A 57671-nucleotide genomic window follows, 5' to 3' on the forward strand; every position below is an offset into this window, starting at 1 on the left:
CCGCCAGGCCAAAGTTAAGCCGGTCACCGGTATAGTTTTTGACGATCAGCAGGCAGCCGCGATCGCCCGTCACCGCCACAATAGCGTTCAGCACCGCATCCACGCTCGGGGAGGCGAACAGATCGCCACACACTGCCGCCGTCAGCATGCCTTTACCGACAAATCCGGCGTGCGCCGGTTCGTGCCCGGAGCCACCGCCGGAGATCACCGCCACGCGGCTTTTATCCCAGTCGCCGCGGGCGACAACCCTGATAGCTGGATCGATATCAAGTTTGACGAGATTCGCATGTGGCGCAGAAAGCAGTATGCCTTCAATGGCGTCATTGACCAGCTGTTTGCGATCGTTAAAGAAGAATCTGGACATTGTTTTCCACTATTTTATGAACCGTATGCAAAAGCATAGTCCGCGCTGGACAATGCGCCGCAAAGTCAGCAATTTACTCAACCATTTTGCCGTCAGGTTGCCTATACTCCACCCAGGACTAAGAGAGGAAGCGCATCATGAGTACACCATTGTTAATTGCCCGGACGCTGGAAAAAGAGCTGTATCTACTGCCCGCGATGGCGAACCGCCACGGTCTGATTACCGGCGCCACCGGCACAGGGAAAACAGTCACTCTCCAGAAGCTGGCGGAGTCACTTTCAGAGATTGGCGTGCCGGTCTTTATGGCTGACGTAAAAGGCGATTTAACCGGTGTGGCTCAGCAGGGTACCGCTTCTGAAAAACTGCTCGAACGACTGAAGAATATTGGCATTACGGACTGGACGCCGCACGGCAACCCGGTGGTGGTCTGGGACATCTTCGGTGAGAAAGGCCACCCGGTACGCGCCACCGTTTCCGATCTCGGCCCACTGCTGCTGGCCCGCCTGCTCAACCTCAACGACGTGCAGTCCGGGGTGCTGAATATTATCTTCCGTATCGCCGACGATCAGGGGCTGCTGCTGCTCGATTTCAAAGATCTGCGCGCCATTACCCAGTACATCGGCGATAACGCCAAATCCTTCCAGAACCAGTACGGCAATATCAGCAGCGCCTCTGTCGGTGCCATTCAGCGTGGGCTACTGACGCTGGAGCAGCAGGGCGCCGAACACTTCTTCGGCGAGCCGATGCTGGATATCAAAGACTGGATGCGCACCGACAGCAGCGGCAAAGGCATCATCAACATTCTGAGTTCAGAGAAGCTCTACCAGATGCCAAAGCTTTACGCCGCCAGCCTGCTGTGGATGCTCTCCGAACTGTACGAGCAGTTACCTGAAGCGGGCGATCTGGAAAAACCCAAACTGGTCTTCTTCTTTGACGAAGCACACCTGCTGTTTAACGACGCGCCGCAGGTGCTGCTGGATAAAATTGAACAGGTTATCCGCCTGATCCGCTCCAAAGGGGTCGGCGTCTGGTTTGTGTCGCAAAACCCGTCGGATATTCCTGACAATGTGCTGGGCCAGCTTGGTAACCGCGTGCAGCACGCCCTGCGCGCCTTTACGCCGAAGGATCAGAAAGCGGTGAAAGCCGCCGCGCAAACCATGCGTGCCAATCCGGCCTTTGATACCGAAGCCGCGATTCAGGCGCTGGGCACCGGTGAAGCGCTGATCTCGTTCCTGGATGCCAAGGGCAGCCCGTCCGTGGTGGAACGCGCAATGGTGATCGCGCCCTGCTCGCGCATGGGGCCGGTTACCGACGATGAACGTAACAGCCTGATTAATCACTCCCCGGTGTACGGCAAGTATGAAGACGAGGTGGATCGGGAGTCTGCGTTCGAGATGCTGCAAAAAGGGGTACAGGCAACCACCGAATCGCAGGATGCTCCACCCGCTATGGGCCAGTCAGTCGCAGTGGATGACGGCATTCTCGGCGGGCTAAAAGACATTTTGTTTGGCACAACCGGGCCGCGCGGCGGCAAGCGCGACGGCGTGGTACAGACCATGGCGAAAAGCGCCGCGCGGCAGGTCACCAATCAGATTGTGCGCGGTATGCTGGGGAGTCTGCTAGGCGGCCGCCGTCGGTAGACGGGGAACCCACGGACGGCCCAGCGCCGAACCCTGTACGCCGTTTTCCTGAAGATAGCGGTCGATTTCCACCATCCCCGTCCACCGGTTCTCGCACCAGAGCGGTGCCAGAAGCGTTGGACGGCGGGCGCTGGCGGAGATGCGGTGGTAGACAATCTCCGGCGGCGTGTGGCGAATCATCTCTCCCGCCGTCACCGTATAGTCGTCGAGCTCGATACTGCTTAACCGCCCGGCTTCCCAGGCTTTCGCCATTATGCTTCCCTTCACGATATGCAGCGGGTGCAGCTTAATGCCGTCTACGCCGGTTTCCACGACTTTTTCCAGCGTCTCCAGGCTGTGCTGCTGCCCTTCTCCGGGCAAGCCGACAATCAGATGCGAACAGACTTTCAGGCCACGCTCGCGGGCGAGACGCGTGGTGCGCTGGTAGCAGGCGAAATCATGCCCACGATTGATACGGTGCAGGGTTTTATCGTGCGCGGTCTGCAGGCCCAGCTCCAGCCAGATCTCATAGCCCTTCTCTCTGTACTCGCTAAGTAAATCCAGCACCGCCTCCGGTACGCAGTCCGGGCGCGTACCCACGCACAGCCCGACAATGTTCGCCTGAGCAACCGCCTGCTGATACATGGAACGCAGCACCTGCACCTCCGCCCACGTACTGGTGTAGGCCTGGAAATAGGCCAGATACTGCTTCGCGCGGTTCACCAGGCTGGCCTGATGGGCGAGCTGTTCCGCGATGGATTTATGCTGCTGGGCTTCGTCAGCAAACGACGCAACGTTACAGAAGGTGCAGCCGCCGCGCCCGATGGTGCCGTCGCGGTTCGGGCAGCTAAAGCCGCCGTGCAGCGTCAGCTTATGCACCTTTTGTCCGTACCGCTGCAAAAGATCCCCACCAAACATATTGACTAATTTCTGTAACTGCATAATCTGATAGACCGTCCCGAAGAAAGGGGACAAGCCTGCCATTTTTAGCCTCTGTCGGCGATGACCTGGATCAATCGCCCTGGACGGCCTTTATCCATTTGAATAAATAATCACGATTACCGAGATTTCATTCACCCGCCACGTAATTACTTTTCCTTATGTTCTGATGGTTTTTTTCATTTATAGCGCCAGGACTGAAAAACAGTGATTTTATGCGGGTTCGAAGACTGCGCCAGATTATTATTCTGCCATAAAACCGCATTTCAGCACGCTGCATCAATAATACCGCTTTCATATAGTGAGTCAGATCACACTCCCCTGCACCTTCCTGGCGCTTTCAGTGGTTGTAAAATTAGTAAAATAACCAATAAAAACAAAATGATAATTACGCTTTAGCACATTTTTGTATAAATAAGATTGCCATTTGACCTGTGTACCAATTCCCGATAAGTTGGAAATCCGCTGGAAGCTTTCTGGATGAGCGGCCTGCTCATCATATTTATGCAGTAATTGAGACTCCCTCTGAAGCAAGTCCTCAAACTTGTTTACCTGCGCGAAAGGATGAAAAAGAGGGCGAATGCGAGGTCCGCGTATGAAACGCTAACCCCGTCGCCATGCTCTTTCTGCGCCTGTGCGCCACGGTAAAGTTCAGTGGGAAGCCCGACGAGCCTGGGGAGGTTCACTGATATGTTGTACGATAAATCCCTTGAGAAGGATAACTGTGGTTTCGGCCTGATCGCCCACATAGAAGGCGAACCTAGCCACAAGGTAGTGCGTACCGCTATTCACGCACTGGCCCGTATGCAGCACCGTGGCGCCATCCTGGCCGATGGTAAAACCGGCGACGGTTGCGGCCTGCTGCTGCAAAAACCGGATCGTTTCTTCCGCATCGTGGCGGAAGAGCGCGGCTGGCGTTTAGCCAAAAACTACGCTGTCGGCATGCTGTTCCTGAATCAGGATCCTGAAAAGGCTGCCGCCTCACGCCGCATCGTTGAAGAAGAACTTCAGCGCGAAACCCTGTCGATTGTCGGCTGGCGCGATGTGCCAACCAACGAAGGGGTACTCGGTGAAATCGCCCTCTCCTCGCTGCCTCGTATTGAGCAGATTTTCGTTAACGCGCCTGCGGGCTGGCGTCCGCGCGATATGGAACGCCGTCTGTTTATCGCCCGTCGCCGCATTGAAAAACGTCTCCAGGACGATAAAGAGTTCTACGTCTGTAGCCTCTCTAACCTGGTGAACATCTATAAAGGTCTGTGTATGCCGGCTGACCTGCCGCGCTTCTACCTGGACCTGGCGGACCTGCGCCTGGAATCGGCCATTTGCCTGTTCCACCAGCGCTTCTCCACCAACACCGTGCCACGCTGGCCGCTGGCTCAGCCGTTCCGCTACCTGGCGCACAACGGCGAGATCAACACCATCACCGGTAACCGTCAGTGGGCGCGTGCTCGTACCTATAAGTTCCAGACCCCTCTGATCCCTGACCTGCACGATGCCGCGCCGTTCGTGAACGAAACCGGCTCTGACTCCAGCTCCATGGACAACATGCTGGAACTGCTGCTGGCGGGCGGGATGGATATCGTGCGCGCCATGCGTCTGCTCGTGCCGCCGGCCTGGCAGAACAACCCGGATATGGATCCGGAGCTGCGCGCGTTCTTCGACTTTAACTCCATGCACATGGAGCCGTGGGACGGTCCGGCAGGTATCGTGATGTCCGACGGTCGCTTCGCTGCCTGTAACCTGGACCGTAACGGTCTGCGTCCGGCGCGCTACGTCATCACCAAAGACAAGCTCATCACCTGCGCCTCTGAAGTGGGGATCTGGGATTACCAGCCTGACGAAGTGGTCGAGAAAGGCCGCGTCGGTCCGGGCGAGCTGATGGTGATCGATACCCGCGGCGGCCGTATTCTGCACTCTGCGGAAACCGATAACGATCTGAAAAGCCGCCATCCGTATAAAGAGTGGATGGCGAAAAACGTCCGTCGCCTGGTGCCGTTCGAAGATCTGTCTGACGACGAAGTGGGCAGCCGCGAGATGGACGACGATACCCTCGCAAGCTTCCAGAAGCAGTTTAACTACAGCGCGGAAGAGCTGGACTCGGTTATTCGCGTGCTCGGCGAAAACGGCCAGGAAGCGGTCGGCTCGATGGGTGACGATACCCCGTTCGCCGTGCTCTCCAGCCAGCCGCGCATTATTTACGACTACTTCCGTCAGCAGTTTGCGCAGGTGACCAACCCGCCAATCGATCCGCTGCGTGAAGCCCACGTGATGTCGCTGGCCACCAGCATCGGCCGTGAGATGAACGTCTTCTGCGAAGCCGAAGGCCAGGCGCACCGTCTGACCTTTAAATCGCCGATCCTGCTGTACTCTGATTTTAAACAGCTCACCACCATGACCGAGGAGCACTACCGCGCCGACACGCTCGATATCACCTTCGACGTGACCGAAACGAGCCTCGAAGAGACGGTGAATGCGCTGTGTGACAAAGCCGAGCAGATGGTGCGTAACGGCACCGTTCTGCTGGTGCTGTCTGACCGTAACATTGCGAAAAACCGTCTGCCGGTGCCTGCGCCAATGGCGGTGGGAGCTATCCAGACGCGTCTGGTCGACAAGAGCCTGCGCTGCGACGCCAACATCATTGTGGAAACCGCGAGCGCCCGCGATCCGCACCACTTTGCCGTGCTGTTAGGCTTTGGTGCGACGGCGATCTATCCATACCTGGCCTACGAAACGCTGGCTCGCCTGGTAGACACACGCGCCATCGACAAAGACTACCGCACGGTGATGCTGAACTACCGTAACGGCATTAACAAAGGTCTGTACAAGATCATGTCCAAAATGGGCATCTCGACTATTGCCTCTTACCGCTGCTCGAAGCTGTTTGAAGCAGTCGGCCTGCACGACGACGTCGCCAACCTCTGCTTCCAGGGCGTGGTCAGCCGCATCGGCGGGGCCGGTTTTGCTGACTTCCAGCAGGATCTGGTGAACCTGTCGAAGCGTGCCTGGCTGGCACGTAAGCCGCTGGAACAGGGCGGCCTGCTGAAATACGTTCACGGCGGCGAATATCACGCCTACAACCCGGACGTGGTGCGCACGCTGCAACAGGCGGTACAGAGCGGCGAATATAGCGATTATCAGCAGTATGCCGAGCTGGTGAACAACCGTCCGGCAGCGACGCTGCGCGACCTTATTGCCCTCAATCCGGGCGATGAAGCGGTCAGCGTTGACGAAGTTGAGCCTGCATCCGAGCTGTTCAAACGCTTCGATACCGCGGCGATGTCCATCGGCGCGCTGAGCCCGGAAGCGCACGAAGCGCTGGCGGAAGCCATGAACAGCATCGGCGGCAACTCCAACTCCGGCGAGGGCGGTGAAGATCCGGCCCGTTACGGCACCAACAAAGTATCGCGCATCAAGCAGGTGGCGTCCGGCCGCTTTGGCGTAACCCCTGCCTACCTGGTTAACGCCGACGTGATCCAGATTAAGGTCGCTCAGGGTGCAAAACCGGGCGAAGGCGGTCAGTTGCCGGGTGATAAAGTCACCCCGTACATCGCCAAACTGCGCTACTCGGTGCCGGGCGTGACGCTGATTTCCCCGCCGCCGCACCACGATATCTACTCTATCGAGGATCTGGCGCAGCTCATTTTCGACCTGAAGCAGGTCAACCCGAAAGCGATGATCTCCGTGAAGCTGGTTTCCGAGCCGGGCGTCGGCACCATCGCCACCGGCGTGGCGAAAGCCTATGCGGATCTGATCACCATTGCCGGCTATGACGGCGGCACCGGCGCAAGCCCGCTCTCCTCCGTGAAATACGCGGGCTGCCCGTGGGAGCTTGGCCTGGTGGAAACCCAGCAGGCGCTGGTGGCTAACGGTCTGCGTCACAAGATCCGTTTGCAGGTGGACGGCGGTCTGAAAACCGGCCTCGACATCATCAAAGCGGCGATTCTGGGTGCGGAAAGCTTCGGCTTCGGTACCGGTCCTATGGTGGCGCTGGGCTGTAAATACCTGCGCATTTGCCACCTGAACAACTGCGCAACCGGCGTTGCAACCCAGGACGAGAAGCTGCGTAAGAATCACTATCATGGCCTGCCGTTCAAGGTGACTAACTACTTTGACTTCATCGCCCGTGAAACCCGCGAGCTGATGGCGCAGCTGGGCGTGAAGCGTCTGGTGGATCTGATTGGCCGTACCGACCTGCTGAAAGAGCTGGAAGGCTTCACCGCCAAGCAGCAGAAGCTGGAGCTGTCTAAGCTGCTGGAAACGGCTGAGCCGCATCCTGGCAAAGCGGTTTACTGCACCGAGAACAACCCGCCGTTCGACAACGGCGTGCTGAACGCGCAGCTGCTGCAACAGGCGAAGCCGTACGTGGACGAGAAGCAGAGCAAAACGTTCTGGTTTGATATCCGCAACACCGACCGTTCTGTCGGCGCGTCCCTCTCCGGCTACATCGCGCAAACGCACGGTGACCAGGGGCTGGCGTCGGATCCGATTACCGCGCACTTCAGCGGTACCGCGGGCCAGAGCTTCGGCGTGTGGAATGCCGGCGGCGTTGAGTTATACCTGACCGGCGATGCCAACGACTACGTCGGCAAAGGCATGGCGGGCGGTCTGCTGGCGGTGCGTCCTCCGGTCGGTTCAGCCTTCCGCAGTCATGAAGCCAGCATCATCGGCAACACCTGTCTGTACGGTGCGACCGGCGGTCGTCTGTTTGCCGCGGGCCGTGCGGGCGAGCGTTTTGCCGTGCGTAACTCCGGTGCCATCACCGTGGTGGAAGGCATCGGCGATAACGGCTGCGAATACATGACGGGCGGAATTGTGTGCGTCCTGGGTAAAACCGGCGTGAACTTTGGCGCCGGCATGACGGGCGGTTTTGCCTACGTGCTGGATGAAGACGGTGAGTTCCGCAAGCGCGTGAACCCGGAACTGGTGGAAGTGCTGGACGTTGATTCGCTGGCCATTCATGAAGAACACCTGCGCGGTTTGATTACCGAACACGTGCAGCATACCGGTTCTTCGCGCGGCGAAGAGATCCTGGCGAACTGGCCAGCGTTCTCTGCGAAATTCGCGCTGGTTAAGCCGAAGTCCAGCGATGTTAAAGCCCTGTTGGGTCACCGTAGTCGTAGCGCAGCAGAGCTGCGCGTGCAGGCGCAGTAAGGAATTCAGATGAGCCAGAACGTTTACCAGTTTATCGACCTTCAGCGTGTTGATCCGCCAAAGAAACCGCTGAAGATACGTAAAATTGAATTTGTTGAAATCTATGAGCCGTTTTCAGAAGGCCAGGCCAAAGCACAGGCAGACCGCTGCCTGTCCTGCGGTAACCCTTACTGCGAATGGAAATGTCCGGTCCATAACTACATTCCGAACTGGCTGAAGCTGGCCAACGAAGGGCGTATTTTTGAAGCCGCCGAGCTGTCTCACCAGACCAATACCCTGCCGGAAGTGTGCGGCCGCGTGTGTCCTCAGGATCGCCTGTGCGAAGGCTCCTGTACGCTGAACGACGAGTTTGGCGCGGTGACCATCGGCAACATCGAACGCTATATCAACGATAAAGCGTTCGAGATGGGCTGGCGTCCGGATATGACCGGCGTGAAGCAAACCGACAAGCGCGTGGCGATCGTCGGCGCGGGTCCGGCAGGCCTCGCCTGTGCCGACGTGCTGACACGCAACGGCGTGAAGGCGGTGGTTTTTGACCGTCACCCGGAAATCGGCGGTCTGCTGACCTTCGGTATCCCGGCCTTCAAGCTTGAAAAAGAGGTGATGACCCGCCGCCGTGAAATCTTCACCGGCATGGGCATTGAGTTCAAACTCAACACCGAAGTGGGCCGCGACGTGCAGCTCGACGATCTGCTGAAGGATTACGACGCCGTGTTCCTGGGCGTGGGTACCTATCAGTCCATGCGCGGTGGTCTGGAGAACGAAGATGCGCCAGGCGTGTACGACGCGCTGCCGTTCCTGATTGCTAACACCAAACAGCTGATGGGCTACGGCGAAACTGCCGACGAGCCGTTTGTCAGCATGGAAGGTAAACGCGTTGTCGTGCTGGGCGGCGGTGATACCGCGATGGACTGCGTGCGTACGTCCATTCGTCAGAACGCGGCGCACGTCATCTGTGCTTACCGTCGTGACGAAGAGAACATGCCGGGCTCTAAGCGCGAAGTGAAAAACGCGCGTGAAGAGGGCGTGGAGTTCCAGTTCAACATCCAGCCTCTGGGCATTGAAGTGAACGCCAACGGTAAGGTAAGCGGCGTGAAGATGGCGCGCACGGAGATGGGTGCGCCGGATGCGAAAGGCCGTCGTCGTGCGGAGATTGTGGCTGGCTCTGAGCACGTGATCCCGGCCGACGCCGTGGTGATGGCGTTTGGTTTCCGCCCTCACTGCATGGAGTGGCTGGCGAAGCACAGCGTAGAGCTGGACTCACAGGGCCGCGTGATTGCGCCGGAAGGCAGCGACAACGCCTTCCAGACCAGCAACCCGAAAATCTTCGCCGGTGGCGATATCGTTCGCGGTTCAGACCTGGTGGTTACCGCGATTGCCGAAGGACGTAAAGCGGCTGACGGGATCATGAACTTCCTGGAAGTGTAATACCGGTTGAACATGCGGTTTATCATCACCGCATGTTCGCCCCCCCTTCTTTCCCCCCTTCAATTCCAGGCTTATTCCTTCTGCCTGAGATTTATTACGAACCATGACATGACGAACCTTTATCAACGGTCCGTAACTCTCTTTAAATCGTGAACGCAATCGTATATCCACAAAAAATAAATGGTTAAGTGTTGAAGCAGAAGTTCATATAACGCAGTAATAGAAGAGCGGCGTAATATTTGCGCCGTAAACAAAAGGGATTTGAAATAATGGTCAAAAAACATGCCTATGTAGAATATCGCCCTAAATCAACGAGTGAGGATGAAGACGTTATCCATCATGTGGTGATTGTTGACGGCAAAGAGATACATACAGAGAAAACGCAGGAAAAGGCTGCTGATTGGGCTTTGGAAAAGGGTTATGCGGTTCATGTCGCCCGCGAGCGCCATCTTAAGGACTTAAATCAACCGCCTTTGTTCCGTGTATACCCCTAGGGCAATTAGATGTTCCTTGTAATACACCAAGGGATTAAAGCCTAAATATGCGCTATTTAAAAGCCCTTCGGGGCTTTTTATTATGTCTTTAACCGGAGTGATTCTTAGGGGCAAACACAATCGAAAATGTGACATTTATGTCCGGACATTTCGATAATAACATTCACTAACAGCATAGATATCTGAATTAACATTCACAGCTAATATCATTGCATTCTCAAATATGAAACGACAACTAGTGTCATCTAAATAACTTGTCTGATCCTGGGCCGGCACCTCTTTGCCGCTGATATATTGCTACTACATACGGAAATGAAGATATGAAATTCGATAAAATCGTCACCGGGCTACTCTTTGCCATTTTGTTTTTCAGCGTCGGTAATGCTGTCGCCAAAGCCAACGCGCTCTCCGATACTCAGGTTAAAAACGAAATTATTGCGGAGTCTATCGCTGATTATCCCGGCGTATGTGCTTGCCCTTTTAATCAGGCCCGAAATGGCAGTTCATGCGGGCGTCGCAGTGCATGGAGTAAGGCTGGTGGCTATTCCCCAATTTGTTACCAGAATGAAGTCACCGCTGAAATGATAAAAGAGTGGCGGGAACGTAACAGCTAACCGCTATAAGCAGAAAGCAAAACAGGCCCGTCGGGCCTGTTTGTTTATTTCACAACGCGCAGTGCGGGACGACCACCGCGCGGTGGCGGTTCATCATCGGGACCCTCGTCGTCGTCCTGACGATCGGGCTTGTCGCCATCAATCACAGACATTACCGGGTCGCTTTCGCGTTCATCGGATGCCTCATCGTCATTCAGGCTGGCAACCTCTTCATCATACGCCGCTTCCGGCTCGAACATGGTGCCTGCACCGTTTTCACGGGCGTAGATAGCCAGAACCGCAGCCAGCGGAACGGAAACCTGACGCGGCACGCCGCCGAAACGCGCATTAAAGCGCACTTCGTCGTTTGCCAGCTCCAGGTTACCCACTGCACGTGGCGCGATATTCAGTACAATCTGTCCGTCGCGTGCGTATTCCATTGGAACCTGCACGCCCGGCAACGTCACATCCACAACCAGGTGCGGCGTGAGCTGGTTATCCAGCAGCCATTCATAGAAGGCGCGCAGCAGATACGGACGGCGTGGGGTAAGTTGTGACATTTCCACAGTCATTAGCCTCGGCCGAGACGCATTTCACGTTCCGGTTCAGTTAAAGATGCCAGGAAAGAGTCGCGCTCAAATACGCGAGTCATATAGCCTTTCAGCTCTTTTGCGCCAGGGCCGCTGAACTCAACGCCCAGAATTGGCAGACGCCACAGCAGCGGGGCCAGATAGCAATCCACCAGGCTGAACTCGTCGCTCAGGAAGAACGGTTTCTGACCAAACACAGGGGCAATTGCCAGCAGCTCTTCACGCAGTTGCTTACGCGCAGCGTCAGCTTCAGAAGCGGAGCCGCTGGTAATGACGTTCATCAGCGAGTACCAGTCTTTTTCGATACGCTGCATGTACAGGCGGCTTTCACCACGTGCAACAGGGTAAACAGGCATCAGCGGCGGATGCGGGAAACGCTCATCCAGATATTCCATAATGATACGGGATTCCCACAGGGTCAGCTCGCGATCCACCAGCGTCGGTACGCTTTGGCTCGGGTTGAGATCGATCAGATCCTGAGGCGGGTTATCCTTTTCCACATGCTCGATCTCAAAACTGACACCCTTCTCGGCCAGCACGATACGAACCTGATGGCTATAAATGTCAGTAGGACCAGAAAACAGCGTCATTACCGAACGTTTGTTGGCAGCGACAGCCATGAAAACCTCCAGGTATATTCAGAATTTTTACTGCTACCAGCCCAACGGGGCCAGCCAGATGAAGTATCGCCCATCCCAGAGAAGACACATTGTTCAAGAATCGAACAAAAATCGAGTATTCACCGATATTTGGGCAGAAAATTGGATGATAGTTTACCAGATTTTGATGGCTTTGTGGTGAGGGGATGCCGGAAATGTGGAAAAAGAGAAGATATATGAAATGTTACTGTGGATAACCTGCGCATTATCCATAAAAAAACCCGCCGAAGCGGGTTTTTCGCCAATCGTTCTGCGTAAGCAGAATGGATTAACGTTTGGAGAACTGTGGACGACGACGTGCTTTACGCAGACCCACTTTCTTACGTTCAACCTGACGAGCGTCACGAGTAACGAAGCCAGCTTTACGCAGTTCAGAACGCAGGGATTCGTCGTACTCCATCAGAGCGCGGGTGATACCGTGACGGATCGCACCTGCCTGACCGGAGATACCACCACCTTTAACGGTGATGTACAGATCCAGTTTTTCTACCATATCAACCAGTTCCAGCGGCTGGCGAACTACCATGCGGGCAGTTTCGCGACCGAAGTACTGTTCCAGAGAACGCTGGTTGATTACGATTTTACCATTGCCCGGTTTGATGAAAACGCGAGCTGCGGAACTTTTGCGGCGACCAGTGCCGTAGTATTGATTTTCAGCCATTGCCTATAATCCCGATTAGATGTCAAGAACTTGCGGTTGCTGTGCCGCGTGGTTGTGCTCGTTGCCTGCGTAAACTTTCAGTTTACGGAACATAGCACGACCCAGCGGGCCTTTTGGCAGCATGCCTTTAACCGCGATTTCAATCACACGCTCAGGACGGCGGGCAATCATCTCTTCAAAGGTCGCTTCTTTGATACCACCGATGTGGCCGGTGTGGTGGTAGTACACTTTGTCAGTACGCTTGTTGCCGGTAACAGCAACTTTGTCAGCGTTCAGAACGATGATGTAATCACCGGTATCAACGTGCGGAGTGTATTCCGCTTTATGCTTACCGCGCAGGCGACGAGCCAGTTCAGTAGCCAGACGGCCCAGAGTTTTACCGGTCGCGTCAACAACATACCAGTCGCGCTGTACGGTTTCTGGTTTAGCTGTAAAAGTTTTCATTAAAAGCTTACCCAAATAATAAGTTACACGTTGGTGAACACCCAAACGTTTAGTCAGTTGAGGTTCACACGACAAAGTCCGGCAAACCTACCCCTTCGAATAGCACATGCCGACAGATAGAAAGTTTCGGGAAAAAAACCTTCTCGTAACGTGGGGTCGCAAGATTATAGAGAAGTTGAGGTCAAAGATCGACCCTTAAATGTGATTTGGAATGGGTTTTTCGGGGGGCGCGTTTGTGCGGTCTGGTGCCCTCACTCCCAGCCCCTCTCCCTGTGGGAGAGGGGAGCATTGATTAGGGCATATGCTCACGCTTGAGATACTCTTCGCTCTGCATCTCTTGCAGGCGCGAGAGGCAGCGCTGGAACTCAAACTTCAGCCGCTCGCCCTGGTAGACCTCATATAAAGGCACCTCGGCGCTGACGACAAGCTTGACGTGGCGCTCGTAAAACTCGTCCACCAGCGCAATGAAGCGCCGCGCTTCGCTCTCCATCAGCCGCGTCATCACCGGCACATCCAGCATCATCACGGTGTGGAACAGGCGCGAAAGCGCAATATAGTCATGCTGGCTGCGGGCATCCACGCAGAGCGTCGCAAAAGAGACCGCCAGCGTCTGGTTTTCTACGCCAAGGGTGGGTAACGGGCGATGGTTAATCTCCAGCGTCGGTGCGTTTTCGCGTTTTGCGCCCGCCAGCGCCAGCCAGAGTTTATCCATCTCGCGAGCGGTATCGGCGTTTAACGGCGAAAGCCACAGGTGCGCCTGCGTTAACGTGCGCAGACGATAATCGACACCGGCATCGACATTCATGATGTCGCAATGCTGTTTGATAGCATCAATGGCCGGCAGGAAACGCGCCCGCTGCAGGCCGTTGCGATAGAGTTCATCCGGCGGGATATTCGACGTGGCAACGAGCGTGATCCCGCGGGCAAACAGCGCTTTCATCAGCCCGCCTAACAGCATGGCGTCGGTAATGTCAGAAACAAAAAACTCATCGAAGCAGAGCACGTCCGTTTCCGCCTTGAACCTGTCAGCCACAATCTCCAGCGGATCGCTTTTGCCCTGCAGCGCTGTCAGCTCTTCATGCACCCGCAGCATAAAGCGATGGAAGTGGAGGCGCTGTTTACGCTCCCCCGGCAGGCTGAGATAAAACAGATCCATCAGCCAGGTTTTTCCGCGACCGACGCCGCCCCACATATATAAACCGCGCACCGGAGCCTGAGCCTGCGGCGCTTTTTTGCCGAGCAGTCGGCCAAACGCCGCTTTGAGCCCACCACTCTGTTCTACTTCAGCAGGTTTTGCCGTGAGCGCCTGATAAATCATCTCCAGACGGTTTACCGCCTCACGTTGAACGTCATCAGGCTGATGAGTACCCTCATTCAGGGCCAGTTGATATCGCGATGCAGGGGACAGGATTTGCATAATCTTATTGTTATTCCTTCAATTAATGCTCATCAGCAGGCGTGACTGATGAAAAAAAGGCCGTTCTACACTACGCGATGATACGTCAGGATTCCACTTCTGCGGAAATAGCGGTTATAGTGGCATTATCAGGCACAGGCAGGAGCCGAGCCAACACCCTACGGAACAACAAGACAACGGGAGAAGTTCATGACCTGGGAATATGCGCTAATCGGTTTAGTCGTCGGCATCGTGATCGGTGCTGTGGCCATGCGTTTCGGCAACCGCAAATTGCGTCAGCAGCAGTCACTGCAGTACGAACTGGAAAAGAATAAAGCAGAGCTGGAAGAGTATCGCGAAGAGCTGGTCAGCCACTTTGCCCGTAGCGCTGAGCTGCTGGACAACATGGCGACCGACTACCGTCAGCTGTATCAGCATATGGCGAAAAGCTCCAGCAGCCTGCTGCCGGAAATGACCGCGGAGACTAACCCGTTCCGCAACCGTCTGGCCGACTCAGAAGCGGGTAACGATCAGGCTCCGGTTCAGATGCCACGCGACTACTCTGACGGCGCGTCCGGCCTGCTGCGCGGTGGCGCAAAACGCGATTAATCGCACAACATAAATATATTTTACGGGCGCATCTCTTGCGCCCGTCCTTTCCTCCCGTCCCCAGCTATTATTTAGTCAAACACCTCATTGTTCAGCGGTATAAAATTCAATAACATCATCATGATTTTGGGCCGTTCTTCTTTCATTCCAGGATACGAGAGTCAGCATCAATGAAGAAAAAAAACCAGCTGTTGAGCGCTATAGCGTTAAGTGTCGGGTTATCTCTCTCGGCGTCCTTCCCTGCCGGTGCGGCGCTGCCTTCGCAGGTGCCGGGACAGGCAGCCACTCCCAGCCTCGCGCCAATGCTGGAAAAAGTGTTGCCCGCGGTCGTGAGCGTTCAGGTAGAAGGCACGGCGGTTCAAAGCCAGCGCGTACCGGAAGAACTGAAAAAATATTTTGGCGATGAGTCCCCCAACCAGCAGGCCCAGCCTTTTGAAGGCCTGGGCTCTGGTGTCATCATTGATGCGGCTAAAGGCTATATTCTGACCAACAATCATGTCATCAGCCAGGCCGATAAAATCAGCGTCCAGCTGAACGATGGCCGCGAATTTGATGCCAAACTGATTGGCGGCGATGACCAAAGCGACATCGCGCTATTGCAGGTGCAGAACCCGAGCAACCTGACCCAGATTGCCATTGCGGATTCCGACAAGCTGCGCGTCGGTGATTTTGCCGTCGCCGTGGGCAATCCCTTTGGTTTAGGTCAAACCGCCACCTCCGGCATAGTCTCGGCGCTGGGACGCAGTGGCCTGAATCTGGAAGGTCTGGAAAACTTCATCCAGACCGATGCCTCAATCAACCGGGGCAACTCCGGCGGGGCATTACTCAACCTTAACGGCGAGTTGATTGGCATTAACACGGCAATTCTGGCTCCGGGCGGCGGCAGCATTGGGATTGGCTTTGCGATCCCGAGCAATATGGCTAAAACGCTGGCGCAGCAGCTAATCCAGTTCGGCGAAGTCAAACGTGGACTGCTGGGTATTAAAGGCATGGAGATGAGCGCGGATATCGCGAAAGCGTTCAATATCAACGTGCAGCGCGGTGCGTTTGTCAGTGAAGTGCTGCCAAACTCCGGTTCGGCAAAAGCAGGCATTAAATCGGGTGATGTGATCGTCAGCCTTAACGACAAGCCGCTGAGCAGCTTTGCGGAACTGCGTTCGCGTATCGCCACTACCGAACCGGGGGCCAAAGTGAAGCTGGGCCTGATCCGTGACGGTAAGCCGCTGAATGTCGAAGTGACGCTGGATAAAAGCACCTCGTCCTCTGCCAGCGCGGAGCTTATCGCCCCGGCGCTGCAGGGGGCAACGCTAAGCGATGGGCAGTTGAAAGACGGTACGAAAGGCATTCGCCTGGACACCGTCGAGAAGAGCAGCCCTGCCGCGCAGGCCGGATTGCATCAGGAAGATGTCATCATTGGCGTGAACCGCAATCGCGTGCAGTCCATTGCCGAACTGCGCAAGGTGCTGGAGAGCAAACCGGCGGTCATTGCCCTGCAGGTCATGCGCGGCAATGAGTCTATCTACATTCTGTTGCGCTAAGCATTTGCGATCCCGGACATCACCGCTGCGTGTGATGTCCGGATAACTCATGTTATGCTGCAAATCGTTCCTTTTTTCACGACACGCGCATCATGCTTTTAAAGCTCTTACGTTCCATTGTCATCGGTTTGATTGTCGCTGGCCTGCTGCTGCTGGCGATGCCGTCTTTGCGTCAGTTTAACAAGCTGTCTGCCCCCCAGTTCGACAGCACGGATGAAACGCCGGCGACCTATAACCAGGCCGTTCGCCGTGCCGCCCCTGCCGTGGTTAACGTTTATAACCGCGGCCTCAACAGTTCAGCACATAACCAGCTTGAGATCCGCACCCTTGGCTCCGGGGTGATTATGGACGAGCGCGGCTACATTATTACGAACAAACACGTGATCAACGATGCCGACCAGATCATCGTCGCCCTGCAGGATGGCCGCGTGTTTGAGGCGTTGCTTGTGGGTTCAGACAGCCTGACCGATCTGGCCGTGCTGAAGATTAACGCCACGGGCGGATTGCCGGTCATTCCGATCAACCGTAAACGTACGCCGCACATCGGCGATGTGGTGCTGGCGATCGGTAACCCGTACAACCTGGGCCAGACCATCACGCAGGGAATTATCAGCGCGACCGGTCGAATCGGCCTCAACCCGTCAGGACGGCAGAACTTCCTGCAGACGGATGCGTCAATCAACCACGGCAACTCCGGCGGCGCGCTGGTCAACTCGCTGGGCGAATTGATGGGCATCAACACCCTCTCGTTCGATAAAAGCAACGACGGCGAGACGCCGGAAGGGATCGGCTTTGCTATTCCGTTCCAGCTGGCGACCAAGATTATGGATAAGCTGATCCGCGACGGACGCGTGATCCGCGGCTATATCGGTATCGGCGGGCGCGAAATTGCGCCAATGCATACTCAGGGCGGCGGTATCGACCAGATTCAGGGCATCGTCGTCAACGAGGTGGCACCGGGTGGCCCGGCGGCTAACGCGGGGATTCAGGTTAATGATGTCATCGTGTCGGTCAACGGCACGCCGGCAGTCTCGGCCCTGGAGACGATGGACCAGGTGGCCGAAATTCGCCCTGGCTCGATCATCCCTGTGGAAATCATGCGCAACGATAAGAAAATGACGCTGCACGTGACGATTCAGGAATACCCGGCAACAAATTAGCCCCATAAAAAAACCGAAGCACTTACTGGCTTCGGTTTTTTTGCCGGGTGGCGCTAACGCTTACCCGGCCTACGGGAGACACTTCGTTTTACTTGTTAACGAACTCTTCACCCAGAGTGATATCTTTCTTCAGCGTGTCCAGCATGCCTTCCATCGCGTTTTGCTCAAATGCGCTCAGCGTACCGATAGGCTTACGCTCTTCAATACCGTTTTTGCCCAGCAGCAGCGGCTGAGAGAAGAAGCGGGCATGTTCGCCGTCGCCTTCAACGTAAGCGCATTCAACAACGCCTTTCTCGCCCTGCAGGGCGCGAACCAGTGACAGACCGAAACGTGCAGCCGCCTGGCCCATAGACAGGGTTGCAGAACCGCCACCCGCCTTCGCTTCCACCACTTCGGTGCCCGCGTTCTGGATTCGTTTGGTCAGGTCAGCCACTTCCTGCTCGGTGAAGCTCACGCCCGGGATCTGCGACAGCAGAGGCAGAATAGTCACGCCAGAGTGGCCGCCGATAACCGGCACTTCCACTTCTGTTGGCTGTTTGCCTTTCAGCTCAGCAACGAAGGTGTTGGAACGGATGATATCCAGCGTGGTCACGCCGAACAGTTTGTTTTTGTCGTACACACCCGCTTTCTTCAGCACTTCGGCTGCGATAGCAACGGTGGTGTTCACCGGGTTAGTGATGATACCGATGCATGCTTTCGGGCACACTTCAGCGATCTGCTGCACCAGGTTTTTCACGATGCCCGCGTTGACGTTGAACAGGTCTGAACGATCCATGCCTGGCTTACGCGCCACGCCTGCAGAAATCAGGACCACGTCAGCACCCTGCAGCGCAGGACGCGCATCTTCACCGGAGAAGCCTTTGATTTTTACAGCGGTCGGGATGTGGCTCAGGTCAACCGCCACGCCTGGGGTTACCGGAGCAATATCGTACAGGGAGAGTTCTGAGCCTGAAGGCAGTTGGGTTTTCAGTAGTAGGGCAAGCGCCTGGCCGATACCACCAGCAGCGCCGAGGACTGCGACTTTCATCCTAAACTCCTTATTATGGTTAACTTAAGTATCTGTAAATCCGTTGCCGCGACCTTAAATCAGCATGTCTTTAATTACAATTTTCGAAGCTAAAGAATTTGAGGTCACACGACTTTATCTCTCACCAGAAAGCTATCTGACGACAGATGGCAACGAATTAAGAGGTGGTTACAATACACCCTGCCACGCCACCAAAACAACATCATTTTGATAACATTTAATTTACTTTTAAGCTTATTTGCGCGGCGTGACCCAGGCATGTTTTCTGATAACGAAATCTGATAAAATCACTCCCTTTCATAACATTATTTCAGCCTGCCGTTGAGCAGATAATTTGCATAAAAATTCATCCACATGCATAATAATGTTGTTTCTTTCGTCATATTCCGGGTGACTTATGCGAAGCTCGTCTAAGCAAGAAGAATTGGTAAAAGCGTTTAAGGCGCTACTTAAAGAAGAGAAATTCAGTTCTCAGGGAGAAATTGTTCAGGCGCTGCAGGAACAAGGCTTCGATAACATCAACCAGTCGAAAGTCTCCCGCATGTTAACCAAGTTTGGCGCGGTGCGTACCCGCAACGCCAAGATGGAGATGGTCTATTGCCTGCCGGCTGAACTTGGCGTGCCGACCACCTCCAGCCCGCTCAAGAATTTGGTTCTGGATATCGACTATAACGACGCCGTTGTGGTCATCCACACAAGCCCGGGTGCCGCGCAGCTGATTGCCCGCATGCTGGACTCGTTAGGTAAAACAGAGGGTATTCTTGGCACCATTGCCGGTGATGACACCATCTTTACCACCCCGGCTAGCGGTTTCTCCGTGAAGGATCTCCACGAAGCGATTCTGGTTCTGTTCGAACAGGAACTGTAATGCGCTTTCCCCGTAGCGCCGCTGCGGGGATCATTCTGCTCTCGCATCATTTCCCCCTTTATTTCACTACCCTTGCTTTGACGATTAGTGCTTTTTACCACTCATTAACATTCATCCAGTGAATAGCAATCCCGCAAATCGCACAAAAAACCAAAAAGCATTATCCCTATGATTTTCTTATAAATAGCAACACAAATTGCTCATAAAACACCCAACATTATGCAATTAGGTTATAAAAAAAAGCGTGTTTAACACGTAATAACAAGAGAAACCATTAGTCTGGTATTAATTTTTTACGTTATTAGTGTATACTTGATTTTGTGATGAGGGTCACGAAACAAGACCCCACTAAAAAATTCGACGAGGTAAGAATCATGAAAATCAAAACTACTGTAGCGGCGCTGAGCGTCCTGTCTGTCCTGTCCTTCGGTGCTTTCGCGGCTGACGCTATTAATGCTGACCAGGCGCAATCCCGTGAGGCAATCGGTACGGTTTCTGTCGGCGCTGTTGGCACGTCTCCAATGGACATGCATGAGATGCTGAACAAAAAAGCGGAAGAAAAAGGTGCGTCATCCTATCGCATTATCGAAGCGCGTTCCGGTGACCACTGGCACGCCACCGCCGAGCTGTACAAATAAGTTTAAGTAATCACTGAAGACATAACTCTCCACTCAACGGCACCAGGCATAAAAATAGCAGTTCAACCCTTCTCGCCGTTGAGCAAAAAACCTATTCAGGAGTAAAGACTATGAAAACCAAATTGATCATCGCAACCCTGGGTCTGGCATCCGCTCTCTCTTTCGGCGCAAGCGCAGCCGTACAGCAAGTGAATGCCGATCAGGCACAAAATCTGCAGCCAATGGGCAGCGTCTCCGTGACGTCAGTCACCGGCTCCCCGATGGACATTCGTCAGGAACTTGCCGCCAAAGCTGAAAAAGCAGGCGCCAGCAGCTATCGCGTCACCGAACTGAATCAGGGTGACCACTGGCACGCCACGGCTGAACTGTATAAATAAACCCTCGTCGTATCTCATCATACGACTTGCCCCTGGCCTCGTGGTCAGGGGCTTTTTTCATTTAATGCCGCGCGTTAAAGCGAAGCTGTCCTTCAAGCTCTTCCTCCGCTTCATCGAAGAGTAATATCAGCGCGCCGAAACGTCTGCGCAGCTTATCGGGCAGATGGATAAACTCAATCTCCAGCGGTAGCGGCAGCATGCTGCCGGTGACCACGTCCCACAGCGTATCCAGATTGGTCACGCTTTCCCGTTCAAGATCAAACGCCCGGATAAATTCCCGATAAAAGTCTTCCTGACTGTCGATTTCGTCAAAATCAAAAGTATAGGTTTTCATTGCCAGCCACCCAGTCCAGGCGGGCGGCAGATGCCGCCCAGTCTATTATAATCCCCCGATATGCAGGGTTTTAACTTCCAGATACTCTTCCAGCCCCAGCACGGATCCCTCACGTCCAAGACCGGACTCTTTTACGCCGCCGAAAGGCCCCAGCTCGGTGGAAACGGCGCACTCGTTAATGCCAATCATCCCGCTCTCGATGGCCTGTGAAACACGGAAAACCCGGGAAAGGTTTTGGGTGTAGAAGTAAGCTGCCAGCCCGTAAGGCGTGTTATTCGCACGCTGGATAACTTCATCTTCCGAGGTGAAGCGGAAACACGCCGCAACCGGACCAAACGTCTCTTCTTCTGCCAGCTTCATGCCTTCGTGACAGTCGCCCAGCACGGTTGGCATCCAGAAATTACCGCCCAGCGGATGGGGTTTGCCGCCCGCCAGCACGGTCGCCCCTCGTGTGACAGCATCTTCAACATGCTCACGGACCTTGTCGACCGCGGCGGATTCAATCAGCGGCCCGACGACGACGCCGTCCTCAAGGCCATTCCCCACCTTAAGGGCATTAACCGCATCTGCGAGCTTATTCACAAACTTGTCGTAGACGGTTTCCTGAATGTAGAAGCGGTTCACGCTGACGCAGACTTGCCCGGCATTGCGGAATTTATTGGCGATCGCGCCTTTTACCGCAGCCTCGATGTCGGCATCCTCAAAGACGATATACGGAGCATTTCCCCCCAGCTCCATCGAGACTTTTTTCATGGTTTCTGCGGCGTTGCGCACCAGCGTTTTGCCGACGGAGGTCGAACCGGTAAAGGAGATTTTACGCACGTCGTGGCTGGCCATGATCGCATCGCTGATTTCATGGGTATTTCCGGCCACCGCGTTGAGCACACCGTCGGGCACGCCCGCCTGTTTTGCCAGCGTCAGCAGCGCAAAGGCGCTGAGCGGCGTGTTATTGGCCGGTTTGATGACACCGGTACACCCGGCTGCCAGCGCCGGGCCCAGCTTGCGGGTGAGCATCGCCATCGGGAAGTTCCACGGCGTGATGGCCGCGACGACGCCGATGGGCTCACGGGTCGCCAGAATGCGCGAGCCGGGCTTGATTGGCGGAATAATTTCACCGTTCGCGCGCTTGGCCTCTTCGGCAAACCACTGGATAAAGCTGGCGGCATACTCCACTTCTCCTTCCGCCTCTTTCAGGGGCTTGCCCTGCTCGGTGGTCATTAACCGCCCGAGCCAGCTTTTATTTTCAATAATCAGTTCGTACCAGCGGTACAGAATCGCCGAACGCTCTTTCGCGGTTTTGGCACGCCATGCCGGGAAGGCTTTGGTGGCCGCTGCGATCGCTTCTTCGGTTTGCGCTTTACCCGCTTTCGCAACTTTAGCGATGACCTCACCGGTCGCGGGGTTCAGCACATCAAACGTTGTGTCCAGCGTTTTCCAGATGCCGTCGACCAGATAGCCGGTCTGAAAAAGGGTGTTGTCCTGAAGCGCCTGAGTCGTCATGTGTCCTCCCTTCCTGAATGTAAGTACGTGCTGGAATAAGTATAGCCACAAAAAAACCGGCGCTTTTGGCGTCGGTTTTTTTACTTCAGTCAGTTATCCGTGAGGGCATTCTGGTAGCGATGCAGCATAAACACCAGCCGCCCTACCGGCTCGGTCACCTGTGGCGGCGCTTGCCAGTGCTTGAGCTTTTCCTGATAAATATCCAGTTCTTCAAGCAGTTGGGTAAAGTAACGACGGCGTTTGTCGTCACTGCTGGCGGAAAGCACATGGTCGGCGGTACGACGCAGCTGACGGTGGAATGCCGAGAGATCGTCGTTGATCGGCACCGGCGCGTTGCGCAGACGCTGGTGCGCGATGATCATGGTTAACGCCAGGCGGAACTTCGCTATGTCGCCCGGGAATTTGTTCAGCAGTAAAAACAGCTGCTGGTAGAGCGCGGGCAGGTGGTTCTCTTTACGACGCGCGGTATTGGTAGTCATCGACGACACGGCAGCCGATACAAACTGGTTCAGCAATACGCGCCCTGTCCGCGCCTGCGAGTTATCCCGAACCAGCAGAATCACCATCATCGCAAGGAAGCAGCCCACCAGCTGACCCAGCGCGCTGTCGAGGAACTGGCTGAAGTGGAAGGTCATCGGGTTATCCAGCACGATGATGTTAATCGTACTCGCCAGCGCCCCCAGCGATCCCAGGCGGCGCTTTTGCACTTCAATGCCGATAAAGAACGCCATCACCGCCAGGCTAATACAGAGCAGCAGCATGCTCTGCTGCGTCGACGGGATGATGACCAGGAAATAGAGCGCGCCTATCGGCAGCGCGGCGATGGTGCCGTAGAGGAAATCAATGGCGACCATGCGCGGGTTAGGCAGACGCATCGCCAGTGCGGTCACGACGGCAATCATCACCATCGCGCCGCTGCCGGACGTCCAGCCCGTCCACAGCCAGAACAGCGTGCCGAGCATACAGGCAAGCGTGGTACGCCAGAAGTTGACCATCGCGTGATGGCGCTCGGCAGATTCCGCCTTGATCACCACTTCGCCCTGGAGCACCTCTTCTTCCGCCGCGCTGATTTTGGTGTTACCGATCACGCCGCGCTTAAGCAGCAGATAGCGCGTTGCGGCCCCAACCCAGGTGTAGATCGTCACCGGCGTCTCGCGCTCCCCGGTCCAGGCAATCACCCGGCGCATGCGCTTAAGCTGCTTATGCACGTCCTGTACGGTTTCCACCGGCTCGGCAAACAGCTCACGGAACGTATCGGTGACCACTTCCGGGCGGGTGTTCTGGATAAGATAGGTTTCGCACGCCTGGGTAATCAGCGTTAAGGAGACGGTATTCAGGGCTTTAAGGCGACGATTCGCCCGCGCCCAGCGAGACGACTCCATATTGAGGTTGCTGCGCATCCCTTCCAGCGCCTGCGTACGACGAACCAGCCCGCTCCAGGCTTTATCCACCTCTTCGCTGTCGCCGTGTTTAATGCACAGCTGCATCAGCTGGTACTGGGCAACGATCAGCGCGTCCAGCTCGCGATCCACCTCTTGCTTGATCGAGCGCGGGGAGAAAAGCAGGTCAGCCACAATCGCGCAGACAATACCAATCACAATCTCGCTGCAGCGCTCTACGGCAAACTGCGGCGCGAGCAGCGGTTCGCTTTGGATGGTGATGACAATGATCAGCGCGGTATAGCCTGCCAGCCCCCAGGCGTAGGAGTTCTCGACTTTTACCAGAGACGAGATCCAGGTGCAGAAGCCCGCCCAGATGCAGCAGACCATTAGCATCAGCAGCGGCGTGCGGATCATCAGAATAATAATGGTCAGCGCCGCGAAACAGCCGATAAACGTCCCGATGATACGTAGCATCCCGCGATAGCGGATCGCACCAGAGTAGGGTTCTCCACCCGCGGCGAAGGCAGGGCCCGCCGCGACAATCGCGGCGGTCAGCACCGCCCAGCGAGGGGTTTCAAGCTGGAAGTGGAAGCCAACGAACAGCGCCAGAACGATGGCGCACGCCAGCTTCACGGCGAAGCGAATGTGCTGGCTGGCGATGGAAAAGATACCCATGGCGATTAACCAAACTCGCGCAGGCGATGGGCAATTTTACGGAAGAGGGAGTCCTGGCTGGCATCCCGATCTTTTTCTCCGGTGATCACCACCGTCGCCGTGGTACCCGCTGGCCACAGGTTGCCCTGCTGCTCATCCAGATGAATACGTACCGGCACGCGCTGCGCCAGACGCACCCACTCCAGGTTAGAATCCACCGTCGCCATCCCTTTGGCATCGTTAGAGCTGCTGGAGTTGGTTACCCCTGCGGCGACGCTGTCGACGGTACCTTTAAAGACGCGGTTGCTGCCAAGCGGCGTGACTTCTGCGCGATATCCCGGACGAACGCCCTCCAGCTTGGTCTCTTCCATATAGGCGAGCACGTAGAAGGAGTTCTGTTTAACCAGCGCCACGGCGGTTGAGCCACGGGTGATAAACTCTCCGGCATAGACGTTCAGGTTGGTCACCCAGCCATCGGCCGGCGCGCGGATCACGGTACGCTCCAGGTCGAGCTTCGCCAGATCGCGCGTTGCCTGCGCTTTCGCTAACTGGTGCAGCACGGTTTGCAGCACGTTGTTGGACTGGTCAATCTCTTCGCGGGACATGGCCTGAACGCCAAGCTGGTTACGACGGCCTGCCTCACGGCGTTTCTCTGCGGCCAGCGCCTGGTAATAGGCCACGTCTGCTTCTGCTTCCTCCAGCGCCTTCTGGTAACGAGGCTGGTCGATGGTGAACAGGACCTGATCTTTCTTCACCAGCTGGTTATCGTGAACGTTAACCGCCGTGATAAGGCCGGCCACGTCGGGGGCAATTGCCACCACATCGGCGCTAAAGCGCGCGTCACGCGTCCACGGTGATTCGGTGTAATAAACCCAGGCGCGAAAAATAGCGATGAACGCGAGGATAACCAGCGCCATGGTAATGGCGGTGCGGGAGATTTTTCTTGTTAGCGTTTTCACATCAACCTCAGACAAACATGCGCGATATCAGGTAAAACAGGCAGCAATACAGCGCGGTATTGAACAATGCAGGGTGCCAGACGAAATCGTAGATCCCAGTCGGGACCAGCACCTTGCGCACCAGCCAGAAGATCGCCAGTGATAAAAGAAGCTCGAAAAATATCGGTGGGAACGACAGACCGAACACCACGATAACGGGAAACAGACTCATGTTGACCTTGATAAGAGAGAGTGCAGGCTTCAGAATTTTTTAGCGCACGCCATCGCAGGAGAGCTAGAAACGCAGGGCGAGAATGGCGCAGCCGTTATGTAATTAATAATATATTAACGTAACTGTTATGCTGTTATCTATCATATGTGATCTAAATCACTTTTAAGCCAGAGTGAACAATGGAACGTTTAAAACGCATGTCCGTCTTCGCCAAAGTGGTTGAACTCGGCTCATTTACCGCCGCTGCGCGCCAGCTTCAGATGAGCGTCTCATCCATCAGCCAGACGGTGTCCAAACTGGAAGATGAGCTTCAGGTTAAGCTGCTCAACCGCAGCACCCGCAGCATCGGGTTGACGGAAGCCGGTAAAATTTACTATCAGGGCTGTCGCCGCATGCTGCATGAAGTGCAGGATGTTCACGAACAACTCTATGCCTTTAACAACACGCCCATCGGCACGCTGCGTATAGGGTGTTCTTCAACTATGGCACAAAATGTTCTCGCTGCCATGACGGCGGACATGCTGAAAGAGTACCCTGGGCTTACCGTCAATCTGGTGACGGGCATCCCTGCCCCAGACCTGATCGCCGATGGATTAGACGTGGTGATCCGCGTTGGCGCGTTGCAGGACTCCAGCCTGTTCTCGCGTCGCCTCGGGAGCATGCCGATGGTGGTCTGTGCCTCGAAGAGCTATCTGGCGCAGTACGGTGTGCCGGAGAAACCTGCCGATCTCGCTAACCACTCCTGGCTGGAGTACAGCGTCCGCCCCGATAATGAATTTGAGCTGATTGCTCCGGAAGGGATCTCCACCAGGCTGCTGCCGGAAGGCCGGTTCGTCACCAACGATCCGATGACCATTTCGCGCTGGCTGGTGGCCGGCGCCGGGATCGCCTACGTGCCGCTGATGTGGGTGATCAATGAGATCAACAGCGGCGTGCTGGAGATCCTCTTCCCGCGCTATCAGTCCGATCCACGCCCGGTCTACGCCCTGTATACCGAGAAGGACAAGCTGCCGCTGAAGGTGCAGGTTTGTATTAACTATCTGACGGACTATTTTGTCGACGTAGCAGAGCTGTTTCAGGGTATGCGCGGTAGAAGAAAGGAATAAGAAATTAATTTCTGAAATATCCGCGCCATTAATATTTCAGGATGAAGCCGGCCTTCATCCAGGAATATTCTTTAGCTTCTATCAGGAATAGCGAATTGACACTGCCGCCGCCTGCCCTTTACCTTATAAAAAGTCTGGCATTCAGACTGTTATTATTTTGTTGCTGATTTGAATAATAAAATGTATTCCGCAGGATGACGTTAAACAAGGAAACGAAATGAATCTATTTGAACAAACACCGCCGTCACGCAGGCGCTACGGACTCGCCGCGTTCATTGGCTTAATTGCAGGAATTGTCTCCGCGTTTGTCAAATGGGGAGCCGAGGTACCACTCCCGCCACGCAGTCCCACCGATTTATTTACCGGCGCATGCGGCCCTGAGCAATTAATAAGAGCCGCAGGCCAGATAGATTGCTCCCGCAATTTTTTAAATCCACCCTATGTTTTTTTACGCGACTGGCTGGGCGTAGTTGATCCTAACGCAGCAGTTTATACCTTTGCCGGACATATATTTAACTGGGTCGGCGTAACGCATATTATTTTCTCAATCGTCTTCGCGGTTGGGTATTGTGTCGTTGCTGAAGTCTTCCCGAAAATTAAACTCTGGCAGGGTTTGCTGGCGGGTGCATTGGCACAGCTTTTTGTTCACATGCTCTCCTTCCCGCTGATGGGGCTGACGCCACCGCTGTTTGATCTGCCCTGGTATGAACACGTGTCAGAGATCGTGGGTCATCTGGTCTGGTTCTGGTCGATCGAAATCATTCGACGTGACTTGCGTAACCGCATTACTCACGAGCCGGATCCGGAGATCCCGCTGGGTAACTTACGTTAAAAAAATGGCGCTACATCTGTAGCGCCATTTTTTATGTTTGCTCAGGTCAGGCCGTGCCGCCCACCGTCAGATTATCCACTTTCAGCGTTGGCTGACCCACGCCAACCGGCAGGCTCTGGCCTTCTTTACCGCAAACACCCACGCCGTTATCCAGCTTCAGATCGTTACCGACCATGGAAATCTGCTGCATCGCTTCAATGCCGGAGCCAATCAGCGTCGCGCCCTTCACCGCTTTAGTCACTTTGCCCTTCTCAATCAGGTACGCTTCTGAAGTCGAGAAGACAAACTTACCGGAGGTGATATCCACCTGGCCGCCGCCAAAGTTTGGCGCAAAGATACCGTAATCCACGGATTCGATAATCTCCTGCGGCGTGGATTTGCCCGGCAGCATATAAGTGTTGGTCATGCGCGGCATCGGCAGGTGCGCGTAAGATTCACGGCGGCCGTTACCCGTTGGCGCTACGCCCATCAGGCGCGCGTTGAGTTTGTCCTGCATGTAGCCTTTCAGCACGCCGTTTTCGATCAGCACGTTGTACTGGCCTGGCGTACCTTCATCGTCGATAGAAATCGAGCCGCGGCGGTCAAGCATGGTGCCATCATCCACTACGGTGCAAAGCTCAGAGGAGACGAGCTGTCCGATCTGGCCGCTGAACACGGACGTCCCGCGACGGTTAAAATCGCCTTCCAGACCGTGGCCCACCGCTTCGTGCAGCAGCACGCCCGGCCAGCCTGCGCCCAGCACCACCGGGAATGTCCCGGCCGGCGCCGCAACAGCATTAAGATTCACCAGCGCCATGCGCACGGCTTCTTTAGCCCACGCGTCAGCACGCGCTTCGCCGTCAACATCACCCAGGAACCAGTCATAGCCGAAACGACCGCCGCCGCCGCTTGAGCCGCGCTCGCGTTTGCCGTTGTCATCGACCTGCACGCTGATGGAGAGACGCACCAGCGGACGCACATCGGCCGCCAGCGTACCGTCCGTTGCCGCCACCAGAATCAGTTCATACACACCGCTCAGGCTGGCGGAGACTTCCTGAACACGTTTGTCGGCGGCGCGCGCCACTTTGTCCACGCGGCGCAGGATGTCCAGCTTCTCTTCGCGGCTCATGCTCTGCAGCGGGTCGATGCTGGTATAAAGCGCGGAGTGCTGCACTTCACCCAGGGTTTTCACGCGACCGTCGCCGGCATCGCGCACAATGGTACGCGCGGCCTGAGCGCTCTGCTCAAGCGCGGCCAGGCTAATCTGGTCGGCATAGGCAAAACCGGTTTTTTCGCCGCTGATGGCGCGCACGCCGACGCCCTGGTCAATGTTATATGAGCCATCTTTGATGATGCTGTCTTCTAAAACCCAGGATTCGTGATAGCTCGACTGGAAATAGAGATCGCCGTAGTCGAGACGGCGTTCGGTCAGTTGACCAAGAATGGAGAACAGGTCCTGATGGCTCAGGCCGTTCGCTGCGAGCAAATGTTCACTTACCAGGTTCAGACTCATCGTATTGCTACTCGTTCGTTGCCGCCCGTGGCGGTATAAAGATCGTATTTATTGAGAGTGAGGCAATTACCAGCCCACGTCAAATCATTGCTGTGCATCTTTGCGCGGCTGGCGCAGCACCTCGTTAATCTGCGGTTTATCCACCGGACCGGTAATGCGGTAGCGCAGAATGGAGACCTTGCTCCACAGCGGCCCCAGCACTTTACTGGCGGCAAACACCGCCGCACCGACAATCGGGTTAACCACAAAGGCCGCCGCCACGCCCACGCTGGCGGAAATTTCCGGCGCCACCACGGCTTCCATATCCAGCTCGCGACGCACGAGGTTGACCGAGCCTTTCATGGCGATGTCCGCTTCCAGCCCATCCACCAGCGTGTCGTCCGTGTGCAGAACGCCGTCCTTGATCCACGCCGTACTGCGGATGGAATCGTAATAGAAACCTTCGCTGAAGGTGTCGCTGAAATCGAAGCGCAGCTTGCGCAGCAGCGCATCAAAACTCAGCAGGCGCAGGATCTGCCCGGCACGCCCCGTGCTCACATCGGCGATTTCACCTTTGCCAAAGTGTGTTTTCAGAATACCGTTCAGTGACGCTTCGTCCGGTGTCCACGGCGCGGCACGCCAGTGAAGATCGTAATTAACGTTAAACGAGGAGCCGCGCAGCGGCGTGCTGATGCCAAAGAAGTTGGCTGCCGCATCCAGCTTGTTGCCTTTAATGTCGCCCTTCAGGGACGTGCGCTGCTCGCCCGGGTTATTCACCCACTCTCCACCCGCTGTCATGCGGCCAAAGCCGGTGTCGATCAATCCGCCGGAGAGCTTGAGCGTATTCCCCTGGATGGCAAAATCACCGTCGATACGGCCATATTTTTGCCCCCACAGCCAGCACTCCGCGCAGCGCAGCTGCAGATCGGGCCAGCCGCTAAAATCGACGCGGGTAGTATTACTCAGCGGCGATGTATTCGCCGGTTTATCTTTACTCGCGGCAGCCGGATTGTAGTAGAGATAGCGGATCGCTGCCTGCCACGGCGCGTTATTGCGCATGGTCAGCGTGCCGTTGATTTCCCGGCCCTGCGCCTCCACTTTTGAGCCGTTAGCGGTTGGCTGGGAGACAATGCTCAGATTGTTCCACTGCTGTCCGCCCAGCATCAGCGACGGCGTGCGTACGGTAATGGTCTGCGGGAACTGGGCGGCCTCATCAACGTTTTGCCCAACGCCTTTCTGGATCAGCGCCAGCCACTCCGCACCGTCCATCGGCGGGAGATTCAGCTCAACGCCCGCATGCTCAGGCAACGGCGGCGTGGTTTTGCTGTCCGTCGTCCAGATGGCTCTGTCGAGGGTAAGCTTGCGGTTAAGCAGCCAGCGGCTGTTAAAGTGGTTTGTTCCGCCCGCACTTCCGGTCAGCGCGAAGCTGTCCAGATTGCCATCCACGTTAAGCTTCACCGGCAGCGGCTGTCCGGCCTGTTTATCCAGCGGCGCAGGCAGCTGGCTTTGAAGATTCTTCAGGTCACCCGTAATGTCGACCTTATAGTGTGCACCCGCGTGATAAGGCAGGTCGATTGCCACTTTGCCCTGCCAGGCGACCGCGCCCGCTACTGACGCCTCAATCGGCTTCGGCAGGACGTCCATACGCGACGGCTGCCAGTTGCCGTCCAGATTAACGGCCACCTGATAAGCCTTTTGCCCCTCGGCTGTTGAGAAGTCGATATTCACCGGCTGATTAAACCAGCTGGCGGTCAGCGGCTCGCTTTTCAAATTACCGTTCACAAAGCTGAACTGTCCGCTGAGGTCTTTCAGGGTGCTATCAAGCGGTTTAATGTACAGGCTGTTGTTCTTCAGACGGACGTCACCTTTGGCGGTGGTCATTTCACCGTCCAGCGGGATATCCAGATGTAAGCGAGCATTCACATCGCCATCGAGCTGGAGCTGCTGAAGGGTCGCCGCCAGCGACTCTTTGAGTGGCGTCTCCTCAAAGTACGGCCCCACCGCTTTCCCCGGGCCGTTGATGTCGGCATCAATCAGCAGCTTCTCTTTTGAGTAGTCCGGGATGTTGGCCGTCAGGTTGCTGGCCGTTACGCCTCCCAGCGCAACGCTGTCCGCCTTCATCCATAATCCGTCGTTGAGGAAGTTAAGCTCGATATCCAGGTTTTTCAGCGCGGGCCAGCCCGGCTGGAACGCGAAGGTGGCGTCGTGCAGCGGCACCAGCACCTGGAACTGCCCCTCATTATGTTTGTACGGGAAAAGATGCGGGTTACCGCCGTAGACCAGCGTGGCGTTTTCCGCCTGACCGCCCTGAATTGCGCCGCTCAGATAGTCGACCAGCGCTTTACCCATCAGATTTTCCGGGAAATAGCGCCAGGCCTGAGAACCGTCATCGGTACTGATCCCGGCCAGAATGCCCAGCCACGGTTCGTCACCCTGCGGCTGTAAATAGCGGAAGTCACCCCGCGCGTGTACCGCTTTGGCTTTGACGTCGATATGGCGACCATCAAGCTGGAAGCCCTTATCGTTACGGAGCCAGTTAAGCACCGCGCTGCCCTGCTCAATTTCCAGCGGCGCGCGGAAGACCGTCTCGTAAGGCATTTTTGCGTTGTGCATATCGGCCGTGAGCCTGCCGTTCTCCACGCTGCCTTCCAGCTTGCCGCTGAAATGCTCCGCGCCCGGCAGCATCTTCCACTGCTTCCAGGCAAGATCTTTCCATGTTGCCTGGAAACGGGTTTTTTCCGTCGCCTGAAGCGGGATATCCAGCGCCAGAGAATCAATTTTTCCGCTCGGCTGCGTTGCCAGCCAGATCTCGCCCAGGTCGGGAGAGAGCTTTGCCGCCATGGAGCGCAGGCCTTCAATGGCCGCCAAATCCAGATTACTGGCGCGGATGCGCAGCTCATCGCTGCGTTTACTCGCCGCGCCGCCCACGTCCTGCTCCGGCATCCAGGCCAGCGTCAACGCACCGCGCGGCCACGGCTTGCCGTCCATCGTGATGCGCGTATCCGGGATGGCGAACTGCCAGCCCTCTTTTTCCTGCGTCACGTGCGCGGTGAGGTTATCGACGGAAAGCTGATGCTGCTGTCTTTCACCCTTCCAGCTCGCGCCCCCTTGCTTCAGCCAGATATCGCCGCTGGCAAATTTCCCTTTCGTCAGGGCCATCCAGCCCTCAAGGCTGAAACGGGCGGTTTCCAGCTGCATGTTTTGCTGCAGCCAGTCGCCGAGCCAGGGCTTTACATCCACATCGTCGGCCTGCAGCCAGACTTTGCCGTTGTTTAACAGGCCGTCATCGTCACGCAAGTCCATACGCACCTGCATGACGCCGTGCTGGCCGTTCAGGCTGGAAAGATTGACCTGCCCTTCGGCGCGGTGTCGATCCTTGCCGTTAAGCCAGGTCAGCTGCGGGATCGCCAGTTCGGCGCGCTGGCCAGAAAGGGTAATAAAGCTCACTTCGCTGTCGCGCAGATCGAAATGATCGAACTGGCGGAGGAAGAGATCGCTGAAGCGGTTGGCTTCCAGGCCCTGATTGTTATCACCGCCAGTCAGCGGCGTATTGGTCAGAAACTGGAGTTGATAAAAGGTGAGATCGCGAAACTGCCAGCGCAGATGCAGCAGGCTTTGCCAGACGTCCAGCGCCAGGGTTACGCGTTTGATTTTGAGATGACCGCCATCTTTCAGGCTGGCGTTGATGTCACGGACATCCAGCGTCGGGCCAAAATTCTGCCAGCTGGCGCTAACCTGGCTTACGTCGACCGGTACGCCGGTGGTGGATTCGATTTTCGCCAGCAGCTGCGGACGCCAGCTGTCCAGATGCGGTAAAACGAGGCGTAGCCCGCTCACGAGCAACGCGACAATCACGACCAGCGTTGCCCCTGTAAGCACTAAAATCCCCGGCAATCGCCTCACGCATCTCTCCTTGTCAGCTTTCGTCACGCAGCGTACTGCGTTTTACATCATTACGACGTCAAACTGCTCCTGGTTATAGAGCGGTTCAATTTGTACTTTTACCTGTTTGCCGACAAAGATTTCCACTTCCGCCAGCGCGTGCGACTCTTCGCCTTTCAGGGCTTCAGCCACCGCAGGGGAAGCATAGACCAGAAAACGGTCTGAGTCGTAGGCATGATGGACACGGACAATTTCACGCATGATCTCGTAGCAGACCGTCTCCACCGTCTTTACCGTTCCGCGTCCATGGCAGGTTGGACACTCATTACACAGGACATGTTCCACGCTTTCGCGGGTCCGTTTCCGGGTCATTTCCACCAGGCCGAGCTGCGAGAAGCCATTGATGCTGGTTTTCACGCGGTCCTTACTCAGCGCCTGCTCCAGCGAGTGCAGCACGCGACGACGATGGTCTTCATTACTCATATCGATAAAGTCGATGATGATAATGCCGCCGAGGTTGCGCAAACGAAGCTGACGCGCAATCGCCTGCGTGGCTTCGATGTTGGTGTTGAAGATGGTGTCGTCCAGATTGCGATGACCGACAAACGCGCCGGTGTTGATATCGACGGTGGTCATCGCTTCAGTCTGATCGATGATCAGATAGCCGCCGGACTTCAGTTCGACCTTGCGTTCTAGCGCTCGCTGGATCTCGTTTTCGACATCATAGAGATCGAAGATCGGCTGACGCCCGGTGTAATGCTCCAGCAGGCCCGGCATTTCCGGGATGTATTCAGCGGTAAACTCCAGCAGCGCTTCATACGTCAGGCGAGAGTCCACGCGGATGCGGTCGAGCTGCGCGTCGGCAAAATCACGCAGCACGCGCTGCGCAAGCGCCAGCTCACCGTATAGCTGGTAGCGAGTCTGGTTGCGTTTTTTACGCTCCATCACTTTGGTCCAGACGCGCTTCAGGTAAGCCGCATCCGACGCCAGGTCTTCTTCGCTGATCCCTTCTGCAGCGGTACGGATAATAAACCCGCCCTGTTCATCGCAGTAGGCGCTGACCACTTTCTTCAGCCGCTCGCGCTCGCTTTCGCTCTCAATACGCTGCGAAACGCCCACGTGTGACGCGCCGGGCATAAAGACCAGATAGCGGGAAGGTAAGGTAATGTCGGTGGTCAGACGGGCACCTTTGGTGCCAAGGGGATCTTTCACCACCTGCACCATTAAGTCCTGGCCCTGACGCACCAGCTCGGAAATGTCGCGCACGGCAAACTGCTTTTGCTCTTCGCCCGCGACGCACTCGGTGTGCGGCATGATGTCGGAGGCATGTAAAAATGCCGCCTTATCCAGTCCAATATCTACAAAAGCCGCCTGCATACCCGGCAGTACACGACTGACACGACCTTTGTAGATATTGCCTACTATTCCGCGCCGCGCTTCACGCTCAATATGAATTTCCTGAAGAATGCCACCGTCAATATAGGCCACACGGGTTTCCGATGGCGTTACGTTTACCAACAATTCAGCCGTCATAATTATCCCTTCCCTCACGCAGTGAGTTAAAATTGCTCAGCAACTCATACGTTTCCACCAGCGGTAAGCCGACTACGGCGTGATAGCTGCCATTAATCTTCCTGACAAAACAGCCACCCAACCCTTGAATACCGTATGCACCTGCTTTATCCATCGGTTCACCGCTGGCAATATAAGCGGCGATCTCGTCGTCGGTAATCACTCTGAACGTGACATCCGTAACCACCAGGCAATCCAGCACGTGCTGGCTGTCCGCCAGCGCGACGGCCGTCATCACCTGGTGCGTTTGCCCGGACATCTTGCGCAGCATGCGCGCCGCATGGCCGGCGTCATGCGGTTTCTCGAGGACTTCACCGTTAAGGATAACGATGGTATCTGCTCCCAGCACGGGCAGATCGCGCGGCACACAGGCCACGCCCGCCTGCGCTTTCTCGCGTGCCAGGCGAGACACGTACTGCTGAGCACTTTCGCCCTCAGCACGTTTTTCTTCAATGCCGGTCACGATGCGTTCAAAAGAGACCCCTAACTGCGTCAGGAGTTCCTGACGGCGCGGAGAGCCGGAAGCAAGATACAGAGACGTCATAGAAACCTTTTATTGCACAGCAAACTGCTGGCGAACCTTACGCATCAGCAGGAATAGCCACGGCCAGAGCACACCGTTTACTACACTACTCCAGAACACTTCCGGTCGGAAAGAGACGTTGATCACTAAAAACTCTGCCCAGAAAACAACGATATCCGCAGCAAGCGACAACAGCATCACGACCAGGGCCTGTTGCCAGAGCGCGAGGTTACGGAAGAGCTGGAATTTCAGTGCGACGAGGTACGCAATAATGCTCATGGACAGGGCGCGCACGCCCAGCGTAGAGCCACTAATGAGATCCAGTATGGCACCCATCACAAAACCCGTGCCGACATTTACGCGATGCGGCAGGGCAAGGATCCAGTAAAGTAAAATGAGCAAGACCCAGTTTGGCCGGAAAACGAGAATGTTATCCGGCCAGGGCATAATCTGCAGCAACAGTGCAATGAGGAACGAGAGCCAGATGACCCAGCGTCCCTGGCTACGATAGCTTGCCACTACTGCCCTCCCGAAGAGAGTTTAGGCGGTGGCGGCGCATCAGGCTGCGGCTGCGTTAACCCGGTTGCCGGCGCAGGCACGGGCGCAGGCGGCCCCATAGAGTCCGCTGGCGGAAGAACCTGCGGCATCATCTGCATCAGGCGTTCGTTCGCCACGCGATGCACCTCTTCAGGCGTCATCGGGTTAGCACCGTTACGATCGGCACCCCAGAGCAGCAGCAGGTAGCGCAGACGCTGTAAACCGGCGGTTGGACGGGCCTGAATCACGGTGTATGCACGCTGCGTATCCAGCTTAACCGAAGAGACCACCGCAACCGGGTAACCTTCAGGGAAGCGTCCACCGAGACCGGACGTCACCAGCACGTCGCCGACACGGATGTCCGTGTTAGCAGGCAGATGTTCCAGCTGCAGATCGTCCGTGCAGCCGTTACCGGCCGCAATCACGCGGATATCGTTACGCAGAACCTGGATCGGCAGCGCGTGGGTGGCGTCGCAAATCAGCAGCACACGGCTGGTCAGTTTGGCGACGGCAACGACCTGGCCTACTACGCCCTTATCACTGATGACGGGCTGACCTTCATACACCCCGTTCACGCTCCCTTTGTCGATCACAACCTGATCGCTGTAAGGGTCGTTCACGGTGGAGATCACCTGGGTAACCATCTTCTGCTCGTCCTGACGCAGCGGCGAGCCGAGCAGTTCACGCAGACGCGCGTTTTCCTGCTTGTATTGCCCCAGCATCAGCAGTTCGCTGTTTTTCAGCAGCAGTTCCTGGCGTAATGCCCGGTTTTCAAGTTCGAGCTGGTCTCGTGAAGACAGCGTTTGAGAAACGGAGTCGAGCAGTTCACGGGGACCATTTGATATAAAGTAGAAAGGACTGACGGCGGTATCCATGTACGTTCGGATCTGGCTGAACGTACCGAGGCGGCTATCGGCAATAATGACGCCAAGCGCAACCAGAACCGCCAGAATGAGGCGAAACTGTAGCGATGGGCCACGGCTAAAAATTGGCTTCATAGGCTATGCGTATTCTCGTGTCAGAGAGAAAGGGTAGCGATTCGCTACCCTTTCACCATGACTACTCTTCGCTGAACAAGTCGCCGCCGTGCATGTCGATCATTTCCAGCGCCTTGCCACCACCGCGGGCGACGCAAGTCAGTGGATCTTCTGCAACTACGACAGGAATACCTGTCTCTTCCATCAACAGGCGGTCGAGGTTACGCAGCAGCGCACCACCACCGGTCAGAACCATACCGCGCTCGGAGATGTCGGACGCCAGCTCTGGTGGGCACTGTTCCAGCGCAACCATTACCGCGCTCACGATGCCCGTCAGTGGTTCCTGCAGTGCTTCCAGAATTTCGTTGGAGTTCAGGGTAAAGCCGCGTGGAACACCTTCCGCCAGGTTACGGCCACGCACTTCGATCTCACGCACTTCATCGCCCGGATACGCAGAACCGATTTCGTGTTTGATACGCTCTGCGGTGGCTTCACCGATCAGAGAGCCGTAGTTACGGCGCACGTAATTGATGATGGCTTCATCGAAGCGGTCACCACCGATACGTACGGAGGAGGAGTACACCACGCCGTTCAGTGAGATAACGGCCACTTCAGTGGTACCACCACCGATATCCACCACCATAGAACCGGTGGCTTCAGAAACAGGCAGACCCGCACCGATTGCCGCAGCCATTGGCTCTTCAATCAGGAACACTTCACGTGCGCCTGCACCCTGGGCAGATTCACGGATTGCGCGACGTTCTACCTGGGTTGCGCCAACCGGCACACACACCAGAACACGCGGGCTTGGGCGCATGAAGCTGTTGCTGTGAACCTGCTTGATGAAGTGCTGAAGCATTTTTTCAGTCACGAAGAAATCAGCGATAACGCCGTCTTTCATTGGGCGAATAGCGGCGATGTTGCCAGGGGTACGACCCAGCATCTGCTTCGCGTCATGACCCACTGCGGCCACGCTTTTCGGCGAGCCTGCACGATCCTGACGAATGGCCACAACAGAAGGCTCATTCAATACGATGCCTTGTCCTTTTACATAAATAAGGGTATTCGCGGTACCCAGGTCAATGGACAGGTCATTGGAAAACATGCCACGAAATTTTTTCAACATACTAAGGGATAATCCTGAAAGCTGGGGCGGAAAACAAAATCCGCTTACTTTACCAACCACACGCAGCAGCGACAAGGCGCAAAAATCATCTGCAACGGTGAAAATTTGTGCAGTACGTTTCCTGTTGTTACAAATTCATCCCCTGACTCCCTCAGGGCTGAGTAAACAGTCGTGTTCCTCACTGATATTTGTAACCCATTAAAGGTCGTTCACTGGCTTTTTGCTCGACATACTCAAAGCTACAGGCGCGATATTCTACGTGAAAACAACGTAAACGGCAGGTCAAACAGAGTATCTTTGCAAATATTTTTTCACGTTGGTGTCAAGCGGCTGAGAGGCGGCAAAAAAATCGCCCTGACCGCCCGTCACTCCGCGCTCTGTTAACATCTGCCATTCGCCTCTGGAGCGCACGCCTGCGGCAAATACCTGTGTTCTTGTTCCCTTACACGCTTCAACCAGACTCTGAACCAGCAGCTGGTTTTCCGTGCGCTTCTCAATATTCCTTACCAGCCCCGGATGTAGCTTTAATAGCTCCACATCCAGCTCCTTGATCCAGCTGGTACTGACCAGCGTTAAACCCGCCTGCGTTACCGCGACACGGGCACCGAGCGCGTTGATCAAACGGACCACCGGACGCAACCGGCTGATGTGTTGACCCACATCCGCCTCAGCAAGTTCAAAAATAATGCGTTTGCGTTGCGATTTTTCGCATTGCATTAATGTATCACGCAGCCAGCGCTGAAAACGCGGGCGTATTAATGACTCAACGGTAACCTGTAACGCCAGATTCTCTTCAGGCCAGAATGATAAAAATGGAATCAAGCGTGTAATTTGCTGGCGGTCATACTCTTCGGAGAGCCCAAATTGCAGAACCATCGGCAGATATTCCGCAGAAATAACCTCTTCCGTCCCGTCGAAAATACGGCACATCAATTCCCGGTGGTGGACAAAACCGTTCTTCATGACCGCCGGTTTTTGATAAATACGCGGCCCGCCGCGACTCAGCATTTGCTCAATCAAAGTACGCCAGCGCACGTTTCCACGCCCCTTTTCAGGCAGCGAATCATCATAGACCGCCCATCCGTTCGCCCCTTGCAATACCGCGTTGCGGGTGGCCGCTTCCGCATGCTCCATCACCTGCTCTGTCGACTGTCCGCCGCGCCAGGCGCAAATCCCCATATGGACCATATCGTCTCTGTCGAGCATTTTGCTCTGCGGCAGCGCGTCGACGGCCTTAAGTAGCTGGCTGGCAATGCTTTCTGATTCCTTCAGCGTGCGATGCGGCAGCAATACGGCAAAGTCGCTGCGGTGGTAGCGGGCCAGCAGCGCCCCCGGATAGCGCATTATAAAGGTGGAGAGCAGGTTGATCAGCGTAAAGAGATTTTCTTCCGCCGCCCGCTGCCCCCATGTGTCGCGCAGCAGATCGAAATCGGGCAGGCGAATCATCATCACCACCCCGTGCGTGCCCACTTTTTCCGGGTCGTCGAGCAGCGTGGCGAGTTGATTGTCAAAGAAAAGGCGGTTGTTAAGGCCGGTTTTATTATCCTGCGCGGCATAAGAGCGGATCAGCGTATCCATTCGGCTGCGCTGGTCGCTGGCAAACTGGATCTCTGAGAGCAGCGTATCCAGCGCGCTGCTGGCGCGTGAGGGCCATTCATGGACCGAGCCGCGAACCTGCGGGCCGCGTTCACCGTTCAGGATGCGCACGGAGCGGATCTCCAGCAGTTCCTGGCCTGAAAGCTGGCGGCGCAGCCAGCGGACCGCGAGAAAAATCAGCAAAATAATGAAGGCGACGGCAACAGTGAGCGGCGCGGTGGTCATCATAGAACGGAAATAGCTGGCCATCGGATCGAGGTAGACCATGTGTATGGTCATCCCCGGATTTTTGAGGGAGTGCACCGTTACTTCCCGATACTGGCTCACCACGCCCGCAGGTCGATAGCTGTCCTGTCGTTCATGGCTTAAAACCGGATGCTTTCCCTGCTGGATGTCGACCTGAATAATATCAACCGGCACCATCAACTCATCCAGCTCCCGGGATAGCTCAGGAAGTGGAGTGGTCAGCAGACGCGTATCAATGACAGACGCAACGGACTGCACCCGGTTAACCAGTTTGTCCTGAATGGCGTTATAAAAGCTCAAAGAGCAACCAAGAAGCGTGACAAAGATGGTAAGCCCCGTCAGCAGGGTGATAAAAGCCGAGAACTTCGTCGTTAATCGCATCCTTGAGATTACTCCGTGGGTTGATGGGGTAGCGAGTAAGCGCTAACTTGCATTTCAAATGCGGCATACTACCAAACCTGGCGTATCTGGCAATTTATTGCGTTAAATCGGCATTGCTTTACCCTGAGCGAGTATAGTCTTCAGGAACTCTTTTCCAATCATCTGAGCCGTGAGGACCCCGTATGCAGGCTTTAATCTTAGAACAGCAGGACGGCAAAACGCTTGCCTCAGTACAGGCCGTAGAAGAGACTCGCCTGCCGGAAGGCGACGTCACCGTCGACATCGACTGGTCCAGTTTAAATTATAAAGATGCGCTGGCGATCACCGGCAAGGGTAAAATCATCCGAAATTTCCCTATGGTGCCGGGTATTGATTTTGCTGGCCGGGTTCATAGCAGCGAAGATCCCCGTTTTCATGCGGGCCAGCAGGTGCTGCTCACCGGCTGGGGCGTGGGCGAAAATCACTGGGGCGGGCTGGCAACGCAGGCGCGCGTGAAGGGCGACTGGCTGGTGCCTATGCCGAAAGGCATAGATGGCCGCAAAGCGATGATCGTTGGTACCGCAGGCTTTACCGCCATGCTATGCGTGATGGCGCTGGAAGAGGCGGGTGTTCGCCCCGAGTCGGGTGAAATTGTTGTGACCGGGGCCAGCGGTGGCGTGGGCAGCACGGCGGTCACGCTGCTGCACAAGCTGGGTTATCAGGTTGCGGCGGTTTCCGGCCGTGAAAGCACGCATGATTATCTGCGCCAGCTCGGCGCCTGCCGCATTCTTGGCCGCGATGAGTTTGCCGAGACCCGCCCGCTGGAAAAACAGGTCTGGGCAGGTGCGGTGGATACCGTCGGTGACAAGGTGCTTGCAAAAGTCCTGGCGCAGATGAACTACGGCGGCTGCGTGGCAGCCTGCGGCCTGGCGGGCGGATTTGCCCTGCCAACGACCGTCATGCCATTTATTCTGCGTAACGTCCGCCTGCAGGGTGTGGATTCCGTGATGACGCCTGCGGCTCGCCGTGCAGAGGCATGGGAGCGTCTGGTGCGCGATTTGCCGGAATCGTTCTATACCCAGAGCGCTACCGAAATTACGCTCAGCCAGGCACCTGAATATGCCAGTAAGATCATGGATAACCAGTTCCACGGCCGCGCGCTGGTGAAAATCGCCTAATCTTCAAATTTTCGTGACATATTCGCGCTAACGCTTCTCCTCCGTCATGCTTAGAAAAACGCATGACGGAGGATGCCATGAAAAACCGAAAACTGACGGAAGCCGACGTAACGTCTGAATCTGTCTTTATGTTACAGCGCCGCCAGATCCTGAAAATGCTTGGCATCAGCGCCACGGCACTGACGCTCTCTCCAGCGGCACACGCCGACCTGCTCGACTGGTTTAAAGGCAACGATCGCCCTAAGGCGCCTTCCGGTGCCCCGCTTACCTTTACCAAACCCGCCGAATGGCAAAACACGCTGGCGCTCACGCCGGAAGATAAAGTCACCGGCTACAACAACTTCTACGAATTTGGTCTGGATAAAGCCGATCCTGCCGCCAATGCCGGCAGCATGAAAACCGATCCGTGGACGCTGAAAATCGACGGTGAAGTGGCAAAACCTCTGACGCTGGACCATCACGATCTGACCACCCGCTTCCCGCTTGAGGAGCGTATCTATCGCATGCGCTGCGTAGAGGCCTGGTCGATGGTGGTGCCCTGGGTAGGCTTCCCGCTGCATAAGCTGCTGGCGATGGTTGAACCCACCAGCAACGCAAAATACGTCGCCTTCCAGACACGCTACGCCCCGGACGAGATGCCGGGCCAGAAAGACCGGTTCATCGGCGGCGGGCTGGAGTATCCGTACGTTGAAGGGTTACGTCTTGACGAAGCCATGCATCCCCTTACCCTCCTGACCGTCGGCGTTTACGGCAAGGCGCTTCCGCCGCAGAACGGTGCCCCCATCCGTTTAACCGTGCCGTGGAAATACGGTTTCAAAGGGATTAAATCGATCGTCAGCATTAAGCTGACCCGCGAACGTCCGCCGACGACATGGAACCTGGCGGCGCCGGGTGAATACGGCTTCTTCGCCAACGTGAACCCGCATGTGGATCATCCCCGCTGGTCGCAGGCGACGGAACGCTTTATTGGCTCCGGCGGCGCGCTGGACGTGAAGCGCCAGCCCACGCTGCTGTTTAACGGGTATGCGGATGAAGTGGCGTCCCTTTACCGTGGCCTCAATTTACGGGAGAACTTCTGAGTGCGTTTAACGGCAAAGCAGATTACCTGGCTGAAAGTGCTGCTGCATTTAGCCGGGATACTTCCTTTTATCTGGCTGTTCTGGGCGGCCAGCCAGGGCCTCTTTAGCGCCGATCCGGCAAAGGATATCCAGCATTTTACCGGTCGGATGGCTCTGAAATTTTTGCTGGCCACCTTGCTCGTCTCGCCGCTGGCGCGCTACGCTAAACAGCCATTATTGATACGCACCCGTCGGCTTTTGGGGCTATGGTGTTTTGCCTGGGCGACCCTGCACCTCACCAGTTACGCCCTGCTGGAACTGGGAATTAACAATCTGACATTGCTTGGCCGCGAGCTGGTAACACGCCCTTACCTGATGCTGGGCATTGTTAGCTGGCTGATCCTGCTGGCGTTAGCGCTGACATCCACGCAATATGCGCAGCGAAAGCTGGGCCGTCGCTGGCAGTTGCTGCACAACTTCGTCTATCTTGTCGCGATCCTCGCCCCCATTCATTATCTGTGGTCGGTGAAGATCCTCTCTCCGCAGCCGGTCCTTTACGCGCTGGCAGCCGTGGCGCTTTTAGCATGGCGTTACAAGAAGTTCCGCCAGTGGTTGCGATAGTTCGCGAAACTGTGCGTTTTCCCGCAGATTACCTCTCAACCGCAAATCTTTTTTGGATTGCGGTTGATAATCTTCCCTGATAAGACCAGTATTTAGCTGCCAAATGCTACGAAATCGTTATAATGTGCGACCTTGGTTCGCCTGACAGCGGTTTTAGGCCTCTGAAAAGGTGACATTTGCGCTTCGACGGTATATTTTGTTTTTTACCCGAAAATCGCAGGAGATAGCGGCATAATGACTGATAAGTTCCACATCTTAGTATTAAACGGACCGAACCTGAACATGCTCGGCACCCGTGAGCCAGAGAAGTACGGCACGCTGACATTGAGCGAAATTGTTAACCGTCTGAGCACGGAAGCAGCCTCGCTGAATGTGGATTTGGATCATTTTCAGTCAAACGCGGAGTACGCAATCATCGACCGTATTCATCAGGCTAAAGACACTGTGGACTATATCCTGATCAATCCGGCCGCGTTTACGCACACCAGTGTTGCTATCCGCGACGCACTGCTCGCGGTGAGTATCCCGTTTATCGAGATCCACCTGAGTAACGTGCACGCCCGAGAGCCGTTCCGCCACCATTCGTATCTGTCGGATATCGCTGCTGGCGTTATCTGCGGACTGGGCGCAGACGGCTATTCATACGCTTTACAGACAGCGGTAAAACGCTTGTCACAATCACACTAAACAAGAGTACGGAACCCACTCATGGATATTCGTAAGATTAAAAAACTGATCGAGCTGGTTGAAGAATCAGGCATCTCCGAACTGGAAATTTCTGAAGGCGAAGAGTCTGTACGCATCAGCCGTGCAGCCCCAGCCGCTAGCTTCCCGGTAATGCAGCAAGCTTACGCTGCGCCAGTGCAGCAGCCTGCGCTTTCCGCAGCCGTTGCACCAGCAGCTGAAGCCGCACCTGCCGCTGCAGCAGAAATCAGTGGTCACATCGTACGTTCCCCAATGGTTGGTACTTTCTACCGCACCCCGAGCCCGGACGCGAAGGCGTTCATCGAAGTGGGTCAGAAAGTCAACGTAGGCGATACCCTGTGCATCGTTGAAGCGATGAAAATGATGAACCAGATCGAAGCTGACAAGTCAGGTACTGTGAAAGCGATTCTGGTCGAAAGTGGTCAGCCGGTTGAATTTGACGAGCCGCTGGTCGTCATCGAGTAACGAGGCGAACATGCTGGATAAAATTGTTATCGCCAACCGTGGCGAGATTGCACTGCGTATTCTTCGTGCCTGTAAAGAACTGGGCATCAAGACCGTGGCCGTGCACTCAAGCGCGGATCGCGATTTAAAACACGTATTGCTGGCGGATGAGACGGTCTGTATTGGCCCGGCTCCGTCCGTAAAAAGCTATCTGAACATCCCGGCTATCATCAGCGCCGCTGAAATCACCGGCGCGGTGGCAATTCATCCGGGTTACGGCTTCCTCTCTGAGAACGCCAACTTTGCTGAGCAGGTTGAACGCTCTGGCTTTATCTTCATCGGTCCGAAAGCCGACACCATTCGCCTGATGGGCGACAAAGTGTCTGCAATCACCGCAATGAAAAAAGCCGGTGTTCCAACCGTGCCAGGCTCTGACGGCCCTCTGACCGACGACATGGATGCTAACCGTGCTCATGCTAAACGCATTGGCTACCCGGTTATCATCAAGGCGTCCGGCGGCGGCGGCGGTCGCGGTATGCGCGTTGTGCGCAGCGATGCTGAACTGGCGCAGTCCATCTCCATGACCAAAGCGGAAGCGAAAGCGGCTTTCAGCAATGACATGGTGTACATGGAAAAATACCTGGAAAACCCACGCCACATCGAAATTCAGGTGCTGGCTGACGGTCAGGGTAACGCGATCTATCTGGCAGAACGTGACTGCTCCATGCAGCGTCGTCACCAGAAAGTGGTCGAAGAAGCGCCAGCGCCGGGCATTACCCCGGAACTGCGTCGCTACATCGGCGAGCGTTGCGCCAAAGCGTGCGTCGATATCGGCTATCGCGGGGCGGGTACCTTTGAGTTCCTGTTCGAAAACGGCGAGTTCTACTTCATTGAAATGAACACCCGTATTCAGGTTGAACACCCGGTTACCGAAATGATCACCGGCGTTGACCTGATCAAAGAGCAGCTGCGTATCGCAGCCGGTCAACCTCTGTCCATCAAGCAGGAAGAAGTTGTGGTGAAAGGCCATGCGGTAGAGTGCCGTATCAACGCCGAAGACCCGAACACCTTCCTGCCAAGCCCGGGTAAAATCACGCGTTTCCACGCGCCGGGTGGTTTTGGCGTGCGCTGGGAGTCTCATATCTACGCCGGTTACACCGTACCGCCGTACTATGACTCAATGATCGGTAAGCTCATCTGCTACGGCGAAAACCGTGACGTGGCGATTGCCCGCATGAAGAACGCCCTGCAGGAGCTGATCATCGACGGTATTAAAACCAACGTTGATCTGCAGATGCGTATCATGAGCGACGAGCACTTCCAGAATGGTGGGACGAATATCCACTACCTGGAGAAAAAACTCGGCCTGAACGAGAAGTAAGAGAGCTGTGTTGCTAAAAGGCCGGATTATCCGGCCTTTTTTATTTCTGGGGATCGCAAAGCCCCATCATGTACAATCCCCGCTTTCTGCATCCACAAGGGACAAAAAATGGACAAACGTTTTGTTCAGGCCCATAAAGAAGCGCGCTGGGCGCTGTGGCTGACCCTTCTCTATCTTGCTGCATGGTTAGTAACTGCTTACTTACCTGACTCCGCTATTGGCATCACCGGCCTGCCGCACTGGTTCGAAATGGCCTGCCTGCTGGTACCGCTGGTGTTTATCCTGCTGTGCTGGGCAATGGTGAAATTCATCTATCGCGATATTCCGCTGGAGGACGATGATGCAGCTTGAAGTCATTCTGCCGCTTGTCGCATACCTGCTGGTCGTGTTTGGTTTATCCATTTACGCCATGCGCAAAAGAACGACCGGTGCTTTTCTGAACGAGTATTTCCTCGGCAGCCGTTCGATGGGCGGCGTTGTGCTGGCAATGACGCTGACCGCGACCTATATCAGCGCCAGCTCGTTTATTGGCGGCCCCGGTGCGGCCTACAAGTACGGGTTAGGCTGGGTACTGCTGGCGATGATCCAGCTGCCTGCCGTCTGGCTCTCCCTCGGTATTCTTGGTAAGAAATTTGCCATTCTGGCGCGCCGCTATAATGCCGTCACGCTCAACGACATGCTGTTTGCCCGTTACCAGAGCCGCTTACTGGTGTGGCTGGCGAGCTTAAGCCTGCTGGTAGCCTTTATTGGCGCGATGACCGTACAGTTTATCGGCGGGGCACGCCTGCTGGAAACGGCGGCCGGGATCCCTTACGAGACAGGCCTGCTTATCTTCGGGGTAAGCATCGCGCTCTATACCGCGTTTGGCGGGTTCCGCGCCAGCGTGCTGAACGATACGCTGCAAGGAATGGTCATGCTCATCGGCACGATTGTTCTGCTGGTGGGGATTGTTCATGCCGCGGGTGGACTCACTCATGCGGTGGAAACCCTGGAAGCGATTGACCCGAAACTGATTTCACCGCAGGGCGCGGATGATATCCTCTCGCCGACCTTTATGACCTCGTTCTGGGTGTTAGTCTGCTTCGGGGTGATTGGTCTGCCGCATACCGCCGTGCGCTGTATCTCCTATAAAGACAGTAAAGCCGTTCACAAGGGCATCATCATCGGGACGATTGTAGTCGCGGTCCTGATGTTTGGTATGCACCTGGCAGGTGCATTAGGGCGCGCGGTGATTCCCGACCTTACCGTGCCGGATCTGGTGATCCCGACGCTGATGGTTAAAGTGCTGCCGCCCTTCGCCGCCGGCATTTTCCTCGCAGCGCCAATGGCCGCCATTATGTCGACCATTAACGCCCAGTTACTGCAAAGTTCCGCTACGATCATTAAAGATCTCTATCTGAACCTGCGCCCTGAGCAGGTTGAAAATGAACGTCGCCTGAAGCGGATGTCTGCCGTCATTACGCTGGTGTTAGGAGCTTTGCTGATGTTAGCTGCATGGCGTCCGCCGGAGATGATCATCTGGCTGAACCTGCTTGCGTTTGGTGGGCTTGAAGCCGTTTTCCTGTGGCCGCTGGTATTAGGTCTTTACTGGGAACGCGCGAACGCTGCAGGCGCGCTGAGCGCGATGATTGTTGGCGGTGTGCTGTATGCCATCCTTGCGACATTTAAGATTCAGTATCTGGGCTTCCATCCGATTGTGCCTTCGTTACTGCTAAGTTTACTGGCGTTTGTGGTGGGGAACCGTTTCGGTCAGCCCGCCCCACAACCCGCTATGATTTCTACTGATAAATAAAGAGTTTTGCCATGCCGTGGATCCAACTAAAACTGAACACAACCGGCGCGAACGCCGAAGAGCTAAGCGATGCGCTGATGGAAGCCGGCTCTGTCTCCATCACCTTTCAGGACACGCACGACACGCCGGTCTTTGAACCGCTGCCGGGCGAAACGCGCCTGTGGGGTGATACCGACGTGATCGGCCTGTTCGATGCCGAAACCGACATGAAAGAGGTGGTGGCGATTCTGGAAAACCATCCGCTGCTGGGAGCAGGCTTCGCGCATAAAATCGAACAGCTGGAAGACAAAGACTGGGAACGCGAGTGGATGGACAACTTCCACCCGATGCAGTTCGGCAAACGTCTGTGGATCTGCCCAAGCTGGCGCGAGGTTCCCGATGAAAACGCGGTGAACGTGATGCTTGACCCAGGCCTGGCGTTTGGCACCGGCACCCATCCAACCACGTCTCTGTGCCTGCAGTGGCTGGATGGTCTGGATCTGGAAGGTAAGACGGTGATCGACTTCGGCTGCGGTTCCGGGATCCTCGCGATTGCCGCTCTGAAACTGGGCGCGGCGAAAGCCATCGGGATCGATATCGATCCGCAGGCCATTCAGGCCAGCCGCGATAATGCCGAGCGTAACGGCGTCTCCGATCGTCTGGAGCTCTACCTGCCGGAAGCGCAGCCAGAAGCCATGAAAGCCGATGTGGTGGTCGCAAACATTCTCGCGGGCCCACTGCGTGAACTGGCGCCATTAATCAGCGTGCTGCCGGTTGAGGGTGGTCTGCTGGGACTTTCAGGCATCCTGGCAAGCCAGGCGGAGAGCGTTTGCGAAGCCTACGCCGATCTCTTTGCGCTCGACCCGGTCGTCGAGAAAGAAGAGTGGTGCCGCATTACCGGTCGTAAAAAATAAGTATTTGGCGTGGTCCTCTGACCACGCCTTTTCTCCTCGAATATTCCTCCCGCACCTGGCCTGCCTCCGGTAAAATAACCCTACAAATCATATTGATAAATTTTGATTTGGATAATAAAAATTCACGGGAAGAATATTATGAAACACGTTTATAGCAAGGCAGCGCTGTTAGCGCTGAGCATGATCTCGGCTTCAGCATGCGCATCACACTGGAGCTACAAAGGAGAAAGTTCACCGGAGCACTGGGGTGAACTGGATGAAGCGTACAAGACCTGTAACAGTGGAATGAACCAGTCTCCCATTGATATTGATTCAACCGCTAACGCCCATCTCTCCCCGCTGCAAACGCACTACGTTGACGGCCCTGTGACGCTGACAAACAATGGCCATACCATTCAGGCAAGCGAGGAGGCCGACACTCGCGACACTATCACGCTGGATAAGCAAACCTGGACATTACAGCAGTTCCACTTCCACGCGCCGAGCGAAAACACCGTGCACGGCAAGCATTACGCGATGGAAATGCACCTTGTGCATAAAAATGCGAAGGGGGAACTGGCGGTGGTCGCGGTCATGTTCGACAAAGGGGCAGAGAACCGTGAACTTGATAAACTGTGGGACGTTATGCCTCAGCAGGCTGAGCTGAACGTCTCCATCAAGCAGGAGCTCAACCTGAATAAGCTGCTGCCGGAAGATAAAACGTACTGGCGCTTTAGCGGCTCGCTGACAACGCCACCGTGTTCAGAAGGCGTCACCTGGATCGTGCTTAAGCATCCTCTGACGGTCTCCGCCGGGCAGCTCGAGAAATTCACCCACACAATGCATCACGATAATAACCGGCCGGTACAGTCCCTCCATGGTCGTGTTATCCTCGAATAACGTCTATTTTTTGCCCTGAGATCATGTTCTAAAATGCGACGCAGATCGCAAAGAAGTGGGGAAATCTGCTGTTAAAAACAGCAGATTATCCCGCTCATCTGTCGCATTTATTCAGAAATGATGAGAAGTTACGGGAAATTGTAAGCGCACATAAAATAGCCATCAGCGCATAACTCAATGATTTCAATAATGAATAATTTTAAACGAAAAGATTGCGCGGCGATTCCTTGATCTACAACAGTGGATTGTTCAAAGTTTGGCCTTTCATCTCGTGCAAAAAATGCGTAATATACGCCGCCTTGCAGTCACAGTATGGTCATTTCTTAACTCATGCGCATCGGACACCACCAGCTTAGAAATCGCCTGATCGCAGCCCCAATGGCAGGTATTACCGACCGGCCGTTCAGGACGCTGTGCTATGAGATGGGAGCCGGTTTAACCGTATCCGAGATGATGTCGTCTAACCCGCAGGTTTGGGAAAGCGATAAATCCCGCCTTCGGATGGTGCACATTGATGAACCAGGTATTCGCACCGTGCAAATTGCCGGAAGCGTGCCTGAAGAGATGGCAGATGCCGCGCGTATTAACGTGGAAAGTGGTGCCCAGATTATTGATATCAATATGGGTTGCCCGGCCAAAAAGGTGAATCGCAAGCTTGCAGGTTCAGCCCTTCTGCAATACCCCGACCAGGTGAAAGCTATCCTGACGGCGGTTGTCAGCGCAGTGGACGTTCCTGTTACGTTGAAGATTCGCACGGGTTGGTCGCCGGAACACCGTAACTGTGTAGAGATTGCCCAACTGGCCGAAGATTGTGGTATTCAGGCCCTGACCATCCACGGACGCACTCGCGCCTGTTTGTTCAATGGTGAAGCTGAATACGACAGCATTCGGGCAGTTAAGCAGAAGGTTTCCATTCCGATTATCGCGAATGGCGACATAACTGACCCGCTTAAAGCCAGGGCTGTACTCGACTATACGGGAGCTGATGCTCTGATGATAGGACGTGCAGCTCAGGGAAGACCCTGGATCTTCCGGGAAATCCAGCATTATCTGGACACTGGGGAGCTGCTTGCCCCACTGCCTCTGGCAGAGGTAAAGCGCTTGCTTTGTTCGCATGTTCGGGAACTGCATGACCACTACGGTCAGGCAAAAGGGTACCGAATTGCGCGTAAACACGTCTCCTGGTATCTCCAGGAGCACGCTCCAGATGACCAGTTTCGGCGCACATTCAACGCCATTGAGGATGCCAGCGAACAGCTGGAGGCGTTGGAGGCATACTTCGAAAATCTTGCGTAATGAAATAAAGAGCTGACAGAACTATGTTCGAACAACGCGTAAATTCTGACGTACTGACCGTTTCTACCGTTAACTCTCAGGATCAGGTAACTCAAAAGCCCCTGCGTGACTCGGTTAAACAGGCACTGAAGAACTATTTTGCTCAACTGAATGGTCAGGATGTTAATGACCTGTATGAGCTGGTACTGGCTGAAGTTGAACAGCCACTGTTGGACATGGTGATGCAATACACCCGCGGTAACCAGACCCGCGCTGCGCTGATGATGGGTATCAACCGTGGTACTCTGCGTAAGAAACTGAAAAAATACGGCATGAACTAATTTCGATTAGCTAACTGCTTGTTTAAAAAGGCGCTACCTGGCATGGGGATGCGCCTTTTTTATTGTCTTATTCTTTCACCGTCAACGCTTTGTAAACCTTTGCTTATCTCGCTTTTAAACCGCTTCTTTTCGTGTATATTTCCACCACTTCAGTGGCTCTCTTCTCGCGGAATGACACAATGATTCGTAAATACTGGTGGCTGGTCGTCTTTGCAATCTCCGTTTTCCTTTTCGATGCCCTCCTGATGCAGTGGATTGAACTGATGAGCACCGAAACCGACAAGTGCCGCAATATGAACTCCGTCAATCCGCTGAAATTAGTGAACTGTTCAGAACTCGATTAACACCCTGCCGTCACCAATCTCCCCGTATTACCCACTAAAAACGGGGATTTAAATCCCTTTGAGCCGTTACCTGACGGTGATAATGTCTCGCCCTTCTCAACCTCTCCTGCGTAACGTCATACTCGAGTAGAACCGACCATGCTGGTTAGCCAATACAACCCTATCCTTGTAGCCCTCTCCTTTGCTGTTGCCATCCTTGCTGCTTACACCGCGCTGAATATGGCTGCACGCGTCGCCGGGAGTCAGGGTGTCGCAGCCCGCATCTGGCTGGCGGGAGGCGGTGTTGCGATGGGCATTGGCGTATGGGCCATGCACTTTATCGGCATGCTGGCGATGGATCTCTCCATGAGCATGAGCTACAACGCGACCCTGACGATTTTATCTATGGTCATCGCCGTGGGGTCGTCACTGTTTGCGCTATGGCTCGTCAGCTGTGAACAGCTGCGCATGCGCCGCCTGCTCCCCGGCGCTCTGGTAATGGGAATCGGTATTGTTGCCATGCATTACACCGGTATGGCGGCGCTGGAGGTGAGGCCGGGGATCGTTTGGGATACGCTGTGGGTGGCCATTTCGGTCGTGATTGCGCTTGCCGCTTCGCTTGCAGCATTGTGGCTGACCTTCCGCCTGCGTCACGAAGCCGCTCAGGTGGTGCTGATGCGCCTGGGTGCCGCCATCACGATGGGAATTGCTATCGCCGGTATGCACTACGCCGGGATGAAGGCCGCGCAGTTTCCAATGTCCACCATGGTTCACCATCAGGGTATTAACGGCAGCTGGCTGGCCGTGCTGGTCAGCGTCGTCGCGCTCTCTATTCTTGGGATCACCCTGCTGGTGTCGATGCTGGATGCCCGCCTGCAGGCACGAACCGCCCTTCTGGCCTCGTCGCTGGCAGAAGCGAACCGGGAACTTGCGCAGCTGGCGCTGCACGATACGCTGACGCGTCTGCCCAACCGTATCCTGCTGGAGGACCGGCTCGATCAGGCCATCAGCAAAGCTGACCGTGAAGGTACCCATTTCGCCCTGATGTTCATGGATCTCGACGGTTTTAAAGCCATCAATGACGCCTACGGCCATGATGTCGGTGACAGGCTGCTGGTCGCCGTTACGCAGCGTCTGCTGCATCTCCTGAAGGGCCAGTTTACCCTTGCACGCATTGGCGGCGATGAGTTTGTTCTGCTGGCTGAGGGAGAAGGTCCGGACGATGCGGCCTCGCTGGCAAATTCGCTGGTGCGGGCGATCGATAGCCCGTTCACTCTCGACCCCTACGAACTGGTGGTAACGCTTAGCATTGGTATCGCCCTGTACCCTCACGACGGCAAAACCGAACGTGAGCTGATGTTTAACGCCGACGCGGCGATGTATCACACCAAGCATATGGGCCGAAACGGCTATCACTTTTTCCAGCCCTCCATGAACACTCTGGCGCAGACCCATCTTCAGTTAATGAACGATCTGTGGATGGCCGTCGATCGCAATGAACTGCGCCTGCTTTATCAGCCAAAGTTTCACGCGCCCGCAGGCCCTCTCCTCGGATTTGAAGCGCTGCTGCGCTGGCAGCATCCGAAGCAGGGTTTACTGACGCCGGATCTTTTCCTGCCGCTGGCGGAAAAAACCGGGCTTATCATCCCTATTGGTAACTGGGTGCTCAACGAAGCCTGTCGCCAGCTGAGAGAATGGCATCTGCAGGGGCATCGAAACTGGTCAATGGCAGTAAACCTGTCGACGCTGCAGTTCGAACAGCCCTCGCTGGTTAAAACAGTGCTCGACTGCCTGGAGCGTCACCACGTCCCGCCGGAAATGTTAATCCTGGAAGTCACGGAAACCACGGCGATGAGCAACCCCGATGAGAGCGTGCGGGTGCTGACAGAGCTGACGGATGCTGGGGTGAAAGCCTCGATTGATGATTTTGGGACCGGATATTCGAGCCTGCTGTATCTCAAGCGTTTACCGGCCTGTGAATTGAAGATAGACAGAGCATTTGTGAAAGAGTTAAGCGGTGAAAGCGAGGATGCCACCATTGTCTCTGCGATTGTGGCCCTCGCGAAAACGCTCAACCTGAAAGTCGTGGCCGAAGGTGTGGAAACCGAAGCGCAGCAAGCCTTTTTGACGGAGCTGGGCTGTAATACCTTACAGGGTTATCTGTTAGGTAAACCCGCCAGCGCGCAGACCATCGAGGCGCTTTGTGCACGGGGTGAAATGTTGCCAGGCGCTGAGCCGAAATCATTATGAGGCGACACGCGCAAGAGAGGGAGTGTCGCCAGAATATTGTCGACCAGGGCTGGCGCCTGCTGATAAAGATTAAAACTGTCGGTATTCATTAACCAGTTTTTAATGATGCCGCTAAAAAAACCGTGGAATACGATCATGGTCAGCTCAACGTTCACCTGCGACGAAATGATGTTTCGAGAAATACATTTTTCCAGCGTAACGCGCAAAGAATCATAATTGAACCCAATACGTTTCCGAATTTCATCCTCTGAAATCATATCGCTAGTAAATTCACATTTATGATACAAAATTTGTAATAGCGCACATTGACGGGGTTCGCGTGCGATATACTGAAGCGCAGTAATGAATTGCTCACGAAGTATTAACAACGGATCATCATTTTCGGAGAGAGAAAGCCTGTCGCGAATGATGTCACGTAGCGGTAATTGCTGTTCCCAAATGGCATTAAATATCTCTGCTTTACTGGTAAAGTGCCAGTAGATAGCACCACGCGTAACCTTTGCGGCATCGGCGATATCCGTCAGCGTCGTGCTGGCTACGCCTCGCGTCGCAAACTGCCCGATAGCCGCCTCAATCAACTGCTGTCGGGTTTGTTGAGCCTCTTCTTTCTTTTTACGCGCCATTGACAGCTACTCTTTACTCGCAGGGTATATACATAACATCAGGTTCGGATGGCTGGAAGTATTCACTAAAAGCCGTTTTAATTTTGCACAAAAAAAGTCAATTTACTTAATCTATAAACAATCTAAATACATGCCCGGAATTAAATTCACGGAACGAATAAATTTACCGGTTAAGCTCTATTAGCCTGATTTAACGGGCAGAAGTATAGCCGTATTTTCTACGGGACTGATTCTGATTTTCCTCTCAGGCCTCGTCATTCGCACTTATAAATTAAAAAACATTAAATACCCTCATTATTATACGCAGCTACATTTTATTTTTTCCCTCTGCCCCACTACCGATCTACGGCAAACATCGGTTAATGGGTATTTAAAGGAACAGTCATGACGAATCATTTCAGACGTTTACCCTTAGCCGGTTTCATTGTCTGCGCTGTACTGCTCACCGGATGCGATGGCCAGGAAAATCAACAACAACATGCACAGGCGCCTCAGGTCAGCGTTCATATCGTGAAAAGTGCGCCGCTGGCCGTCACAACTGAACTCCCGGGCAGAACAGATGCGTTCCGCGTTGCGGAGGTTCGTCCACAGGTTAGCGGTATCATTCTGCGTCGCAACTTCACGGAAGGTAGCGATGTAAAAGCCGGGGACTCACTTTATCAAATTGATCCTGCGACCTATCAGGCGGCTTACGACAGCGCGAAAGGCGAACTGGCAAAGGCGCAGGCGGCGGCCAATATTGCACACCTGACGGTGAAACGTTATCTCCCACTGGTGGGAACACAGTATGTCAGTAAACAAGAGTATGACCAGGCCGTGGCCACGGCCCAGCAGGCAGATGCCAGCGTTGTCGCCGCAAAAGCGGGCGTTGAAAGCGCACGTATCAACCTTGCGTATACCAAAGTAACGTCCCCTGTCGATGGCCGCATCGGCAAATCCAGCGTGACGGAAGGGGCGCTCGTGACGAACGGGCAGGCCGCAGCGCTGGCGACGGTCCAGCAGCTTGATCCGATTTATGTCGATGTGACCCAGTCGAGCAATGAATTTATGCGCCTGAAGCAGACGAGCCTGCAAAAAGGCGACACGGCCAGCAGCGTTGAGCTGCTGATGGAGAATGGTCAGCCCTATCCGCTGAAAGGCACCCTGCAGTTCTCCGACGTTACGGTGGATGAAAGCACCGGCTCAATCACGCTGCGCGCCATTTTCCCGAATCCTCAACACCTACTGTTACCGGGGATGTTCGTTCGCGCCCGCATTGATGAAGGCACACAGCCAGATGCCATTCTGGTTCCGCAGCAGGGCGTGACCCGAACGCCGCGAGGCGACGCAACCGTGCTGGTGGTTAATGATAAAAACCAGGTTGAATCACGTACCGTCGTTGCGCCTCAGGCCATTGGCGACCGCTGGCTTGTGACGGAAGGGCTGAAAAACGGTGACCGCGTGATCGTCAGCGGATTACAAAAAGTCAGACCAGGGGCTACCGTCGTCGCCACGCCAGATACCACCACGACTCCCGCCAGTTAAGGAACGACGACATGGCTAATTTCTTTATTCAAAGGCCGGTTTTCGCCTGGGTACTTGCCATCATTTTGATGATTGCAGGCGGGCTGGCCATTCTCAAACTGCCCGTCGCCCAGTATCCGACGATTGCTCCGCCAGCCGTGGCGATTTCTGCGACCTACCCCGGCGCTGATGCCCAGACGGTGCAGGATACCGTGACCCAGGTTATCGAACAGAACATGAACGGTATCGACAACCTGATGTACATGTCTTCCACCAGCGATTCAGCAGGTAATGTCACCATCACACTGACCTTCGAGTCAGGAACGGATCCGGACATCGCCCAGGTGCAGGTGCAGAACAAACTGCAGCTCGCCATGCCGCTGCTGCCGCAAGAGGTACAGCAGCAAGGGATTGGCGTTGAGAAATCCAGCAGCAGCTTCCTGCTGGTCGCCGGTTTTGTTTCGGACAACAAAAACCTCACTCAGGATGATATCTCCGACTATGTCGCCTCGAACGTCAAAGATGCTATCAGCCGAACGACGGGTGTCGGCGACGTTCAGCTGTTTGGCGCCCAGTATGCGATGCGCATCTGGCTCGACAGCAACGCGATGAATAAATACCAGCTGACGCCGCTGGATATTATCAACCAGCTGAAAACGCAGAACGACCAGATAGCGGCAGGTCAGTTGGGCGGTACGCCATCGGTTCCTGGACAGCAGTTGAATGCCTCCATCATCGCGCAAACTCGCCTGAAATCACCGGAAGAGTTTGGCCGCGTGACGCTCAAGGTGAACCAGGACGGCTCGATGGTTCACCTGAAGGATGTCGCTCGCATTGAGCTCGGCGGCGAAAACTACAATATGGTGACCAAAATCAACGGGCAGGCAGCAACCGGCCTTGGGATTAAGCTGGCAACCGGGGCAAACGCGCTGGATACCGCGGCAGCCATCAAGAGCAAACTGGCGCAACTGCAACAGTTCTTCCCGCAGGGGTTGAAGGTCGTCTATCCCTATGACACCACGCCTTTTGTGAAAATCTCCATTCATGAAGTGGTGAAGACCCTGTTTGAAGCGATCGTTCTGGTCTTCCTGGTCATGTACCTGTTCCTGCAAAACCTGCGCGCGACGCTCATTCCGACTATCGCGGTGCCGGTGGTTCTGCTGGGTACCTTCGCGGTTCTTGCGGCGTTCGGTTTCTCCATCAACACCCTGACGATGTTCGGGATGGTACTGGCGATAGGGCTACTCGTTGATGACGCCATCGTGGTGGTCGAGAACGTTGAGCGCGTGATGGTAGAGGACAAGCTGCCGCCGAAAGAGGCCACGCAGAAGTCGATGGAGCAGATCCAGGGCGCGCTGGTGGGGATCGCGATGGTTCTCTCGGCGGTCTTTGTCCCGATGGCCTTTTTTGGTGGCTCGACGGGCGCCATCTATCGCCAGTTCTCGCTGACTATCGTTTCCGCCATGGCCCTCTCCGTGCTGGTTGCGCTGATCCTGACGCCCGCACTCTGCGCAACGCTGCTTAAGCCCGTTTCTGGCGATCATCATGAGAAGAAAGGAGGGTTCTTTGGCTGGTTCAATGCGCTCTTTGATAAAAGCGTGGAGCACTACAGCAACAGCGTAAGCGGTATTTTGCGTAAGACCGGCCGCTATCTGGTGGTGTACGTCCTTATTGTCGGTGGGATGGCGGTGCTGTTCCTGCGCTTACCTACCTCCTTCCTGCCTGAAGAGGATCAGGGGGTATTTATGACGATGGTTCAACTCCCGGCGGGTGCGACCCAGACGCGTACTCAGCAGGTTCTCGACCAGGTTCAGGACTATTATCTGACCCAAGAGAAAGCGAACGTTGAATCCGTCTTTACCGTTAACGGCTTTAGCTTTAGCGGTCAGGGCCAGAACTCCGGTATCGCCTTCGTCAGCCTGAAGCCCTGGGAAGAACGTTCCGGGGAGAAAAATAGCGTTGAGGCCATCGTGGGCCGAGCGACAAAAGCGTTCAGCCAGATTAAAGACGGCCTTGTATTTCCGTTTAACCTGCCTGCCATTATCGAACTGGGAACCGCAACGGGCTTCGACTTTGAACTTATCGATCAGGCAAACCTGGGGCATACCCAGCTGACGCAGGCGCGTAATCAGCTGCTCGGCATGGTGAAAGAGCACCCTGACCTGCTGGTTCGCGTGCGTCCTAACGGCCTGGAGGATACACCGCAGTTCAAACTGGATGTCGATCAGGAGAAAGCGCAGGCGCTGGGGATTAGCATTTCTGACGTCAACCAGACGATATCGACGGCGTTGGGTGGTACCTATGTGAATGACTTTATCGATCATGGCCGCGTGAAAAAAGTTTACGTCCAGGCGGATGCGAAATTCCGAATGTTGCCGGGGGACATCAACAATCTCTACGTGCGCAGCGCGAATGGGGAAATGGTGCCGTTCTCATCCTTTAGCAGCGCTCACTGGGTTTACGGTTCTCCTCGTCTGGAACGCTATAACGGCATGCCGTCCATGGAGATCCTCGGTGAGTCAGCCCCAGGGAAAAGTACCGGTGAGGCCATGGTGATGATGGAAAGCCTGGCGGCAAAACTG

The 57671-nt window shown here is 55.3% G+C and carries 51 protein-coding genes (2 of these 51 running past the window's edge); 29 read left to right on the plus strand and 22 right to left on the minus strand.

Going from position 1 to position 57671, the window contains the following annotated elements; genetic code table 11:
- Nucleotides 1–364, minus strand: the 5' portion of a protein-coding gene (locus tag IM273_RS00850) for a dihydroxyacetone kinase subunit DhaK (RefSeq protein WP_193050485.1). The gene continues 1274 nt to the left of window position 1, outside the view; 364 of the gene's 1638 nt are visible here — the first part of the coding sequence; it begins with the start codon at nt 362–364; its stop codon lies off the left edge, out of view.
- A gap of 137 nt (nt 365–501) precedes the next feature.
- Between IM273_RS00850 and IM273_RS00855 the strand changes: the two genes are divergently transcribed.
- Nucleotides 502–2004, plus strand: coding sequence for a helicase HerA-like C-terminal domain-containing protein (locus IM273_RS00855; RefSeq protein ID WP_193050483.1), 1503 nt, complete (start codon nt 502–504; stop codon nt 2002–2004).
- Here the strand turns inward: IM273_RS00855 and IM273_RS00860 are convergent.
- Nucleotides 1984–2925 carry a TIGR01212 family radical SAM protein gene (locus tag IM273_RS00860; protein WP_100170953.1) on the minus strand — a complete coding sequence of 314 codons (942 nt, stop codon included), beginning with the start codon at nt 2923–2925 and terminating at the stop codon, nt 1984–1986. The genes IM273_RS00855 and IM273_RS00860 overlap by 21 nt on opposite strands.
- 687 nt (nt 2926–3612) lie before the next feature.
- Between IM273_RS00860 and gltB the strand changes: the two genes are divergently transcribed.
- From gltB to IM273_RS00880, 4 genes are all read left to right on the plus strand, one after another.
- Nucleotides 3613–8073, plus strand: coding sequence for a glutamate synthase large subunit (gene gltB, locus IM273_RS00865; protein ID WP_047367043.1), 4461 nt, complete (start codon nt 3613–3615; stop codon nt 8071–8073).
- Nucleotides 8074–8082: 9 nt separating this feature from the next.
- Nucleotides 8083–9501 (plus strand): glutamate synthase subunit GltD, encoded by a 1419-nt coding sequence (gltD, locus tag IM273_RS00870; protein WP_193050481.1) that lies wholly within the window; start codon nt 8083–8085, stop codon nt 9499–9501.
- A gap of 239 nt (nt 9502–9740) precedes the next feature.
- Nucleotides 9741–9995: a hypothetical protein gene (locus IM273_RS00875; RefSeq protein WP_226841104.1), complete on the plus strand. Its 255-nt coding sequence runs from the start codon at nt 9741–9743 to the stop codon at nt 9993–9995.
- Nucleotides 9996–10315: 320 nt separating this feature from the next.
- The gene (locus IM273_RS00880; protein ID WP_063438551.1) at nt 10316–10609 is read left to right on the plus strand and encodes a hypothetical protein; all 294 of its coding nucleotides are present in this window, start codon (nt 10316–10318) and stop codon (nt 10607–10609) included.
- Between the two features lie 44 nt (nt 10610–10653).
- Here the strand turns inward: IM273_RS00880 and sspB are convergent, their stop codons facing one another.
- The 5 genes from sspB to zapE all read right to left on the minus strand — a co-directional run bounded on the left by sspB (nt 10654) and on the right by zapE (nt 14359).
- The gene (gene sspB / locus IM273_RS00885) at nt 10654–11154 is read right to left on the minus strand and encodes a ClpXP protease specificity-enhancing factor (protein WP_028014588.1); all 501 of its coding nucleotides are present in this window, start codon (nt 11152–11154) and stop codon (nt 10654–10656) included.
- Nucleotides 11155–11159: 5 nt separating this feature from the next.
- Nucleotides 11160–11798, minus strand: coding sequence for a stringent starvation protein SspA (gene sspA / locus IM273_RS00890; protein ID WP_028014589.1), 639 nt, complete (start codon nt 11796–11798; stop codon nt 11160–11162).
- Between the two features lie 307 nt (nt 11799–12105).
- Nucleotides 12106–12498, minus strand: coding sequence for a 30S ribosomal protein S9 (gene rpsI / locus IM273_RS00895; protein WP_000829818.1), 393 nt, complete (start codon nt 12496–12498; stop codon nt 12106–12108).
- Between the two features lie 15 nt (nt 12499–12513).
- The gene (rplM, locus tag IM273_RS00900; protein WP_006178824.1) at nt 12514–12942 is read right to left on the minus strand and encodes a 50S ribosomal protein L13; all 429 of its coding nucleotides are present in this window, start codon (nt 12940–12942) and stop codon (nt 12514–12516) included.
- A gap of 292 nt (nt 12943–13234) precedes the next feature.
- Nucleotides 13235–14359 carry a cell division protein ZapE gene (gene zapE / locus IM273_RS00905; protein WP_126300122.1) on the minus strand — a complete coding sequence of 375 codons (1125 nt, stop codon included), beginning with the start codon at nt 14357–14359 and terminating at the stop codon, nt 13235–13237.
- Nucleotides 14360–14548: 189 nt separating this feature from the next.
- Here zapE and zapG point away from each other — a divergent pair, with 189 nt between their 5' ends.
- The 3 genes from zapG (at nt 14549) to degS (ending at nt 17645) form a co-directional block, all read left to right on the plus strand.
- The gene (gene zapG, locus IM273_RS00910) at nt 14549–14947 is read left to right on the plus strand and encodes a Z-ring associated protein ZapG (protein ID WP_010436126.1); all 399 of its coding nucleotides are present in this window, start codon (nt 14549–14551) and stop codon (nt 14945–14947) included.
- Between the two features lie 170 nt (nt 14948–15117).
- Nucleotides 15118–16485, plus strand: a complete 1368-nt coding sequence (gene degQ / locus IM273_RS00915) for a serine endoprotease DegQ (protein WP_041907839.1) — start codon at nt 15118–15120, stop codon at nt 16483–16485.
- Between the two features lie 92 nt (nt 16486–16577).
- Nucleotides 16578–17645 carry an outer membrane-stress sensor serine endopeptidase DegS gene (degS, locus tag IM273_RS00920; RefSeq protein WP_028014593.1) on the plus strand — a complete coding sequence of 356 codons (1068 nt, stop codon included), beginning with the start codon at nt 16578–16580 and terminating at the stop codon, nt 17643–17645.
- An 88-nt stretch (nt 17646–17733) separates the two neighbouring features.
- Here degS and mdh read toward each other — a convergent pair whose 3' ends face one another.
- The gene (gene mdh / locus IM273_RS00925) at nt 17734–18672 is read right to left on the minus strand and encodes a malate dehydrogenase (protein WP_028014594.1); all 939 of its coding nucleotides are present in this window, start codon (nt 18670–18672) and stop codon (nt 17734–17736) included.
- A gap of 397 nt (nt 18673–19069) precedes the next feature.
- Between mdh and argR the strand changes: the two genes are divergently transcribed.
- The 3 genes from argR to yhcN (IM273_RS00940) all read left to right on the plus strand — a co-directional run bounded on the left by argR (nt 19070) and on the right by yhcN (IM273_RS00940) (nt 20555).
- A complete protein-coding gene (gene argR, locus IM273_RS00930; protein WP_008502836.1) occupies nt 19070–19540 on the plus strand; it encodes a transcriptional regulator ArgR in 471 nt (156 codons plus the stop codon).
- Between the two features lie 374 nt (nt 19541–19914).
- A complete protein-coding gene (gene yhcN / locus IM273_RS00935) occupies nt 19915–20178 on the plus strand; it encodes a peroxide/acid stress response protein YhcN (RefSeq protein WP_014885423.1) in 264 nt (87 codons plus the stop codon).
- Between the two features lie 110 nt (nt 20179–20288).
- On the plus strand, nt 20289–20555 hold the full coding sequence (yhcN, locus tag IM273_RS00940) for a peroxide/acid stress response protein YhcN (RefSeq protein WP_028014595.1): 267 nt from the start codon (nt 20289–20291) through the stop codon (nt 20553–20555).
- A gap of 61 nt (nt 20556–20616) precedes the next feature.
- Here yhcN (IM273_RS00940) and IM273_RS00945 read toward each other — a convergent pair whose 3' ends face one another.
- From IM273_RS00945 to aaeX, 5 genes are all read right to left on the minus strand, one after another.
- A complete protein-coding gene (locus tag IM273_RS00945) occupies nt 20617–20889 on the minus strand; it encodes a barstar family protein (protein ID WP_028014596.1) in 273 nt (90 codons plus the stop codon).
- A 45-nt stretch (nt 20890–20934) separates the two neighbouring features.
- Nucleotides 20935–22389 carry an NAD-dependent succinate-semialdehyde dehydrogenase gene (locus IM273_RS00950; protein ID WP_028014597.1) on the minus strand — a complete coding sequence of 485 codons (1455 nt, stop codon included), beginning with the start codon at nt 22387–22389 and terminating at the stop codon, nt 20935–20937.
- An 89-nt stretch (nt 22390–22478) separates the two neighbouring features.
- Nucleotides 22479–24446, minus strand: coding sequence for a p-hydroxybenzoic acid efflux pump subunit AaeB (gene aaeB, locus IM273_RS00955; RefSeq protein WP_193050480.1), 1968 nt, complete (start codon nt 24444–24446; stop codon nt 22479–22481).
- 5 nt (nt 24447–24451) lie between these two features.
- Complete coding sequence (gene aaeA, locus IM273_RS00960; RefSeq protein WP_028014599.1) at nt 24452–25384, minus strand: p-hydroxybenzoic acid efflux pump subunit AaeA; 933 nt, start codon at nt 25382–25384, stop codon at nt 24452–24454.
- Between the two features lie 7 nt (nt 25385–25391).
- On the minus strand, nt 25392–25595 hold the full coding sequence (aaeX, locus tag IM273_RS00965; protein ID WP_003860416.1) for a p-hydroxybenzoic acid efflux pump operon protein AaeX: 204 nt from the start codon (nt 25593–25595) through the stop codon (nt 25392–25394).
- Between the two features lie 179 nt (nt 25596–25774).
- On the opposite strand from aaeX, the gene aaeR reads away from it, so the two are divergent.
- Entirely contained in the window at nt 25775–26701 is a 927-nt protein-coding gene (aaeR, locus tag IM273_RS00970) for an HTH-type transcriptional activator AaeR (protein WP_028014600.1), read from the plus strand.
- Between the two features lie 217 nt (nt 26702–26918).
- Nucleotides 26919–27533, plus strand: a complete 615-nt coding sequence (locus tag IM273_RS00975) for a YagU family protein (protein ID WP_032644925.1) — start codon at nt 26919–26921, stop codon at nt 27531–27533.
- Nucleotides 27534–27579: 46 nt separating this feature from the next.
- Here IM273_RS00975 and tldD read toward each other — a convergent pair whose 3' ends face one another.
- The 8 genes from tldD to csrD form a co-directional block, all read right to left on the minus strand.
- Nucleotides 27580–29025, minus strand: a complete 1446-nt coding sequence (gene tldD, locus IM273_RS00980; protein ID WP_028014602.1) for a metalloprotease TldD — start codon at nt 29023–29025, stop codon at nt 27580–27582.
- Between the two features lie 84 nt (nt 29026–29109).
- Nucleotides 29110–32907 (minus strand): AsmA2 domain-containing protein YhdP, encoded by a 3798-nt coding sequence (gene yhdP, locus IM273_RS00985; RefSeq protein ID WP_193050478.1) that lies wholly within the window; start codon nt 32905–32907, stop codon nt 29110–29112.
- Nucleotides 32908–32949: 42 nt separating this feature from the next.
- Nucleotides 32950–34419, minus strand: a complete 1470-nt coding sequence (gene rng / locus IM273_RS00990; RefSeq protein ID WP_008502847.1) for a ribonuclease G — start codon at nt 34417–34419, stop codon at nt 32950–32952.
- Nucleotides 34409–35002: a nucleoside triphosphate pyrophosphatase gene (locus IM273_RS00995; RefSeq protein ID WP_041907832.1), complete on the minus strand. Its 594-nt coding sequence runs from the start codon at nt 35000–35002 to the stop codon at nt 34409–34411. Before IM273_RS00995 ends, rng begins: the two co-directional genes overlap by 11 nt.
- 9 nt (nt 35003–35011) lie before the next feature.
- Entirely contained in the window at nt 35012–35500 is a 489-nt protein-coding gene (gene mreD / locus IM273_RS01000) for a rod shape-determining protein MreD (protein WP_008502849.1), read from the minus strand.
- A complete protein-coding gene (mreC, locus tag IM273_RS01005) occupies nt 35500–36516 on the minus strand; it encodes a rod shape-determining protein MreC (protein WP_028014605.1) in 1017 nt (338 codons plus the stop codon). The genes mreD and mreC overlap by 1 nt, the downstream gene beginning before the upstream one ends.
- Nucleotides 36517–36577: 61 nt before the next feature.
- Nucleotides 36578–37621, minus strand: a complete 1044-nt coding sequence (gene mreB / locus IM273_RS01010; protein WP_000913396.1) for a rod shape-determining protein MreB — start codon at nt 37619–37621, stop codon at nt 36578–36580.
- A gap of 282 nt (nt 37622–37903) precedes the next feature.
- Nucleotides 37904–39844 carry an RNase E specificity factor CsrD gene (gene csrD, locus IM273_RS01015; protein WP_041907831.1) on the minus strand — a complete coding sequence of 647 codons (1941 nt, stop codon included), beginning with the start codon at nt 39842–39844 and terminating at the stop codon, nt 37904–37906.
- A 182-nt stretch (nt 39845–40026) separates the two neighbouring features.
- On the opposite strand from csrD, the gene IM273_RS01020 reads away from it, so the two are divergent.
- The 14 genes from IM273_RS01020 (at nt 40027) to IM273_RS01085 (ending at nt 52963) form a co-directional block, all read left to right on the plus strand.
- Entirely contained in the window at nt 40027–41001 is a 975-nt protein-coding gene (locus tag IM273_RS01020; RefSeq protein ID WP_193050476.1) for an MDR family oxidoreductase, read from the plus strand.
- Between the two features lie 77 nt (nt 41002–41078).
- Entirely contained in the window at nt 41079–42080 is a 1002-nt protein-coding gene (gene msrP, locus IM273_RS01025; RefSeq protein ID WP_028014608.1) for a protein-methionine-sulfoxide reductase catalytic subunit MsrP, read from the plus strand.
- The gene (gene msrQ / locus IM273_RS01030) at nt 42081–42680 is read left to right on the plus strand and encodes a protein-methionine-sulfoxide reductase heme-binding subunit MsrQ (protein ID WP_028014609.1); all 600 of its coding nucleotides are present in this window, start codon (nt 42081–42083) and stop codon (nt 42678–42680) included.
- A 234-nt stretch (nt 42681–42914) separates the two neighbouring features.
- Nucleotides 42915–43367, plus strand: a complete 453-nt coding sequence (gene aroQ / locus IM273_RS01035) for a type II 3-dehydroquinate dehydratase (RefSeq protein ID WP_028014610.1) — start codon at nt 42915–42917, stop codon at nt 43365–43367.
- 21 nt (nt 43368–43388) lie between these two features.
- Nucleotides 43389–43850 (plus strand): acetyl-CoA carboxylase biotin carboxyl carrier protein, encoded by a 462-nt coding sequence (gene accB, locus IM273_RS01040; RefSeq protein WP_010436174.1) that lies wholly within the window; start codon nt 43389–43391, stop codon nt 43848–43850.
- A 10-nt stretch (nt 43851–43860) separates the two neighbouring features.
- Nucleotides 43861–45210 carry an acetyl-CoA carboxylase biotin carboxylase subunit gene (accC, locus tag IM273_RS01045; protein WP_003860388.1) on the plus strand — a complete coding sequence of 450 codons (1350 nt, stop codon included), beginning with the start codon at nt 43861–43863 and terminating at the stop codon, nt 45208–45210.
- A 108-nt stretch (nt 45211–45318) separates the two neighbouring features.
- Entirely contained in the window at nt 45319–45561 is a 243-nt protein-coding gene (locus tag IM273_RS01050) for a YhdT family protein (protein WP_006178860.1), read from the plus strand.
- Nucleotides 45551–47002, plus strand: coding sequence for a sodium/pantothenate symporter (panF, locus tag IM273_RS01055; protein WP_028014612.1), 1452 nt, complete (start codon nt 45551–45553; stop codon nt 47000–47002). The genes IM273_RS01050 and panF overlap by 11 nt, the downstream gene beginning before the upstream one ends.
- A gap of 11 nt (nt 47003–47013) precedes the next feature.
- Nucleotides 47014–47895, plus strand: coding sequence for a 50S ribosomal protein L11 methyltransferase (prmA, locus tag IM273_RS01060; protein ID WP_028014613.1), 882 nt, complete (start codon nt 47014–47016; stop codon nt 47893–47895).
- Nucleotides 47896–48033: 138 nt separating this feature from the next.
- Entirely contained in the window at nt 48034–48774 is a 741-nt protein-coding gene (locus IM273_RS01065) for a carbonic anhydrase (protein WP_028014614.1), read from the plus strand.
- Nucleotides 48775–49104: 330 nt separating this feature from the next.
- Nucleotides 49105–50070, plus strand: a complete 966-nt coding sequence (gene dusB, locus IM273_RS01070) for a tRNA dihydrouridine synthase DusB (protein ID WP_008502861.1) — start codon at nt 49105–49107, stop codon at nt 50068–50070.
- 23 nt (nt 50071–50093) lie between these two features.
- Nucleotides 50094–50390, plus strand: coding sequence for a DNA-binding transcriptional regulator Fis (gene fis, locus IM273_RS01075; protein WP_000462905.1), 297 nt, complete (start codon nt 50094–50096; stop codon nt 50388–50390).
- A gap of 179 nt (nt 50391–50569) precedes the next feature.
- Entirely contained in the window at nt 50570–50734 is a 165-nt protein-coding gene (locus tag IM273_RS01080) for a DUF2556 family protein (RefSeq protein WP_014885446.1), read from the plus strand.
- A 138-nt stretch (nt 50735–50872) separates the two neighbouring features.
- Nucleotides 50873–52963, plus strand: coding sequence for a bifunctional diguanylate cyclase/phosphodiesterase (locus IM273_RS01085; protein ID WP_193050474.1), 2091 nt, complete (start codon nt 50873–50875; stop codon nt 52961–52963).
- Here the strand turns inward: IM273_RS01085 and envR are convergent.
- A complete protein-coding gene (gene envR / locus IM273_RS01090; RefSeq protein WP_193050472.1) occupies nt 52870–53586 on the minus strand; it encodes an acrEF/envCD operon transcriptional regulator in 717 nt (238 codons plus the stop codon). The two genes, IM273_RS01085 and envR, sit on opposite strands and share 94 nt — an antisense overlap.
- A 384-nt stretch (nt 53587–53970) precedes the next feature.
- Between envR and IM273_RS01095 the strand changes: the two genes are divergently transcribed.
- A complete protein-coding gene (locus IM273_RS01095) occupies nt 53971–55110 on the plus strand; it encodes an efflux RND transporter periplasmic adaptor subunit (protein ID WP_028014617.1) in 1140 nt (379 codons plus the stop codon).
- A gap of 11 nt (nt 55111–55121) precedes the next feature.
- A protein-coding gene (locus tag IM273_RS01100) for an efflux RND transporter permease subunit (protein ID WP_193050470.1) crosses the window boundary here: on the plus strand, nt 55122–57671 show its 5' portion. It continues 564 nt past the right edge of the window; 2550 of the gene's 3114 nt are visible here — the first part of the coding sequence; its start codon is at nt 55122–55124; its stop codon lies off the right edge, out of view.

This window comes from Enterobacter cloacae complex sp. P13B, from assembly GCF_014895915.1.
Classification (GTDB): Bacteria; Pseudomonadota; Gammaproteobacteria; order Enterobacterales; family Enterobacteriaceae; genus Enterobacter; species Enterobacter bugandensis.

What these genes read in the sequence shown, in the direction of transcription:
- IM273_RS00855 (WP_193050483.1), top strand. Translation starts at nt 502, where the DNA reads ATGAGTACACCATTGTTAATTGCCCGGACGCTGGAAAAAGAGCTGTAT.
- IM273_RS00860 (WP_100170953.1), bottom strand. Translation starts at nt 2,925, where the DNA reads ATGCAGTTACAGAAATTAGTCAATATGTTTGGTGGGGATCTTTTGCAG.
- gltB (WP_047367043.1), top strand. Translation starts at nt 3,613, where the DNA reads ATGTTGTACGATAAATCCCTTGAGAAGGATAACTGTGGTTTCGGCCTG.
- gltD (WP_193050481.1), top strand. Translation starts at nt 8,083, where the DNA reads ATGAGCCAGAACGTTTACCAGTTTATCGACCTTCAGCGTGTTGATCCG.
- IM273_RS00880 (WP_063438551.1), top strand. Translation starts at nt 10,316, where the DNA reads ATGAAATTCGATAAAATCGTCACCGGGCTACTCTTTGCCATTTTGTTT.
- sspA (WP_028014589.1), bottom strand. Translation starts at nt 11,798, where the DNA reads ATGGCTGTCGCTGCCAACAAACGTTCGGTAATGACGCTGTTTTCTGGT.
- rpsI (WP_000829818.1), bottom strand. Translation starts at nt 12,498, where the DNA reads ATGGCTGAAAATCAATACTACGGCACTGGTCGCCGCAAAAGTTCCGCA.
- rplM (WP_006178824.1), bottom strand. Translation starts at nt 12,942, where the DNA reads ATGAAAACTTTTACAGCTAAACCAGAAACCGTACAGCGCGACTGGTAT.
- zapE (WP_126300122.1), bottom strand. Translation starts at nt 14,359, where the DNA reads ATGCAAATCCTGTCCCCTGCATCGCGATATCAACTGGCCCTGAATGAG.
- zapG (WP_010436126.1), top strand. Translation starts at nt 14,549, where the DNA reads ATGACCTGGGAATATGCGCTAATCGGTTTAGTCGTCGGCATCGTGATC.
- degQ (WP_041907839.1), top strand. Translation starts at nt 15,118, where the DNA reads ATGAAGAAAAAAAACCAGCTGTTGAGCGCTATAGCGTTAAGTGTCGGG.
- degS (WP_028014593.1), top strand. Translation starts at nt 16,578, where the DNA reads ATGCTTTTAAAGCTCTTACGTTCCATTGTCATCGGTTTGATTGTCGCT.
- mdh (WP_028014594.1), bottom strand. Translation starts at nt 18,672, where the DNA reads ATGAAAGTCGCAGTCCTCGGCGCTGCTGGTGGTATCGGCCAGGCGCTT.
- argR (WP_008502836.1), top strand. Translation starts at nt 19,070, where the DNA reads ATGCGAAGCTCGTCTAAGCAAGAAGAATTGGTAAAAGCGTTTAAGGCG.
- yhcN (WP_014885423.1), top strand. Translation starts at nt 19,915, where the DNA reads ATGAAAATCAAAACTACTGTAGCGGCGCTGAGCGTCCTGTCTGTCCTG.
- yhcN (WP_028014595.1), top strand. Translation starts at nt 20,289, where the DNA reads ATGAAAACCAAATTGATCATCGCAACCCTGGGTCTGGCATCCGCTCTC.
- IM273_RS00945 (WP_028014596.1), bottom strand. Translation starts at nt 20,889, where the DNA reads ATGAAAACCTATACTTTTGATTTTGACGAAATCGACAGTCAGGAAGAC.
- IM273_RS00950 (WP_028014597.1), bottom strand. Translation starts at nt 22,389, where the DNA reads ATGACGACTCAGGCGCTTCAGGACAACACCCTTTTTCAGACCGGCTAT.
- aaeB (WP_193050480.1), bottom strand. Translation starts at nt 24,446, where the DNA reads ATGGGTATCTTTTCCATCGCCAGCCAGCACATTCGCTTCGCCGTGAAG.
- aaeX (WP_003860416.1), bottom strand. Translation starts at nt 25,595, where the DNA reads ATGAGTCTGTTTCCCGTTATCGTGGTGTTCGGTCTGTCGTTCCCACCG.
- aaeR (WP_028014600.1), top strand. Translation starts at nt 25,775, where the DNA reads ATGGAACGTTTAAAACGCATGTCCGTCTTCGCCAAAGTGGTTGAACTC.
- IM273_RS00975 (WP_032644925.1), top strand. Translation starts at nt 26,919, where the DNA reads ATGAATCTATTTGAACAAACACCGCCGTCACGCAGGCGCTACGGACTC.
- tldD (WP_028014602.1), bottom strand. Translation starts at nt 29,025, where the DNA reads ATGAGTCTGAACCTGGTAAGTGAACATTTGCTCGCAGCGAACGGCCTG.
- rng (WP_008502847.1), bottom strand. Translation starts at nt 34,419, where the DNA reads ATGACGGCTGAATTGTTGGTAAACGTAACGCCATCGGAAACCCGTGTG.
- IM273_RS00995 (WP_041907832.1), bottom strand. Translation starts at nt 35,002, where the DNA reads ATGACGTCTCTGTATCTTGCTTCCGGCTCTCCGCGCCGTCAGGAACTC.
- mreC (WP_028014605.1), bottom strand. Translation starts at nt 36,516, where the DNA reads ATGAAGCCAATTTTTAGCCGTGGCCCATCGCTACAGTTTCGCCTCATT.
- mreB (WP_000913396.1), bottom strand. Translation starts at nt 37,621, where the DNA reads ATGTTGAAAAAATTTCGTGGCATGTTTTCCAATGACCTGTCCATTGAC.
- csrD (WP_041907831.1), bottom strand. Translation starts at nt 39,844, where the DNA reads ATGCGATTAACGACGAAGTTCTCGGCTTTTATCACCCTGCTGACGGGG.
- IM273_RS01020 (WP_193050476.1), top strand. Translation starts at nt 40,027, where the DNA reads ATGCAGGCTTTAATCTTAGAACAGCAGGACGGCAAAACGCTTGCCTCA.
- msrP (WP_028014608.1), top strand. Translation starts at nt 41,079, where the DNA reads ATGAAAAACCGAAAACTGACGGAAGCCGACGTAACGTCTGAATCTGTC.
- aroQ (WP_028014610.1), top strand. Translation starts at nt 42,915, where the DNA reads ATGACTGATAAGTTCCACATCTTAGTATTAAACGGACCGAACCTGAAC.
- accB (WP_010436174.1), top strand. Translation starts at nt 43,389, where the DNA reads ATGGATATTCGTAAGATTAAAAAACTGATCGAGCTGGTTGAAGAATCA.
- accC (WP_003860388.1), top strand. Translation starts at nt 43,861, where the DNA reads ATGCTGGATAAAATTGTTATCGCCAACCGTGGCGAGATTGCACTGCGT.
- IM273_RS01050 (WP_006178860.1), top strand. Translation starts at nt 45,319, where the DNA reads ATGGACAAACGTTTTGTTCAGGCCCATAAAGAAGCGCGCTGGGCGCTG.
- panF (WP_028014612.1), top strand. Translation starts at nt 45,551, where the DNA reads ATGCAGCTTGAAGTCATTCTGCCGCTTGTCGCATACCTGCTGGTCGTG.
- prmA (WP_028014613.1), top strand. Translation starts at nt 47,014, where the DNA reads ATGCCGTGGATCCAACTAAAACTGAACACAACCGGCGCGAACGCCGAA.
- IM273_RS01065 (WP_028014614.1), top strand. Translation starts at nt 48,034, where the DNA reads ATGAAACACGTTTATAGCAAGGCAGCGCTGTTAGCGCTGAGCATGATC.
- dusB (WP_008502861.1), top strand. Translation starts at nt 49,105, where the DNA reads ATGCGCATCGGACACCACCAGCTTAGAAATCGCCTGATCGCAGCCCCA.
- fis (WP_000462905.1), top strand. Translation starts at nt 50,094, where the DNA reads ATGTTCGAACAACGCGTAAATTCTGACGTACTGACCGTTTCTACCGTT.
- IM273_RS01080 (WP_014885446.1), top strand. Translation starts at nt 50,570, where the DNA reads ATGATTCGTAAATACTGGTGGCTGGTCGTCTTTGCAATCTCCGTTTTC.
- IM273_RS01085 (WP_193050474.1), top strand. Translation starts at nt 50,873, where the DNA reads ATGCTGGTTAGCCAATACAACCCTATCCTTGTAGCCCTCTCCTTTGCT.
- envR (WP_193050472.1), bottom strand. Translation starts at nt 53,586, where the DNA reads ATGGCGCGTAAAAAGAAAGAAGAGGCTCAACAAACCCGACAGCAGTTG.
- IM273_RS01095 (WP_028014617.1), top strand. Translation starts at nt 53,971, where the DNA reads ATGACGAATCATTTCAGACGTTTACCCTTAGCCGGTTTCATTGTCTGC.